At 45.9% G+C, this 46,810-nt stretch carries 41 protein-coding genes; 25 read left to right on the top strand and 16 right to left on the bottom strand.

Going from position 1 to position 46,810, the window contains the following annotated elements; all coding sequences use genetic code 11:
- Positions 1-178: 178 nt before the first annotated feature.
- Positions 179-643 carry a transcriptional regulator ArgR gene (gene argR / locus ACXAH6_RS17165; protein ID WP_474878815.1) on the bottom strand — a complete coding sequence of 155 codons (465 nt, stop codon included), beginning with the start codon at positions 641-643 and terminating at the stop codon, positions 179-181.
- Between the two features lie 246 nt (positions 644-889).
- Between argR and mdh the strand changes: the two genes are divergently transcribed.
- Positions 890-1,828, top strand: a complete 939-nt coding sequence (gene mdh / locus ACXAH6_RS17160; RefSeq protein WP_474878814.1) for a malate dehydrogenase — start codon at positions 890-892, stop codon at positions 1,826-1,828.
- A gap of 100 nt (positions 1,829-1,928) precedes the next feature.
- Here the strand turns inward: mdh and ppc are convergent, their stop codons facing one another.
- Positions 1,929-4,550: a phosphoenolpyruvate carboxylase gene (gene ppc, locus ACXAH6_RS17155; protein WP_474878813.1), complete on the bottom strand. Its 2,622-nt coding sequence runs from the start codon at positions 4,548-4,550 to the stop codon at positions 1,929-1,931.
- A 232-nt stretch (positions 4,551-4,782) separates the two neighbouring features.
- Here ppc and ACXAH6_RS17150 point away from each other — a divergent pair, with 232 nt between their 5' ends.
- The 11 genes from ACXAH6_RS17150 to dinB all read left to right on the top strand — a co-directional run bounded on the left by ACXAH6_RS17150 (position 4,783) and on the right by dinB (position 15,587).
- Entirely contained in the window at positions 4,783-5,403 is a 621-nt protein-coding gene (locus ACXAH6_RS17150) for an FKBP-type peptidyl-prolyl cis-trans isomerase (RefSeq protein ID WP_474878810.1), read from the top strand.
- Positions 5,404-5,572: 169 nt separating this feature from the next.
- On the top strand, positions 5,573-6,751 hold the full coding sequence (gene fabV, locus ACXAH6_RS17145) for an enoyl-ACP reductase FabV (RefSeq protein WP_474878808.1): 1,179 nt from the start codon (positions 5,573-5,575) through the stop codon (positions 6,749-6,751).
- A gap of 459 nt (positions 6,752-7,210) precedes the next feature.
- Positions 7,211-8,551 carry a Na(+)-translocating NADH-quinone reductase subunit A gene (locus ACXAH6_RS17140; protein ID WP_474878819.1) on the top strand — a complete coding sequence of 447 codons (1,341 nt, stop codon included), beginning with the start codon at positions 7,211-7,213 and terminating at the stop codon, positions 8,549-8,551.
- Positions 8,552-8,554: 3 nt separating this feature from the next.
- Entirely contained in the window at positions 8,555-9,760 is a 1,206-nt protein-coding gene (locus ACXAH6_RS17135) for an NADH:ubiquinone reductase (Na(+)-transporting) subunit B (protein WP_474878807.1), read from the top strand.
- Positions 9,750-10,514: a Na(+)-translocating NADH-quinone reductase subunit C gene (locus ACXAH6_RS17130; protein ID WP_474878805.1), complete on the top strand. Its 765-nt coding sequence runs from the start codon at positions 9,750-9,752 to the stop codon at positions 10,512-10,514. Before ACXAH6_RS17135 ends, ACXAH6_RS17130 begins: the two co-directional genes overlap by 11 nt.
- A 10-nt stretch (positions 10,515-10,524) precedes the next feature.
- A complete protein-coding gene (locus ACXAH6_RS17125) occupies positions 10,525-11,157 on the top strand; it encodes an NADH:ubiquinone reductase (Na(+)-transporting) subunit D (protein WP_474878804.1) in 633 nt (210 codons plus the stop codon).
- Between the two features lie 3 nt (positions 11,158-11,160).
- Positions 11,161-11,769: an NADH:ubiquinone reductase (Na(+)-transporting) subunit E gene (gene nqrE / locus ACXAH6_RS17120; RefSeq protein ID WP_474878803.1), complete on the top strand. Its 609-nt coding sequence runs from the start codon at positions 11,161-11,163 to the stop codon at positions 11,767-11,769.
- A 21-nt stretch (positions 11,770-11,790) separates the two neighbouring features.
- The gene (gene nqrF, locus ACXAH6_RS17115; protein WP_474878801.1) at positions 11,791-13,020 is read left to right on the top strand and encodes an NADH:ubiquinone reductase (Na(+)-transporting) subunit F; all 1,230 of its coding nucleotides are present in this window, start codon (positions 11,791-11,793) and stop codon (positions 13,018-13,020) included.
- 61 nt (positions 13,021-13,081) lie between these two features.
- The gene (locus ACXAH6_RS17110) at positions 13,082-14,101 is read left to right on the top strand and encodes an FAD:protein FMN transferase (RefSeq protein ID WP_474878799.1); all 1,020 of its coding nucleotides are present in this window, start codon (positions 13,082-13,084) and stop codon (positions 14,099-14,101) included.
- Positions 14,102-14,112: 11 nt separating this feature from the next.
- Positions 14,113-14,346: a (Na+)-NQR maturation NqrM gene (nqrM, locus tag ACXAH6_RS17105; RefSeq protein ID WP_474878797.1), complete on the top strand. Its 234-nt coding sequence runs from the start codon at positions 14,113-14,115 to the stop codon at positions 14,344-14,346.
- A gap of 155 nt (positions 14,347-14,501) precedes the next feature.
- Positions 14,502-15,587: a DNA polymerase IV gene (gene dinB / locus ACXAH6_RS17100; protein WP_474878796.1), complete on the top strand. Its 1,086-nt coding sequence runs from the start codon at positions 14,502-14,504 to the stop codon at positions 15,585-15,587.
- A gap of 16 nt (positions 15,588-15,603) precedes the next feature.
- Here the strand turns inward: dinB and ACXAH6_RS17095 are convergent, their stop codons facing one another.
- Genes ACXAH6_RS17095 through ACXAH6_RS17085 form a run of 3 tightly spaced genes read right to left on the bottom strand, consistent with a single transcriptional unit; the run spans position 15,604 to position 18,658 of the window.
- Positions 15,604-17,136, bottom strand: a complete 1,533-nt coding sequence (locus tag ACXAH6_RS17095) for a DHA2 family efflux MFS transporter permease subunit (RefSeq protein WP_474878794.1) — start codon at positions 17,134-17,136, stop codon at positions 15,604-15,606.
- A gap of 9 nt (positions 17,137-17,145) precedes the next feature.
- Complete coding sequence (locus ACXAH6_RS17090; protein WP_474878792.1) at positions 17,146-18,189, bottom strand: HlyD family secretion protein; 1,044 nt, start codon at positions 18,187-18,189, stop codon at positions 17,146-17,148.
- 49 nt (positions 18,190-18,238) lie between these two features.
- On the bottom strand, positions 18,239-18,658 hold the full coding sequence (locus ACXAH6_RS17085) for a MarR family winged helix-turn-helix transcriptional regulator (RefSeq protein ID WP_474878791.1): 420 nt from the start codon (positions 18,656-18,658) through the stop codon (positions 18,239-18,241).
- A gap of 392 nt (positions 18,659-19,050) precedes the next feature.
- Between ACXAH6_RS17085 and ACXAH6_RS17080 the strand changes: the two genes are divergently transcribed.
- The 3 genes from ACXAH6_RS17080 (at position 19,051) to ACXAH6_RS17070 (ending at position 22,517) form a co-directional block, all read left to right on the top strand.
- Positions 19,051-19,260, top strand: a complete 210-nt coding sequence (locus ACXAH6_RS17080; protein WP_474878788.1) for a DUF1653 domain-containing protein — start codon at positions 19,051-19,053, stop codon at positions 19,258-19,260.
- A 185-nt stretch (positions 19,261-19,445) separates the two neighbouring features.
- Positions 19,446-20,297 (top strand): MBL fold metallo-hydrolase, encoded by an 852-nt coding sequence (locus tag ACXAH6_RS17075; protein ID WP_474878786.1) that lies wholly within the window; start codon positions 19,446-19,448, stop codon positions 20,295-20,297.
- A 354-nt stretch (positions 20,298-20,651) separates the two neighbouring features.
- On the top strand, positions 20,652-22,517 hold the full coding sequence (locus ACXAH6_RS17070; RefSeq protein WP_474878784.1) for a hypothetical protein: 1,866 nt from the start codon (positions 20,652-20,654) through the stop codon (positions 22,515-22,517).
- A gap of 50 nt (positions 22,518-22,567) precedes the next feature.
- Here the strand turns inward: ACXAH6_RS17070 and ACXAH6_RS17065 are convergent, their stop codons facing one another.
- Both ACXAH6_RS17065 and ACXAH6_RS17060 read right to left on the bottom strand, forming a co-directional pair.
- Positions 22,568-24,232 (bottom strand): amidohydrolase, encoded by a 1,665-nt coding sequence (locus ACXAH6_RS17065; protein ID WP_474878782.1) that lies wholly within the window; start codon positions 24,230-24,232, stop codon positions 22,568-22,570.
- 12 nt (positions 24,233-24,244) lie between these two features.
- A complete protein-coding gene (locus tag ACXAH6_RS17060) occupies positions 24,245-25,234 on the bottom strand; it encodes a serine/threonine dehydratase (protein ID WP_474878780.1) in 990 nt (329 codons plus the stop codon).
- Between the two features lie 120 nt (positions 25,235-25,354).
- Here ACXAH6_RS17060 and ACXAH6_RS17055 point away from each other — a divergent pair, with 120 nt between their 5' ends.
- Entirely contained in the window at positions 25,355-28,243 is a 2,889-nt protein-coding gene (locus ACXAH6_RS17055) for a putative bifunctional diguanylate cyclase/phosphodiesterase (RefSeq protein ID WP_474878778.1), read from the top strand.
- On the opposite strand, the gene ACXAH6_RS17050 is transcribed toward ACXAH6_RS17055, so the two are convergent.
- Positions 28,236-29,072 carry a glycosyltransferase gene (locus ACXAH6_RS17050; RefSeq protein ID WP_474878776.1) on the bottom strand — a complete coding sequence of 279 codons (837 nt, stop codon included), beginning with the start codon at positions 29,070-29,072 and terminating at the stop codon, positions 28,236-28,238. The two genes, ACXAH6_RS17055 and ACXAH6_RS17050, sit on opposite strands and share 8 nt — an antisense overlap.
- A 322-nt stretch (positions 29,073-29,394) precedes the next feature.
- Complete coding sequence (locus ACXAH6_RS17045; protein WP_474878774.1) at positions 29,395-29,940, bottom strand: YaeQ family protein; 546 nt, start codon at positions 29,938-29,940, stop codon at positions 29,395-29,397.
- A gap of 261 nt (positions 29,941-30,201) precedes the next feature.
- Here ACXAH6_RS17045 and ACXAH6_RS17040 point away from each other — a divergent pair, with 261 nt between their 5' ends.
- On the top strand, positions 30,202-31,704 hold the full coding sequence (locus ACXAH6_RS17040; protein ID WP_474878772.1) for an Hsp70 family protein: 1,503 nt from the start codon (positions 30,202-30,204) through the stop codon (positions 31,702-31,704).
- A gap of 71 nt (positions 31,705-31,775) precedes the next feature.
- Here ACXAH6_RS17040 and ACXAH6_RS17035 read toward each other — a convergent pair whose 3' ends face one another.
- Positions 31,776-33,980 carry a S9 family peptidase gene (locus ACXAH6_RS17035; protein WP_474878771.1) on the bottom strand — a complete coding sequence of 735 codons (2,205 nt, stop codon included), beginning with the start codon at positions 33,978-33,980 and terminating at the stop codon, positions 31,776-31,778.
- Between the two features lie 223 nt (positions 33,981-34,203).
- Here ACXAH6_RS17035 and ACXAH6_RS17030 point away from each other — a divergent pair, with 223 nt between their 5' ends.
- From ACXAH6_RS17030 to ACXAH6_RS17020, 3 genes are all read left to right on the top strand, one after another.
- The gene (locus ACXAH6_RS17030) at positions 34,204-34,836 is read left to right on the top strand and encodes an NAD(P)H-binding protein (protein ID WP_474878769.1); all 633 of its coding nucleotides are present in this window, start codon (positions 34,204-34,206) and stop codon (positions 34,834-34,836) included.
- An 87-nt stretch (positions 34,837-34,923) separates the two neighbouring features.
- Positions 34,924-35,619, top strand: a complete 696-nt coding sequence (locus ACXAH6_RS17025) for a tRNA1(Val) (adenine(37)-N6)-methyltransferase (protein ID WP_474878767.1) — start codon at positions 34,924-34,926, stop codon at positions 35,617-35,619.
- Between the two features lie 33 nt (positions 35,620-35,652).
- Positions 35,653-36,018, top strand: a complete 366-nt coding sequence (locus ACXAH6_RS17020) for a hypothetical protein (RefSeq protein WP_474878765.1) — start codon at positions 35,653-35,655, stop codon at positions 36,016-36,018.
- Positions 36,019-36,077: 59 nt separating this feature from the next.
- Here ACXAH6_RS17020 and ACXAH6_RS17015 read toward each other — a convergent pair whose 3' ends face one another.
- The 4 genes from ACXAH6_RS17015 to ACXAH6_RS17000 all read right to left on the bottom strand — a co-directional run bounded on the left by ACXAH6_RS17015 (position 36,078) and on the right by ACXAH6_RS17000 (position 39,868).
- Positions 36,078-36,485: an ExbD/TolR family protein gene (locus tag ACXAH6_RS17015; protein WP_474878764.1), complete on the bottom strand. Its 408-nt coding sequence runs from the start codon at positions 36,483-36,485 to the stop codon at positions 36,078-36,080.
- Positions 36,486-36,619: 134 nt separating this feature from the next.
- Positions 36,620-37,423 carry a CLCA_X family protein gene (locus ACXAH6_RS17010; RefSeq protein ID WP_474878762.1) on the bottom strand — a complete coding sequence of 268 codons (804 nt, stop codon included), beginning with the start codon at positions 37,421-37,423 and terminating at the stop codon, positions 36,620-36,622.
- A complete protein-coding gene (gene fldB / locus ACXAH6_RS17005; protein WP_474878761.1) occupies positions 37,416-37,955 on the bottom strand; it encodes a flavodoxin FldB in 540 nt (179 codons plus the stop codon). Before fldB ends, ACXAH6_RS17010 begins: the two co-directional genes overlap by 8 nt.
- A gap of 14 nt (positions 37,956-37,969) precedes the next feature.
- The gene (locus ACXAH6_RS17000) at positions 37,970-39,868 is read right to left on the bottom strand and encodes a metallophosphoesterase family protein (protein ID WP_474878817.1); all 1,899 of its coding nucleotides are present in this window, start codon (positions 39,866-39,868) and stop codon (positions 37,970-37,972) included.
- 172 nt (positions 39,869-40,040) lie between these two features.
- Here ACXAH6_RS17000 and ACXAH6_RS16995 point away from each other — a divergent pair, with 172 nt between their 5' ends.
- Entirely contained in the window at positions 40,041-41,180 is a 1,140-nt protein-coding gene (locus ACXAH6_RS16995) for an esterase-like activity of phytase family protein (protein WP_474878759.1), read from the top strand.
- Between the two features lie 81 nt (positions 41,181-41,261).
- On the opposite strand, the gene msrA is transcribed toward ACXAH6_RS16995, so the two are convergent.
- Positions 41,262-41,798 carry a peptide-methionine (S)-S-oxide reductase MsrA gene (gene msrA / locus ACXAH6_RS16990; protein WP_474878758.1) on the bottom strand — a complete coding sequence of 179 codons (537 nt, stop codon included), beginning with the start codon at positions 41,796-41,798 and terminating at the stop codon, positions 41,262-41,264.
- A 94-nt stretch (positions 41,799-41,892) separates the two neighbouring features.
- On the opposite strand from msrA, the gene ACXAH6_RS16985 reads away from it, so the two are divergent.
- From ACXAH6_RS16985 to ACXAH6_RS16975, 3 genes are all read left to right on the top strand, one after another.
- A complete protein-coding gene (locus tag ACXAH6_RS16985; RefSeq protein ID WP_474878756.1) occupies positions 41,893-42,303 on the top strand; it encodes a thiol-disulfide oxidoreductase DCC family protein in 411 nt (136 codons plus the stop codon).
- A gap of 4 nt (positions 42,304-42,307) precedes the next feature.
- Positions 42,308-43,027 (top strand): SDR family NAD(P)-dependent oxidoreductase, encoded by a 720-nt coding sequence (locus ACXAH6_RS16980; protein WP_474878754.1) that lies wholly within the window; start codon positions 42,308-42,310, stop codon positions 43,025-43,027.
- A 213-nt stretch (positions 43,028-43,240) separates the two neighbouring features.
- A complete protein-coding gene (locus tag ACXAH6_RS16975) occupies positions 43,241-44,662 on the top strand; it encodes a sodium-dependent transporter (RefSeq protein WP_474878753.1) in 1,422 nt (473 codons plus the stop codon).
- 36 nt (positions 44,663-44,698) lie between these two features.
- On the opposite strand, the gene ACXAH6_RS16970 is transcribed toward ACXAH6_RS16975, so the two are convergent.
- On the bottom strand, positions 44,699-45,514 hold the full coding sequence (locus ACXAH6_RS16970; RefSeq protein ID WP_474878752.1) for an NAD-dependent epimerase/dehydratase family protein: 816 nt from the start codon (positions 45,512-45,514) through the stop codon (positions 44,699-44,701).
- A gap of 256 nt (positions 45,515-45,770) precedes the next feature.
- On the opposite strand from ACXAH6_RS16970, the gene ACXAH6_RS16965 reads away from it, so the two are divergent.
- Positions 45,771-46,655: a hypothetical protein gene (locus ACXAH6_RS16965; RefSeq protein WP_474878751.1), complete on the top strand. Its 885-nt coding sequence runs from the start codon at positions 45,771-45,773 to the stop codon at positions 46,653-46,655.
- The last annotated feature ends 155 nt before the right edge of the window (positions 46,656-46,810 follow it).

The raw sequence follows: 46,810 nt of genomic DNA, 5'->3' as shown, positions 1-46,810 counted from the left end.
GTATTGTTGTGGGGATTTTGGGGTTAGCATGGTGAACACTCCGAATTTCACTATGCCTATTAGATCAAAGCCCCAGACTTTCGTCTAGGGCTTTTTCAACAGTCTGAGCCCGGTAAACCGGGCTTTTTTATGTCTTGGTTATATGGGCTGCGACTATCTACGCTGTGCCCTTAAACAGTTACACGTTCTCAAACAAAGCTTCAACTCGTTGGCGAGTTTCTTCAATGCGCGTTACATCAGCCGGGGCTATAAAAATAGTGTCATCGCCGGCAATCGTACCGAGTACACCATCTTTTTGGCTCAATGAATCGAGTAGGCGGGCAATCAATTGTGCTGCGCCGGGGCTGGTACGGATAATTACCATCACATTGTTATGCACAATGTCTAAAACCAGTTGCTTCAACGGGCTTTTGGCCGTTGGCATGCCCAATTCTGGTGGCAAGCAATAAACCATGTCTCCGCGTGCATTACGGGTACGCACTGCCCCAAACTTGCTTAACATACGCGAGATTTTTGATTGGCTAATATTGTCAAAACTCTGTGCTTTGAGTGCTTCAACAATTTCACCTTGTGAACCGTAACTCTCAGCTTTGAGAATATCTTTAAATGCTTTGATCAGTTGTTCTTGTTTTGCGGTTGCCATGAATATCCAGAATAAGAATTATTTTTACAAAGACGACGTCGTTACTGCTATTATTTAGCAGCTATTTTGCCCGAGAGGTGAACTTTAGGCAATTTAAATGCATAATCATGCACTGATATTGAATATCAGTTGTGTATCGTTAATCTGCGCACTTACGACCATACGATTATTGTCAAAAGGTGCAAAAAACGCTAGGTTGACGACCCCGTTAAGAAAACGTGATTTTTTTCCCATAGGAGAAATGGTATGAAAGTAGCCGTGTTAGGTGCTGCCGGTGGTATTGGTCAGGCGCTGTCATTGTTGTTAAAAACACAATTGCCAGCAGGTTCAGAATTAGCATTGTATGATGTTGCACCTGTTGTTCCAGGTGTAGCAGTAGACCTAAGCCACATCCCCACCGCGGTTAAAGTAACCGGTCACGGTAAAGATGACTTGGCTGATGCACTGACTGGATGTGACGTTGTTCTTATCCCAGCAGGTGTACCTCGTAAGCCAGGTATGGATCGCTCTGATCTATTCAACATCAACGCAGGCATTGTTAAAGCACTAGTCGAAGGTGTTGCAGATAACTGCCCTTCAGCCTGTGTTGGCATCATTACCAACCCAGTTAATACCACAGTTGCTATTGCAGCTGAAACGCTTAAAGAAAAAGGCGTTTACGATAAAAACAAACTATTCGGTGTGACTACGCTTGACGTAATCCGTGCTGAAACTTTTGTTGCTGAGAAAAAAGAACTAGACGTTGCTAGCGTTCACGTTCCTGTGATCGGCGGTCACTCTGGTACTACGATTCTTCCTCTTCTTTCTCAAGTTGAAGGTGTAACTTTCACAGACGAAGAAGTGGCTGCATTGACAACTCGTATCCAAAACGCAGGTACTGAAGTGGTTGAAGCTAAAGCTGGCGGCGGCTCTGCAACCCTATCTATGGGTCAAGCGGCTGCGCGTTTCTGCTTGTCTTTGGTTGCAGCAATGCAGGGTGAGAACGTGGTTGAGTACACCTACGTTCAAACTGATGATTCAGAAGATGCTGCATTCTTCGCTCACCCAGTTCGTCTTGGTAAAAATGGCGTAGAAGAAATTCTACCTTACGGCGAATTGAGCGCTTTTGAACAAAAAGCAAAAGAAGATATGCTTGAAGGCCTACGTGGCGACATCAAACTTGGTGTTGATTTCGTAAACGGCTAATCGGTATTCAGTTCGACATTCTTTCGAACCGACCAAATAAAAAGCCCCGCTGAATCCAGCGGGGCTTTTTTAATGCTTGCGCAGTGGGCTAAAACACAGGTTAACCTGTGTTTCGCATACCAATCGCAATACCTGCAATGGTTACCATCATAGCGCGCTCTAGCATAGGCGCTTGCTCATCATCTGCAAGCTTACGAACACGCTCTAACAATTCAATTTGCAAATAGTGTAAGGGTTGCAAATAAGCAGCGCGAATGTTCATCGACTCTAGGCCTTGAGGGTCGCTTTCCATCACACTCTTTTGACCTGTTAGCTCAAGTAAGTAAGCAATGCTTTCTTTAAGCTCTGTACGCAGGGCCTCACCAAAGTGTTTCAGTTCGTCGGGTACCAAACGTGCGTCATACGCTTCGCTGATGCGAGGGTCGGCTTTTTGGAATACCATATCTAGCATAGACAAACGCGAATGGAAGAATGGCCAGTTTTGGTACATATCATCGATAAGTGCCTGATTACCGTCTTCTCGTACTGCTTTAATGGCACGCATACCACCTAGCCATGAAGGCAATACCAAGCGTGTTTGTGCCCAAGCGAAAATCCATGGGATAGCGCGAAGGCTTTCAATACCACCAGTAGGCTTACGCTTAGCTGGGCGGCTTCCCAAAGGTAGCTTGCCAAGTTCTTGTTCAGGTGTAGCTACACGGAAGTAAGGCACAAACTCTTTATCGTGACGCACGGTTGCGCGGTAATTATCACGCCCTTTGGCAGCCATTTCTGTCATGACTTCACGCCACTCAGCTTTCGGTGCTGGTGGTGGGAATAGCATGGCTTCGATAATAGCACTGGTGTAAATGCCTAAGCTGCGTTTTGCCAGTAGTGGCATACCAAACTTATAACGAATGGTTTCACCTTGCTCAGTGACACGGAAACCGCCGTCTAGAGAGCCTGGAGGTTGAGAATGGATTGCAGCGTGTGCAGGTAAACCACCACGACCGATCGTACCGCCACGACCGTGGAACAGGGTAAGCGTAATACCGAATTCTTCAGCAATACCGACCAAGGCTTCCTGAGACTCGTATTGAGCCCAACCAGCGGCAATCGCTCCAGCGTCTTTGGCTGAATCTGAATAACCGATCATGACAAACTGTTTGCCTTGAATGTACCCACGGTACCAGTCAATCGCTAACAGCTTATTCATTACCGATGGCGAGTTGTTTAAGTCGTCCAATGTTTCAAACAATGGTGCAACAGGCATTGGCCAATCCACGCCCATTTCTTGTAATAGCAACTGAACGGCTAGTACGTCTGACGGTTCGCTCGCCATGGAGATAATGTATATTCCAAAGCCGTGCTGACTGTGCTTCGCTATTACTTTACAGGTGTCGAGCACTTCTTTCACATCGTCAGATGCATCCCATGTGGTTGGGAAAAGCGGGCGTTTTGAGCTGAGCTCTTTCAACAAGAATGATTGCTTGTCGGCTTCGCTCCATTGATTGTAATCACCTAAACCTAAGAAACGGGTCAATTCACTGAACACGTCAGCGTGACGTTGTGAATCTTGACGCACGTCCAAGCGAAGTAGGTGTACACCAAAACACTTCACGCGGCGAATTGTATCGAGCAACAAGCCGTTAGCGGTGAGCTCTAGTCCTGAATCAACCAACGATTGGTAGCAAAGCATGAGAGGCTCTAGCAGTTCTTCGTTGCTTTGAATCCACTCGCTTTGGTCGACAGGGCGGCCACACAGGTATTGTGCAATACCATCTCTGGTATCGGCACAGCGGCGTACTAATGGGCGAAGTAGGGCGCGGTAAGGTTCTAGCTTATCGCCTACTTTAGCTCGCAGTTCTTCGTTACAATTGCTCATCGACAGCTCTACCTGTAAACGGTCGAGGTCGAGGGCAAATAATTTAGCCGCGCGTTTACGCGCGAGTAATAACACTTCTTCTGTGACTTTCGACGTAACAAACGGGTTACCGTCGCGGTCACCGCCCATCCATGAACTAAAATGAACTGGCGAAGCGTTGAGGGGAAGTGTGACGTCGTAGTCTTTTTTCAAACGATCATTAAGGTCGCGAAGGAAATCTGGAACGGCTTCCCACAATGAGTTTTCAATAACAGAAAAACCCCAGCGAGCTTCGTCAACCGGCGTTGGACGAACAGAACGAATCTCTTCGGTATGCCAAGCCTGACTGATGAGGTCAGCAATGCGAGTTTCAAGACGTTCACGTTCGATATCGGTTAACGACTCTTGATGAATATCTTTAAGGCAACTGGCTAATTCTTTGTGTTTATGAATAAGCGTACGGCGAGTGACTTCGGTAGGGTGCGCGGTGAGCACAAGGTCGATATTTAGTTTACCTACCGCCTCTGTGACCTGTTCAGCAGACAATTCTGCTTTGTCTAGGTGGTTGAATAATGCATCGATGGATGCATCGACATCAAGGCCACTGTTGTATTCTTGTTCTGCAATATTGCCCAGGTTGAGAAATTGTGCAAAAGCACGGCCGACAACGAGCAAATCTTCATCTGTCATGTTTCTGAAAGTTTCTTTCAGATTTTCGCTGCATTGTTCGTCGCCTTGGTAAGACGCGCGGCCTTCTTTTCGGATGGTTTCTATACGATTTAACCATTCTTCTCCAAGCTGGGCTTCAATTGTTTGGCCCAGAGTTGTACCCAGATAACGTACGGTATCTTTTAGTTGAGCATCATAATGTGATTGCATGGGTTTCCTCCTGAATAGCTGGCATCACCATACTGTGTAACGTTCAGCTTGTCTAACCTCTTTGGGTATAAATTAAATCGAAATGATTGGTTCGAATGTCGTCTTACAATGGTCTAAGCAGCGAATTTAAAGGTATGTTACACTTCCCCTCTTTCATTATTATTAAAGAGTATACTCTCTAAATAATGATTAATTAATGCACAATAAATGTAATTAACTTACAGGAGTCACTGTGACTGATACTTATTCAACAATCGAGACACAAGCAAGTTACGGTATTGGCTACCAAATGGGTCAGCAATTGCAAAGCAACCCTTTTGAAGGCTTAGATATCGAAGCGGTAATGGCGGGTGTAAAAGACGCGTTCACTGGCGAAGCGGCTAAGGTTGACAATGAAACTCTTCGCGAAGCGTTTGGTCAGATTCACCAGCGCATGCAAGAAGTGAAAAAAGCAGAGTTTGAAGTTGCTATTAAAGAAGGTGCCGACTTCCTTGCTAAAAATGCAGAGCGTGAAGAAGTATTAGTAACTGAATCAGGTCTTCAGTACGAAGTACTTGAAGCAGCTGAAGGTGACAAGCCTACTGCAACCAGCACAGTTCGCGTTCATTACCACGGTACCTTGATCAGTGGTGATGTGTTCGATAGTTCTTACGATCGTGGTCAGCCAGCTGAATTCCCAGTAAATGGCGTGATTAAAGGTTGGACTGAAGCACTACAAATTATGCCTGTTGGCTCAAAATGGCGTTTGTACGTACCTGCTGAACTTGCCTACGGTGAGCAAGGCGCTGGTGCGGCTATCAAGCCTTATAGCACATTAGTTTTTGATGTTGAGCTTCTCGACATTCTAGCGTAATTGCTATTACGTACAAAAAGGTGGCCATTGTAGCCACCTTTTTTGTTCTTGTGATAAAGTGATTTCCTGCTTTATATCAATACACTATACATAGTAGCTGGCTGCTCAGAGTTGTTATCGCCAGCGTCATGATTACAATACCAGCACATTTATCTAAGGATGATTCATTATGGTAATTAAGCCTAAAATTCGAGGCTTCATCTGTACTAACGCTCACCCAGCAGGTTGTGCCGCTTCAGTACAAGAGCAAATCGACTATGTTCGCGGGTTAGGTGAGCTTGGCCAGGGGCCCAAAAACGTGTTGGTACTCGGCTGCTCTACAGGCTACGGCTTGGCGTCTCGTATCACTGCGGCATTCGGTTATGGCGCAAATACTTTGGGCGTGTGTTTTGAAAAAGCGCCAACAGAGCGCAAAACAGCTACGGCTGGTTGGTACAACACTGCTGCATTCCACGCTTTGGCATCGAAAGAATCGCTCTACGCCGACACCCTAAATGGCGATGCTTTCTCTAGCGAACTAAAACAAGAAGTGATCGAGAAAATCAAAGCAGATTTAGGCCAAGTTGACTTGGTGGTATACAGCCTCGCTGCGCCGCGTCGCACCGACCCTGCAACAGGGGAAGTGTACAAGTCTACACTGAAGCCGGTTGGTCAAGCTTATACGACAAAAACCTACGACACTGACAAAGACCTTGTTCACGAAGTATCACTTGAGCCAGCGAATGACGAAGAAATCTTCAACACTGTGAAAGTAATGGGTGGTGAAGATTGGGAGTTGTGGATCAATGCATTGGCAGACGCAGGCGTACTTGCCCAAGGCTGTAAAACCACAGCTTATACTTACATTGGTAAAGAGTTAACGTGGCCAATCTATGGTCAAGCGACCATTGGTAAAGCGAAGGAAGATTTGGACCGCGCAGCAACGGCTATCAACACTGATCATGCTGATCTAAACCTTGACGCCCACGTATCTTCATTAAAAGCATTGGTGACGCAAGCAAGTTCTGCGATCCCTGTTATGCCTCTGTATATTTCTTTAATTTATAAAGTGATGAAAGAGGAAGGAACGCACGAAGGCTGTATTGAGCAGATTGGTGGATTGTTTACTGAGTGTTTGTATGGTGAAACACCAACGTTGGATGACATGAATCGGTACCGCATGGACGGCAAAGAAACCAACGACGAGACGCAAGCGAAAATTAAAGCGCTTTGGGATCAAGTGACCCAAGAAAACTTCCATGACCTGAGCGATTATGCCGGTTATCACCACGAGTTTTTGCGCTTGTTTGGCTTCGACATGGCGGGTGTAGATTACGACGCTGATGTTGACCCGTTGGTCAACTGGTAAAAAGTCGTTTGAGAGTCTATAAAAGCCGTCATGTTGACGGCTTTTTTTCAGACTTTGGTCTTATATTGGCCCTACTGTTGAGGTAGGTGTACACATTAATCCGATAAAAAATGTGGATAATCCATTATTTGCATAGCGTAAATGTTGTGGTTAATGCTAAAATCCCTGAATTAAGTCGCGGGCGATCTGTCAGCAACTTAACGTGGAATTCTCGACAAAATTGGCGAAGACCAAACAACCGTTGAGGGTTTCAGCGAATAAAACCCGTCTAATAAGAACAATGCTTACGCGTATACAAGCCGTATTCTTCAATATGCTGAAGCGGTGTAAGAGTGCATAAGGCAAAGTCGTTACGGGTGAATTTTCACAATCAGTGAGTGCTTTTTTGCATGCAGCACAGCGGTGCTTTTCGGTGCCGTCATGCAAAAAGGTATTTCTATTAGAGTAGTGCGATTACATATGATAAAAATCAAGAAAGGTCTCGACCTCCCGATTAAGGGGGCTCCGCAGCAGCAGATCCATGACGGAAATGCTGTGTCGCGCGTTGCCATTCTGGGAGAAGAATATGTGGGTATGCGTCCTACCATGCACGTTCAAGTTGGCGATGCAGTGAAGAAAGGCCAAGTTCTTTTTGAAGATAAAAAGAACCCTGGCGTTAAATTCACAGCACCAGCTGCGGGCGAAGTGGTAGAAGTTAACCGTGGCGCAAAACGTGTTCTTCAATCTGTTGTTATCAAAGTTGAAGGTAACGAAACTGTTACTTTTGATGCGATTGCCGCAGACCAGATTGCTAACGCTTCTCGTGAACAGGTACAAGCTTTGTTGGTTGATACTGGCTTATGGACAGCGTTCCGCACGCGTCCTTACAGCAAGTCTCCGGCAGTTGGCTCAACACCAAACTCAATCTTTGTTACCGCAATCGACACCAACCCCTTGGCTGCCGATCCTGCAGTGATTATCAAAGAGCGTGAGTCAGACTTTGAAAATGGTCTAAAAGTGTTGCAGCAGCTTACTGACGGCAAAGTGCACTTGTGTAAAGCAGCAGGTTCTGCTGTAAACGCAGGTGGCAGCAAAGCTGACGTAACAGAATTTGCTGGCCCGCACCCAGCAGGTTTGGCTGGTACACATATTCATCACCTTGATGCAGTAGGCGCAGGTAAAACTGTGTGGGCTGTGAACTATCAAGACGTTATTGCTATTGGTGCAACCATTACCTCTGGTGAGCTTGATAACACGCGTGTTATCTCTGTAGCAGGCCCAGCGGCGACAAACCCTCGCTTGGTTCGCACTGTAATTGGCGCAGACTTAGAAGAAGTGACTGCTGGTGAGAAAGTCAACGGCGAAGTTCGCGTAGTCTCTGGCTCAGTGCTTCAAGGCACAACTGCATACGGCGTTCACGGTTTCTTAGGTCGTTTCCACCTACAAGTTTCTCTATTGGCTGAAGGCCGTGAGAAGAAATTCTTGGGTTGGATTACTCCAGGTTCAGACAAGCACTCAGTAACGCGGGCATACCTTGGCCACTTGGCTGGTAGCAAGCAGTTCGACATGACGACTACAACCAATGGTTCAGAGCGTTCAATGGTACCAATCGGTAACTACGAGCGTGTTATGCCACTAGATATCTTACCAACCTTGTTGTTGCGTGATCTTATTTCTGGTGACACTGACAGTGCACAGACACTGGGTTGTCTAGAATTGGACGAAGAAGATTTGGCATTGTGTACCTATGTATGCCCTGGCAAATACAACTACGGTCCAATTTTACGTGACTGTTTGACGACCATTGAGAAAGAGGGTTAAGTCATGGGTTTAAAAGCGTATTTAGAAAAAATTGAACCTAATTTTGAACCAGGCGGAAAATACGAAAAATGGTACGCGTTGTACGAAGCTGCAGCGACTATTTTTTACACTCCTGGTAAAGTAAACAAGTCGGGCACACACGTTCGTGACAGCATCGACTTGAAACGCATCATGATTATGGTGTGGATGGCGACATTCCCTGCCATGTTCTACGGTATGTACAACATTGGCTTCCAAGCTAACGAAGCAATTGCTGCTGGCGCAGGTGTATTGCCTGACGCATGGCAAGCAGCCTTGTTCTCTGCACTAGGCGGTGAGCTAGGCCCTGACACTGGCGTACTAGGGCTGATGTTCTACGGCGCGTGTTTCTGGTTACCCATTTATGCGGTTACCTTCATCGTTGGTGGTTTCTGGGAAGTATTGTTTGCTTCTGTGCGTAAGCACGAAGTTAACGAAGGCTTCTTCGTAACATCGGTTCTTTTCGCATTGACTCTACCTGCAACGATTCCATTGTGGCAAGTAGCCTTGGGTATCACCTTTGGTGTGGTTATCGCGAAAGAAGTCTTCGGTGGTACAGGTCGTAACTTCCTTAACCCAGCGCTTTCTGGTCGTGCATTCCTTTACTTCGCTTACCCGGGCCAAATCTCAGGTGACCAAGTATGGGTAGCAGCTGACGGCTTCTCTGGTGCAACATCATTGAGCCAAGCAGCGTCTGGTAGCCTTGATTACAACAACATGCAAGCTTGGTGGGATGCCTTCTTTGGCGCAATTCCTGGCTCTGCAGGTGAAGTATCAACCCTTGCGATTATCATTGGTGGCTTGTTCATCATGTATATGCGCATTGCTAGCTGGCGCATTGTTGCCGGTGTTGCAATCGGCGTCGTGTTCTTCGCAACTCTGCTTAATATGATTGGTAGCGATACCAACCCAATGTTTAATATGCCTGCACACTGGCACTTCGTTGTAGGTGGCTTGGCATTCGGTATGTTCTTTATGGCAACCGACCCAGTATCGGCATCGTTCACTAACTCAGGTAAGTGGGCATACGGTATCTTCATTGGATTCATGTCTGTATTTATTCGCGTGCTCAACCCAGCGTTCCCAGAAGGCGTAATGCTTGCCATTCTGTTCGCAAACTTGTGGGCGCCACTGTTCGACTATTTCGTCGCGCAAAGCAACATTAAGCGGAGGATTGCTCGTGTCGGCTAAGAAAGAAACACTAGGAAAAACGGTAGGCGTTGTTGTTGCCGTCTGTCTGGTTTGTTCAATTGTTGTATCGGGTTCTGCAGTAGGTCTGCGTTCACTACAACAAACTAACGCTGCACTAGACCAAAAAACCAATATCCTGACTGCTGCGGGTTTGTACGAAGCAGGTATGGATAACAAAGCGGTTGCTTCTGTATACGAAGAGTCTGTGACTAAGCGTTATGTTGATTTGGAAACCGGTGAGTTTGTTGACGCACCTTCTGCTGATTACGACATGTACAAAGCGGCTAAAGAAGATGCACAAAGCAATGCGTTGGCAGACAACAGCGTTGGCTTTAAGCGCGTACCTAAAGTGGCTAGCGTTTACTTGGTTGAAAATGCAGCGGGCGAAGTCACTCGTTTGATTTTGCCAGTACACGGTAGCGGTCTGTGGGATTTGATGTACGGCTTCTTGGCGGTAGATGCAGATGGCCACACAGTACGTGAACTCATTTATTACCAGCAAAAAGAAACGCCTGGATTGGGTGGCGAAGTGCAAAACCCTTCTTGGCAGGCTAAATGGGACGGCAAGCAGCTTTACAAAGATGGCGAAGTGGCTATCAAAGTGAAGAAAAATGCACAAGCTGATAACCCATACAGTGTTGACGCGCTTTCTGGTGCGACACTGACCAGTAACGGTGTTGACCGTACGGTTAGCTTCTGGGTTGGGGAAAAAGGCTTTGGCCCATTCCTGCAAAAACAAGCCTGGCGTTCATAAGGGGTAATTCATGGCAGATTCAAAAGAAATGAAACAGGTCCTGTTTGGACCGATTCTGAGCAATAACCCGATTGCCCTTCAGGTTTTGGGTATTTGTTCTGCGCTAGCGATTACCACCAAGCTAGAAACAGCTTTGGTTATGTCACTAGCCCTGACGAGCGTTGTGGCGTTCTCAAACTTATTTATCTCGATTATTCGTAATCAGATCCCAAGCAGCGTACGTATCATCATTCAGATGACCATTATCGCTTCATTGGTAATTGTTGTTGACCAAATCTTGAAAGCTTATGCGTATGACGTGTCGAAACAGCTTTCGGTATTCGTTGGTCTGATCATTACTAACTGTATCGTAATGGGTCGTGCAGAAGCTTACGCAATGAAGAGTCCACCTCTGATGAGTTTCTTGGACGGTATTGGTAACGGTTTAGGTTATTCACTTATCCTAATCATCATCGGTACTATCAAAGAGCTATTCGGTTTCGGTACCATTCTTGGTTTCGAAATCCTTCCACTGATTCAAAACGGTGGCTGGTATCAGGGTAACGGTTTGTTAATCCTACCGTTCAGCTCATTCTTCTTGATTGGTGGTGTAGTGTGGGTTGTTCGCACATTCCGCCCAGAGCAAGTAGAACCTAAGGAGTAAGTCGTGGAACATTATTTATCTTTATTGGTTCGCTCTATCTTCGTAGAGAACATGGCGTTGTCATTGTTCTTGGGGATGTGTACCTTCCTAGCTGTTTCTAAGAAAGTTAAAACAGCAATGGGCTTGGGTGTAGCGGTAATCGTGGTTTTGGGTATTTCAGTACCTGCTAACCAAGTAATCTATGTCAACATCCTTGCGCCAGGCGCATTGGCATGGGCTGGCTTCCCTGATGCTGACCTAAGCTTCCTTAACTTCTTGACCTTTATCGGCGTAATCGCGGCATTGGTTCAGATTTTGGAAATGACATTAGACAAGTTTTTCCCTGCGCTATACAACGCACTAGGTATCTTCTTACCTTTGATCACAGTTAACTGTGCAATCTTCGGTGGCGTTGCCTTTGCGGTACAACGTGAATACAACTTCACTGAAAGTATTGTTTACGGTATCGGTAGCGGTGCAGGTTGGGCGTTGGCAATCGTATTGCTAGCGGCTGTTCGTGAAAAGCTTAAATATGCAGATATCCCAGATGGCCTTCGTGGTTTGGGCTCTGTATTTATGGTTGCTGGCCTGATGGCACTGGGTTTCCAGTCTTTCACCGGCGTTGCACTGTAATTCAAGCTTGGGAGCTAAGTAATGAATTTTGAAATTTTTCTAGGCGTCGGCATGTTCATTGCCATTGTATTGGCGCTGGTATTCATCATCATGTTTGCGAAATCCAAGCTGGTTCCAACTGGTGATGTGACGATTAGAATCAACGGTGACCCTGACAAGTCAATCACCACTGCACCGGGTGGTAAACTCCTTGGTGCATTGGCTGACGCAGGTATCTTCGTATCGTCTGCTTGTGGTGGCGGTGGCTCATGTGGTCAGTGTCGCGTAGACGTAAAAGACGGTGGTGGTGAAATTCTACCTACAGAACTCGACCACATCACTAAGCGTGAAGCCCGTGAAGGTTGCCGTTTGTCTTGTCAGGTTTCTGTGAAACAAGACATGGACATTGAGCTTGAAGAAGAAATCTTTGGTATTAAGAAGTGGGATTGTGAAGTTATCTCTAACGATAACAAAGCGACCTTCATCAAAGAACTTAAGCTTAAAATTCCTAACGGTGAAAGTGTACCTTTCCGTGCTGGTGGTTACATTCAGATTGAAGCCCCTGCGCACCACGTTAAGTACAAAGAGTTTGATATTCCTGAAGAGTATCGCGCTGACTGGGAACGCTTCGGCTTCTTCGATATTGAGTCTAAGGTAGATGAAGAAACTATCCGTGCTTACTCAATGGCGAACTACCCTGAAGAAGAAGGCATTATTATGCTTAACGTGCGTATCGCTACGCCGCCGCCTAATAACCTAAGCCTACCAGCAGGTAAGATGTCTTCGTACATTTGGAGCTTGAAAGAAGGCGATAAAGCCACGATTTCTGGTCCATTCGGTGAGTTCTTCGCGAAAGAAACCGAAGCAGAAATGGTATTTATCGGTGGTGGTGCTGGTATGGCGCCTATGCGTTCGCATATCTTCGATCAACTTCGTCGAATCAAAACCGACCGTAAGATCTCTTTCTGGTATGGTGCTCGTTCATTGCGCGAAATGTTCTACGTAGAAGATTTCGACATGCTTCAAGAAGAAAACGAAAACTTCAATTGGCATGTAGCATTGTCTGATCCGCAACCAGAAGATAACTGGGAAGGTTACACCGGCTTTATCCACAATGTATTGTTGGAAAACTACCTGAAAGACCACGCTGCACCAGAAGATTGTGAGTTCTACATGTGTGGTCCTCCTATGATGAACGCAGCCGTAATCAACATGCTGAAAGATTTAGGTGTTGAAGACGAAAACATCTTACTTGATGACTTCGGTGGTTAATTAAGTAAGCAAGTTAAGTAAAAGGGGCCACAGGGCCCCTTTTTCAATCATTGGAGGCGACGTGAAAATTTCTCTACAAGGGCTGTTGCTGGTATGTGTTGCGGTCATACTAACAGCTTGTAGCAAGCCTGCTGCGACCATTGTTCACCTAACTGGCAAAACAATGGGCACAACCTACAACGTAAAATACGTGGTGGAAGAAGGGCAGGATACCGACGGATTACAAAGTAAAATTGACGAGCGATTGGTTGAAATCAACAAGCTTATGTCAACCTACGACCCTACCTCAGAACTTTCTCGCTTTAATCAAAATCGCTATACCACGCCTTTTGCTGTTTCCGACGAAACACGCAGTGTGGTGAAAGAAGCGATGCGATTAGGTGAGTTCAGTCATGGTGTTCTCGATGTGACAGTAGGGCCATTGGTCAACTTGTGGGGCTTTGGCCCAACTCATCGACCAGAAAAGATCCCATCAGATGCGGATATTGAAGCCGTGAGAAAGTATGTTGGTCTTGATAAGTTATCGTTAACTAAAGACGGCTTGGTGAAAGCTCACCCTCAACTTTATGTTGATTTGTCGACGATTGCTAAGGGCTATGGCGTAGATCAGGTTGCAGACCTTATTGAAGGGCTTGGCGTACAAAACTATTTGGTGGAAATTGGTGGAGAGATGCGTGTTAAAGGCCATAAAGGAAATGGCACGCCGTGGTTAATTGCTATTGAAAAACCGATTACTCATGAGCGCGCGGTACAGAAAACCATTTCTATTGGCGATAATGCGATTGCTACGTCAGGTGACTACCGTATTTATTATGAACAAGACGGTGTAAGATATTCGCACTTGATTGACCCAAGAACAGGGCGTCCTATCCAGCATAATACGGTGTCTGTTACCGTGATTACGCCTACTTCGATGACTTCTGATGGCCTAGCTACAGCGTTTATCGTAATGGGCTGGGACGATGCGAAGAAATTGGCAGAAGAAAACGACATTGCTGTTTATATTATTCGTAAAGTCGATGGTCAATTTGAAGAATACAGCTCGCCTGAGTTCGACAGAATTGTCGAAGTCTATAATTAAGAGGTAAAGACATGAGCACGTTTATTCTCGCCTTTGCATTTTTTCTTGTCATGGTTGCGGCAATGGCCGTGGGTTATTTAGTACAGAAAAAATCTATCTCTGGCAGTTGTGGCGGGCTAGGCGCATTAGGTATTGATAAAGCCTGTGATTGCCCTGAACCCTGCGACCGCAAAAAAGCACGTTTGGAAAAAGCCGCGCTGAGAGAGCAAAAACTGAAAGAGTGGGATAAAGACAGAATTATCTGATTTTTATTGCATAGTATATTTATCAAAAGCCAGTGCTCGCCACTGGCTTTTTTTTATCATCAGATAAGTTGTTAACTGTATCTTTGTACAGTATCATTGGTAGGGTATAACTTAAATACCCGAGACTATGAAAACGCGTTCGTTTCACTCTTCTTATGTGTCGTAAAATCATCCATATCGATATGGATGCGTTTTATGTCTCAGTGGAAATTCGAGACAATCCCGCTCTTGCTAATAAGCCAGTGGCTGTGGGGGGCAAATCAGACCGTCGAGGTGTGCTGTCTACCTGCAACTATATCGCCCGGCGTTACGGTGTAGGTTCGGCGATGCCTACATCCATGGCGAAGAAGAAGTGTCCAGATTTAATCGTTGTGCCTGGCCGTATGGCGGTTTACAAAGAAGTGAGTCAGCAGATACGACAAATCTTCGAACGTTATACCGATAAAATTGAGCCTTTGTCTCTTGATGAAGCCTACCTCGATGTTACAGATAGCCAGCTTTTTCAGGGTTCAGCAACACTCATTGCAAAGCAAATCCGACAAGATATTTTTAATGCGACAGGGTTAACCGCATCAGCAGGGATCGCACCCATCAAATATTTGGCTAAGATTGCCTCGGATCAGAAAAAGCCCAATGGTCAGTTCACACTTTCTCCTGACGATATCATTCCCTTTATTGAAACCATGCCCCTAAAGAAAATTCCAGGCGTGGGGAAAGTCACAGCTGAAAAACTTCGCCTTCACGGTTTCACAACGGGAGCAGATATACGAGGTTCGAGCGACAATTATCTACAGCAACACTTTGGTAAGTTTGGCAATGTGATATGGCAACGATGCCAAGGTATTGATGATCGTGAAGTGCAGGTGTCGCGCATTCGCAAATCAGTGGGGGTTGAGCGTACTTTTGAGTTTGATATGACAGGGTTTACGGCGCTAAACGAAGTGATGACTGACAAACTTCTGCCCGAATTAATCAGGCGTGCTACGCCTCATTTAGAAACTCGAAAAATGAACAAGCTCGGGGTGAAAGTGAAATTTAACGATTTTCACCAAACCACGAAAGAACAAAAGCACCACGACATAGACTTGTCTGTGTTACAAGCCTTGCTAAAAGAAGCGTTAACAAGAGGTGAGGGGAAGTCGGTGAGGTTATTGGGTGTACATATTGGGCTAGAAAGTGAGAACCAAATGAGTCAACAATTGGCGTTAGCCCTAGATGAACGGCCTCGATCACAAGGATAAAGGCCGGCAATTCTCACTACTTGTTAGGTTGTTGCTTACTACTACCAAGTAAAAATACCAATGGAAGTGCTGCAATGGTGATCCACATCATCATGCGGAAGTCTTGCAAATAGGCCAGTGTGGTGGCTTGTTCAGTTACCATTTGGTTGAGCTTCAGTAAACCCGCTGTAGTGGTATTGTCCAACACGCCCTGCTGAACGGCTGCATTTAACGCCTGATTAAAAGGGGTGACGTAATCAGCAAATGCAGCATGGTTCATTTGTGCATGTTGCGCTAGGTACGTCATCACTATCGAAATACCAATACTGCTGCCTATATTCCGCGTTAAGCTGAAAAGTGATGTGGCTTCAGTGCGGTACTCAGGTGCTAAAGTTGAAAAGCTCACCGTACTTAAAGGTACGAAAATAAAGCCCAATCCAAAGCCTTGTATCATGCCGATGTAAATTAGCTCGAAACTGCTGGTGTCAGCGGTAAATTCCGACATGGCATGCATAGAAAAGGCTGTGAGCAACAAGCCAAACACAAGCTTATAGCGCGGGTCGACCTTTCCTGATAATTTACCCACCATGATCATGGCTACCATGGTACCTAGACCTCTTGGCGCCATTATCATGCCCACGTCGATGACGGGGTAGCCCATTAAATTCTGCATAAATGGCGGGAGCAGCGACATGGTTGCCAGCAATATAATGCCAACGATAAACATGAAGATTAAGCCAACAACAAAATTCTTGTCTTTGAATAATCCAGGTGCCAGAAAGGGCGATTTAGCGGTGAACATGTGGCTGATAAACAAGTAAAACGCCGCAATTGCTAATAGCATTTCTACTATAATTTCTGCGCTGCTAAACCAGTCTTGAGACTCACCACGGTCGAGCATCATTTGCAGCGCACCAATCGCAAGACTCAGCAAAAAGAAACCGGTTAAATCAAATTTACGGTGTTTGGATATAGGCGTTTCTTTAACAAACGCCATTATGCCAAACCACGCTAATAGCCCAAAAGGTAAGTTGATATAGAACACCCAACGCCAGTTGTAATATTCGGTTAACCAACCGCCTAAAGAGGGGCCTAAAATTGGTCCTAACATAACACCAACCCCCCACATTGCCATGGCGGAGCCATGTTGCTCTTTGGGATAAGTGTCTAGTAACACCGATTGGGAAAGGGGCACTAGTGCGGCCCCAAACACGCCTTGTAGCAGTCGGAATAGCACGATTTGTTCTAGGCTTTGGGCTGCGCCACATAACATAGACGCTAACGTGAAGCCGACTACCGACCACAAGAATAAACGCTTGCGGCCTAAACGTTCACTGAGAAACCCTGTGAGCGGCATAAAAATAGCCGCGGCCACAATGTAAGACGTCAGTACCCATGATATTTGGTCTTGGCTTGCCCCCATGCTGCCTTGCATGTGCGGAAGTGCAACATTGGCAATAGTCGTGTCGAGGGCCTGCATAATGGTAGCCAGCATTACAGAGATCGCCACCAACCCTTTACTGGCTTCGGGCTTCTCCTCGACAGAATTTGTAGTGATCGTTTGGCTCATCGTGAACTCCTACAAGGTGATCCCGAACAAAGAGCGCGTATGATGCGTGTCGATTTCAGGAATGGCACTCAACCCGGTGCGTAAAGTAGGTAACTGGCTGTCCAGTTCTAACTTGATACGCACAGGTACCCGTTGAGCAACCTTAACCCAGTTGCCTGTGGCATTTTGAGCAGGCAATACTGAAAACTCTGAGCTAGTTGCTGGAGAGAGGCTTTCTACTGTGCCATGCCAGGTAACGCCCGGATAAATATCTACATTAACCTCTACCCCTTGGCCTTCACGCACATAGGTAAGCTCTTTTTCAGTAAAATTGGCTTCAATCCACAGGTCGCCACTGGCCACTAACGTCATAGACGCTTGCCCTGGGTTGAGAAACTGTCCGGGTTTAGGGGGCATATTAATTTCACCCTCTAGCGGCGCTTTAATTTCAGTATGGGCTAAATCTAGTTGCGCTTGCTCTAACACACTCAACGCAGCAAGATAGTCGGGGTGTGCTTCAACAGGAGTATCTACCGAACCACCCAATGAAGCCGCAATGCGTTTGAGTTCCGCTTTTTGAACAGCAACGCCGATGATCGCAAGCTCTTTACTTTGTTCAGCATCATCAAAGTCAGAATCAGAGGTATAGTGTTTGTCGAGAAGCGCAACCTGACGTTTTACTTCTTTGTCGGTGAAGTCTAAATGGGTAGACGCTAACTGGATCATGGCTTCTGTTTTGTGATAGCTGGCTTTGAGTTCAGCTAAATCAGTTTCAACCTGAGCCAGGCTTGCTTTTGCTTTGGCCACTGCAATTTTATAGGGAGCGGGATCTAACCGATATAACACCTGACCGGCCTTGACGTGTTGGTTTTCGTGAACGAGCACTTCGATAACCTGACCAGAAATTTCTGGGCTAATTTGTACTTTGTCAGCCTTCACATAGGCATTGTCGGTTTCTACGTAGCGTCCGCCAGAGAGGTATATGTAACCTCCGACAACGATTGCAATGGCTGGGATCACAACCATCAGTATCCAGCGTGCTGCCGTCCGAGACGATTTTTTATCTGCAGACATAATTTAACTCCAATAACGTCGATATTTTTAATAAAACTTACTGCTGGTTTTAGTCAGATAAATTCTGCCTAGCACGAATAAGTAAGGTGACCAATTGCTGCTCTTCTTCTTTGGAAAAACCCGCTAGCGCTTTACTTGTGACTCTGTCTGCCGCTGCGCGTATTTGCGATAAAAACGGCATAGCTGTATCGGTAAGATAAATGCGATATGCACGACGATCGTCAGGATCGGTGCGTCGCTCAACTAGGTTTAACGCGGCAAGTTGGTCGACCAAGCGGGCAAAGGTGATCGGTTTTACGTCTAGCATGTCGGCTAAATCGACTTGGCGAACACCTTGATGCTTAGCAATCACCACCAAGGCACGAGATTGCGCGTGAGTCAGTTCACCACTATCAATATTGCCGTAGAACTGCTGTTTCAGTACTCGGGCTAAATCAGCGATAGCGAAACCAAAGGATTCTTCAGACATAGTACACCTTGCATATAGTAAGCTTTGCTTATTATATTTAAAGTTGCCTAGTCAACAATAGGCTCTGAGGTAAACTGACAAATTGTTGCGATAAAGTTTTACTGACAGGCGAAATGAATGTTTTGAGATGCTGTCTATGTTTAGTCTGCACGTGAATGTGGCAGAAAATGATGACGCCACGTTTTAGATAATTCACGTCATTTTTTTGATTTTTTACCGTTTATGTACCATAAATTAATGGATAAGGTGGGCATCAGGCTTAGTACTTGAGCGGGTATTTGGGGTATTATTAAGCCAGTGATAGGCAATATAAGCCGGTCGCTCATGTTGCATACCAGTTTCTATCAAGTGTTCATGCAGTTAAGAATCAAGTCAGGTAGAAAGGAGGAATAATGGTTAAGCCTGGTCGATATCAACACTATAAAGGTAATGATTACGAAGTAGTGGGAGTGGCACGTCATTCTGAAGACGAAACCGATCTTGTGGTTTATCGCCAACTCTATGGCGAACAAAAAATGTGGGTTCGCCCAATTACTATGTTCACTGAAAGTGTGTCGGTGAATGGGCGTTCGGTCGAGCGCTTTCGATACATCGGTCAATAATCCCCCTGCATGCTAGAAACAGGAGCTAAATGCTAGGCTCCTGTTGCTTCCTTCAACATATTAGATGTTGCCTCATTTAGTTTTTAACAGAAAGAGTGTCCGCGCTGTCCATGCCTGAGTAAACAGTGATCCGTTTTGTGTTTGGGCGCATAATGGATGCATCACGCACATCTGAGGAATGCACTATGTTACTAAAACGGATCGTTACCTTGTTCGCTGGTTTATCTTTGAGTTGGGCAGTACTTGCCGATAACGCAATGGAAAACGCCACCATTGAGCAAGTGAAATTAACTGACAGCATTTATGTCTTGGTGGGGCCGGGAGGCAATATTGGTGTGTCTGTTGGTGAAGATGGTACCATGATCATCGACGATAAATACGCGCCTTTGGCTACCAAAATAGCAACCGCGCTTGGGCAGTTGGGGAGCCAGCCTAAATACATTATTAACACGCACTATCACGGCGACCATACTGGTGGTAACGGGTTTTTCGTAGATAAACACATGTCGACAATTTTCGCTCATGAAAATGTACGAATTCGATTAGCTAAAGATAAAAACGTCAAAGCGTCTGCATTACCGGTAGTCACATACGAAGAGGGCATAAAGCTGTATTTCAATGGAGATACGCTACAAGTGACACATTTACCCGCTGGGCATACCGACGGAGACAGTGTGGTGTGGTTTACTGAAGCCAACGTTTTGCACACTGGTGATTTGTTTTTTAATGGCCTGTTTCCCTACATCGACTTGAGTTCAGGCGGTACGGTTGAAGGGTATATCGCATCGGTTAAACACTTACTTGCGCAGATTAACGATGAAACCGTGATCATTCCGGGCCACGGTGAGATTGCGACAAAGCAAGATTACCTCGATTTCCTCACTATGATTGAAGCGACCAAAGCATATGTTGATAGTCAAAAAGCTAAGGGCGTCAGTGAAGATGACCTGATTAACAAAGGCTTACCCGCTGAGTGGAAAAAATGGAGCTGGGCGTTTATTACCGAAGAAAAGTGGATTAAGACCCTGTATCACTAAGTGTCTATTTTGGTTGGGCATGGCCGTTATACAGTGGTATTCGTAGAAAATACACAACCACTGATTACTTCTTGCCCATCGAATGCTAAAATATACAAACTGGCGGTAACGCTGGTGCATTTATCGCAATTAATTCCAGAGTACATATTGCGAACGCGGCGCGAAGGGCGTGCTCTTTGCGCCGCACCCATCCTATTGTTTTCACCCCTAAGTCTTTGCTTTTATTCGTAGTCTTTACGTTATTTTTGTTTGAAATTAAACATTTTACGCGTTTGTTAGTTGGCTTTATCTGCGCGGCGCTTTATGATTCACCTGTTATTGGAACTCATCCTCTGTAGAGAATAAGGAAGTGGTATGTCCTACGATTTTGGATCCCAAACCCTTGGGATTGTTAACCCGTTTAAAACCGAAGGTAAATTTCGCGCGCTCACCGGTGTGCTTCTCATGCTGGCTGGTGTTATTCCGCTCATTTCAGTTGCCGATGCTTTAAAAGAAGAAGCTATCACAGGCTATGCGTATGCGATCCTCGGCTTTATTTTTGTCGCTGCGGGTGCTCGCCATTTGGGCGTAGGTATTTTTCAGTTATTTCGTTATTTTGTTGGGCGTTCGGTGCCGACGTCGTTGGCTTACAACCATTCTCGTTCTGAACAAGATGTGGCACAAGCAGAAAAAAGCACGGTTTTCTACAACGATAAAACGTTGCACTCTATGCTTATGGGGCGCAAGAACAATACGTTTGCTGAACCAATAGGTTGGGTGGCGCGCTTGCTGCATTCACTAGTGCCATCACTTACTTTTTTGCCTTATCAAGTTCGTCATTTAGCGCAGGAAATGGGAGTTTTGGTACTTAATTACCTCACTGCCATTATGTGCTTCTTGATTGTATTCTTTGTGGTGTCTAGCGGCCTCGCGGGAGAAATAGCGCGTTATCTCACCATGCCTATGTTGTCGTTATTGCTACTTATTTATCTAGTCAGCACCTGGCGTAAAACGGCTAACTCTATTCACAACCAAGGTAATTTACACCTCAAGCCTTCGCGTGGCGCCTCTGTTGGGGTATTGCTGGCGCTGAGCATTATTGTGCCAGTGTTTGTTGGTTTTGCCTTAGACAACACAGGCATAGACCCTAAAGAGGTACAAGAGCTCACCGAGTCTTCACCTTTGTTTAAAGCGTGGGGCAACTTGGGTGTGCTATTGCTCGCGGTAGTAATGGTAGTTGTAGGTGTAATTCCTAACTTGAAGTCGCGTTTGCGTTCAGTAACGCCTCGCACAGAAGTGAGTGAATTTCGCGACAACATGCAAGAAAGCGTGCACCCCAACGAAATTTTCATCAACATTGAAAACATTGTACTGGCGAATCGCCGCTATAAAGAAATTCCTAACCGACTGTATCGCGAGTTCGATCCACGTCTTAATGAACAAGCGGAAGGAAAGGGAAGTTTTGCAGGTGAACTGCTGGTCGAAACACAGCCTGTGCCTGCCGACAATGATACCCCTTTGTACAGCAAGAGCGGAAAGTTACTCGCGTCGGGGCTAGCCCAGCTTGCCACGCTGGTTGGGTTTGGTTTCTTGTATCTGTTGGGTACTAATATTGTTGAGCTTCTATTGTTTTTGCAAAACAACGAATGGTCGGTAAAACCCGCGTTATTGCTTGAAGGTATGAGCCAAATTAACGGTATTATTTTTGCGTTTTTTGCTTGGTTAACTTTCCAAGCGGCCGGGCGTATCCTGAATAATGCGTCGCATATTTTTTGGGGTGAAATTCAGTTTACGTCGCTGTTGATGTTCTTAAAAACCGAAGGTACGTACACTGAGTCTCGTATTTCCACCGGTATGTCTATTCACGACTCAACCCGTTCTGAAAACGTTGTGGTACGTAGCTCTATTACACCGTGGATTTTAACGTCGCGTTTGAATACGTCGATTTTTGCTACCAGTGGTTCGGCCAACTTAGAGTCGCCCCGTTTTATTATGGGTATGTCTCGCAATGACAGCGAGCTGGACGAAATCGTAAAAGAGATCAAAGCGTTCTTACGCGGTCGTGAGACCATTGCGTCTATTACCAATGAATCTGACTTGCAGAACGCCAGTACGATCCATCAGGTGAACCAACAGACTCGTGCAGTACCTGTGCAAGAAACGCAGAATGAAAAGCTAACGGCAAAGCAAACAGAAGAAGCGGCAGGCTTTTTACGTAACGAAGAAAACAAAGACGACTAATCGTCTTATTCACCGCCTCTTTTGATAAACAAGAGGCGGTGGTTTTACGTTTACTGTTCGGTGGCGGAGTACACCTTATTGCCCGCAACCCAGGTTTGTAGCACTGTAATTTTCCACAAATCCTGTTCTGGGATGGTAAACATATCTTTATCCACCAAAACAAAATCAGCCCACTTTCGTGGCGTTAAGGTGCCAATTTTGTCTTCTTGATGGCCTGCATAGGCCGCATCGAGTGTAAACCCTCTGAAGGCTTGTTCTCTGGTGAGGGCTTCTTCTGGATACCAGCCTTTCACTGGTTGGTTATTACGGTCTTGTCGAGTGACGGCAGCATGAATACCGTAAAAAGGGTTAGCCAGTTCAACTGGGAAATCTGAGCCTAAGGGGAGGGCAATACCGCTCTTTAGCAAGGTTTGCCACGCATAGGCACCTTTCATTCTCGCTTTGCCAATACGCGATTCGGCCATGTTTTTATCACTGGTTGCATGGGTTGGTTGCATTGAAGGTAGTACACCTAACTCAGCAAATTTGGGTAAGTCTTCTGGTGCGATCACTTGAGCGTGTTCGATGCGGTTTCGCAGTGCCTTACCGCCAATAGACTTAAATGTTTCTTCAAATTGGGCCAGTGCTAAATGGTTAGCTCTGTCGCCGATAGCGTGGAAATTAAGCTGAAATCCGGCGCTTATCACTTGGGTAAAGAGTGAGGCAAAATCTTCTGGTTGCGTGAGCATTAAACCCGACTGGTGGGGGGCATCTGAATAGGGCGCAAGTAGCGCTGCACCACGGCTACCTAAAGCGCCATCACCATAGGCCTTCACACTGCGGATCGACAGGAAGTCGTCTTTACTGTTCACGTAGCCATTCGAGAGCATGTCGGCAAGTAATGGGTCGGTTGCGCTGATCATTGCATAAATGCGAATAGGTAAGGTACCTTCAGCAGCGCGCTTTAAGTAAAAGTCATACAGGCGATGTTCAATGCCTGCATCGTGCATAGATGTAACACCTAGTGATAGTAAGTGGTTACCTGCAGCTTCCAATTGCTGAGCGTATTGCTCGGCATTGGCTTGAGGCATAATATCGGTCACTAATGACATTGCATTGTCGATCAGCACACCGCTAGGCTTGCCATCAGGGCGTCGCACTATCTTCCCGCCCACAGGGTCAGGGGTGTTCTCGTCGATACCCGCCAGTTTAAGTGCGACCGAGTTTGCCCAGCCTGCGTGAGCATCAACGCGAGTAAGCCACGCTGGACGACTGCCCAGTGTTTTATCTAATGATGCCGCTGACGGAAATGCTCGGTCAGGCCACAACTCCTGATTCCAGCCTTGTCCTGAGATCCACGTTTGATCAGGATGCGCAAACGCATACGCGGCAACTTTCTTTGCGGCATCTTGTTCGCTGGTGGCATCGCGTAAATCGACTAACAACAGGTTGTCACCTAACCCCATTAAATGGCCATGAGCATCGATCAAGCCGGGTAATAAATACTTACCCCGACCATCAACACGGGTTGTGTCACTCGGTGTGGTTTTTGGGTCCAGAGCCAGTACTTTGCCGTTATCAATTAATAACTGCTTAAAGCTGATCAGCTCGCCTTCTTGAGTGAGGGTATAGCCAGTAATATTGTCAATGAGAGTGGCAGCTCTCAACTGAGTACTCATTAAACTCAATAAGCTAGAGGCGAATAGGGCGGTGATTTTTCCTGTTGTTATACGCATGCCTTGTCCTTGTTAGGTCAATATCGGTGGTTGTTGTAGGTAATCTTTTTGCCATATTTTGGCCATGCTGGCTTGGCTAATATTGCCGCCTGATAATATAACCACTGCGGTTTGATTAGCCGGTGCGCTAGACGCCCATGCCGCTACCGCCGCCATACTCATGGCTGAAGTTGGTTCAATGTGAAGCTTAAGCAAATGGTGCAGCCATTGGGTCCAATAGGCTATTTGTACTTCGTCCACTTCATAAAAATCGTCGAGTTCTTGTAAGTAGGGAAAGGTACATTCACCCACAGACGGTGTTGCTGCGCCATCGGCTAAGGTTTGCACCGGGCCGGGAAGCGACTCGATTACTCCACTTTGCAGCGAGCGCGCTGCATCATTGGCAATAAGCGGTTCGGCGCCAATAACCAAGGTTTGTGGCGAGCGATGTCTAGCGGCAATCAAGGTACCACTAAGTAGTCCGCCACCGCCACAGGGTGCGAAAATCGCATCAACGTGTTCAACTTCGTCGAATATTTCGTTAGCAACAGTGCCTTGCCCAGCGATGACATCCGGATGATTAAAAGGCGGTATCCATTCTACGCCTTCAGCTTGTGCTGTGGCAGCCACTGCGGCGTCAGCTTCAGGACGCGTGGCGAAAAGTCGCAATTCTGCCCCATAGCTTTGGGTTGCTTCTGCCTTGATGGTCGAAATAGTTTCGGTAGCAAAAATGGTTGACGGAATGCCATATTGCGATGCTGAATATGCAACTGCTTGAGCGTGATTACCGGAACTGTTTGCCACAATGTGTTTCGGCAATGCGTTTTTTTCCGCTAAATGGCCGATAAAATTCGACGCGCCACGCAGTTTAAATGCGCCTGTTGTTTGCAAGCACTCGGCTTTAAATAAAATGCGTTGGCCAAGCCATTGGTTGAGCAACTGAGATTCGAAAATTGGGGTGTGTTTTACCTTGTCGCGAATGCGAAGTGATGCGGCATGGATATCGTCAAACGTAACGGACATCAATATTTCCTTGAACAATACGAAGCCATACATTAACCGCTATGCGCCTCTATCGCCAGTCATATTAATTTCACAATACTCACTTAACCTTGCATGTCGCAAAGTCTGTGTGAGTAGTTTATGTCTGAAACCGTTAAGCGCCGAATTTACTGGTTGCCTTCGGCACTTTTTGTAGTGCTGGTGGCGCTATTTATTTGTTTAGGCCTTTACCTACACGATGACGATCGCGCTGCGCGGGTTTCTAAGGCTAGATCAGTGGGTCAGCAAGTGAGTAATAGTTTGCATGTGTATTCACAAGAGCGATATCAAGCGCTGATTAATCTGATGCAAAACTGGCCGAGTTTTATGCCTAACCCAACAGACTGGTTTAATGCCGAAGCGATGGCGTTACTCGGTATGCAGGGAGGCTACAGCGCATTAGCTTACGCTGACAAAGACGGCATTATTCGATGGATCACTCGGCCGAAAGACGTAAAAAATACCTTGCTATCCGACGCCATTGTTGGGCAGCCGTTAATGGCTACAGGTCTCAAGATGCAGCCTTCCGACGAGTTGTTTGCCAATACACTTACCTATGGTCTGGACCGACATTACTACTTACTGGCTGGCCGAGCGGTAAGCCCGCAAGAACCACAACACGGCTTTGTCATCGCGGTATTTGACGTAGAACGCATATTGTCGAGCATGATGGGGGAGTTGGTGGGGCCACAGTTTAATTTTGAAGTGGCAGACCAAAACGCCATATTGCTAACGAGTGGCCAATTAGACAGTGGCCCAACGGTGGTTTCGCCAGCACCTATCGGCTTTATGGGACGCACGTGGACCTTGAGAATGCAGTCGCAAGTAAGTGGTGTTAGCCCCGGCTTGATCATCGCGGTTATTGGTTTTGTGATGTCGTTAGCGGCATGTTGGGTGTTTCACAAACAACTCAAAGGCGCCGTTAAGCTCAGCGCCAGCCAACAACGTTATAAAACGGCCAGTGAAGTGTCTCTTGATGCTATCTTAATCTATCAACTCAAGCAGAAAGATTTTGCATTGGTAGAGGCCAATCTCTATGCGAAGCGCTTATTTGCCGGCGATATTCGTGCAATTCGACACGATTGTTTGTCTGAACAGCTAAACAAGCTTGGTCACGGAAAGATTTTTACCGATGTGCAACGCGTGTTTAGCACAGACATCCCATACGAAGACTACCTAGAGATTAAAACCCGTCTTATTGCCCCTCAGTGGCTAAAAATTCAGGTGGTAAAAGCCGAAAACACGTTGGCGATCACGCTCCGAGATGTGAGTGAACGTTTTAATGCACAGCGTGCGCTCAAACAAAGTGAAGAAAAATACCGACGCTTAATCGATGGTATGTATCGCCATTTCGTATACACCAAAACATTGGAACACAGCTTTGTTTACGTCAGTGCTGGGGTTGAAGATATATTGGGTTATACCGTCGATGAGTTTTGTACTAAAGAACGGCAGTTTGTTCGCCAAATCCCCGACGAAACCTTACAAATTCGCCACCGTATCCGCAATGGTGAAAAGCCAGACCCTTACCTCGTTCATTACCTTGGCAAAGATGCTGAAATGCGCGTGATTGAATTCGCCGATACTCCGGTAATGGATGAGAATGGCAAGTTGATTGCCGTGGAGGGAATTGCCAGAGATGTTACTAAAGAGCAGGCGTTACAAGCGGAGGTGTATTATCAGGCCAATCATGACCAATTGACGGGGTTAATGAATCGGTATGCCTTCGACAGCCAATTAAAAGAGCTCATAGTTAATGTGCGCAATGGGCAACAACGCGCGGTGATGTGTTTCATAGATATGGACCGATTCAAGCTCGTTAATGACAGTTGTGGTCATCCTGCGGGCGACCGTTTGCTCACCGAAGTGGCGAAGATTTTCTCCCGTCACGTGGCAGAAAAAGACCTGCTCGCACGTATCGGGGGAGATGAGTTCTGCATGATCTTCTTCAATCAAACACTGATAGAAGTAAAAGAAAAGCTAGACACACTGTTAAAAGACATCGCGAATTATCGATTTATATATAACGATAAGCTGTTTTTTGTCGGCGCCAGTATCGGTGTTATCGAAATAGATTCGGCAAATCACACTGCTGCAGAATTTATTAAAGCTGCTGACAATGCCTGTTATCAGGCTAAATATTTAGGCCGTAATCGTTATTACGTGCATGAGCCATCCAAAGAGCAACAAGAATTAGATGTGGCTGAAAGCGAAACATTAAGTTTGTTGCAGCACGCCATTGAATACGACGCGTTTGAGCTGTACTGCCAACCGATAGTCCCAATGTCGGCGAGCGACAATGGCCTGCACTGCGAGGTCTTGTTGCGATTAGAATCGCGCGAGGGGCATATGGTTAGCCCCGGCATGTTTATCCCTTTGGCTGAACGCCATGGCTTAATGAACAAAGTTGATTGGTGGGTCGTGAATAAAACACTGACCTTGTTGGAAAATAACGCCAAACAATGTGAGCAGCTTGCGAAAATTGCAATCAATCTGTCGGGGATCACCTTGGGAGATGAGGTGTTATTGCGGCATATTATTCAGCGAGTACAAAACTCACGCGTACCGGCTGAAAAGCTGTGCTTTGAAATTACTGAAACCACCGCAGTGACCAATCTGAGCGCGGCTCAAGGATTTATTCAAAGTTTACGTGCGCTAGGGTGTCATTTCGCCTTGGATGACTTTGGGGCAGGCATGTCGTCGTTTATGTACCTGAAGAACCTCGACGTGGACTACGTGAAAATTGATGGGTCATTTGTGCGTAATATTGCCCGTGATCAAATTGATTTAGCCACGGTCACAGCGATTAATAACATTGCCCATAGTATGGGTAAAAAGACCATTGCCGAGTTTGTTGTCGACGAGCATACCTGCGATGTGCTTCGAGCACTTTCCGTCGATTACGGGCAGGGTTTTGCGCTGGGTAAACCCCAGCCCATCATGCAGTTGTTAGATGCACAGCAAACGCGGTTAGTGCTGCTATCTAAATAGCTAGTTTACGCTTGATTAATTTAGCGCTGACTTTCCAACGCGTGCGGAGTTTTTGCCACAACGCTTGTCGCTTCCATGTTGAAAAAGGCTCTATATTGCATTCAATATTCTGCAGCGTGTCTTGATGTAGGTTGAAGTAGCGAATGAGGTTTAAATCGACTTCGTCAAAGCCTCGATACTTGTTGACCTTGTTTTCCATGTGTATGACCGACATCCACATCGGCTTTTTTCTGATCGGTTTAACTTGTCGTACATTGCTCCAGTAGCCGTGTCTTTCGTCGAGCCAAATTGTTTTAAAGTTGTCGCTCTTTTCGATCAAACTCAAAAACGGATTATGCACATGGGCATGCTTGGCAAATCTGACATGGGGAGATACTTGCAAGGTAAAACCGTCAACAAAGTCAATGGCCATAAAGTCTTGTTGATAAAACTGGGCTTGCACTTCCATAACGTAATCTTGGTGTAGACAGTCGTCATTATCGAGACGGGAAGTAATTAAATAAGGCATGTGTAAGCGCGCATTAATCTCACGGGTGATCGCGGGTAAAAAGTCGTCCATGCCATCAGCATATATGGGTTTAAATAGACTGAACGCCTGTGCGAGAGCCGCTATGCGTTGTCGAAATTTAGCGGGGGTTGTTGTATCAAAGAAAACCAACCACTCAAACTTCTGATTCGATTGCGCTTTTACTGAGGCGTAACAGAATTTTTCGAATAAATTCAGGCGGTTCTCCATCCAAGTATCAGTGAGTACCTGGGTGTGAGATTTAGTCTTCTGCCACCCTTTTTTTCGTAGATTGAATCGAGTCAGTATGAAATGCTGAAACATGTGATAAACACCCGAAAAGTTAGAAATTATCAATGCCGAAAAGGTGGGAGTGCTAACGAAAACGCACACCACGTTTCGTGGGCACGTTAAAAAATAAAATGAATGCTATGTCGCAAAATGAAAAAACAAGCGATGGTGCGACAAATAAGACTAATGTTGAGCTTACTAAACATGCGTGACCAATCCCTGTTGCGCAATAAATTGTCTCTACAGTATCAGAGGGATCATAAGTCAGAAAGTTCCTTTGAGTAAAGGTTTGCAAGAGTTTGCAAACCTCAGTGTATCTTGAAGATACCTCTGGATAGTGCACAAACCCGTTTGGCTAGCGCTTGTCGATAGCGATTTCTAGACTTTGGGTGGTATTTGCGCCGTCAATGGTGAGCCACATTTGCCCATCTTGAATCGTGACTTGGATTTGCATAGAGCGTTGCACAGCATTTGCTAACGCAGCTGCTAATGTTTCAGGCAAGGTAAACACGGCAAGGTTGTTTCGTGTGTGTAATTTGTTTTTTTCTTTCTGCCACCATACTTCAAAACTGTTATCGGCATAAGCGTAAATCAGCATTTGCTGACTTTGATTACAACCTTTCTTGATGCGTTGTTCCGACGGTTGGCCTAATTCAATCCACAACTCTAATTCGTCACTAAAGCTTTTTTGCCACAGGTCGGGTACGTCGTCATCAGATAGCCCTTTGGTGAACTGTAACCGTTCATGGGCATTAGCAATAAAGGCGATGAGCCTCAACATCATGCGCTCGTCGTTTTCAGAAGGATGACGAGCAATCGTGAGGTTATGGTCGTTGTAGTAGTTGCGATCCATATCGGTTATCGATATGTCGGCTTTAAAAATGGTCGCTTTGAGTGCCATGCTGTTCCTGAATTATAGGCGAAGAGGGCTATTGGTAAATCAAGCAATCATTCGCCCCGTCAACTTTGCTGCGCATAGTATCAGTTATTTCGAGCATCCGTATCAATTAAAGAGTAAACGTACCTAATGCCCGCTACTATTATCTTCATCGAGGCTAACGGGATATTTGGCTTGTGTGTAATAAAACCGCAAGCTGCCGTGATCTTAAGAAGTATTTTCCTGTACAATCTCGCCCATCATTTTTGAGTTATTTAAAACGGCATGGCAGCAGTAGGTATAGATTACGGCACCTCGAATTCTGAGGTCGTATATTTTGACGGATCAATTCATCATCACGTGAAACTTGATCCACACATAGATGACGGCAATAAAATTCGCTCTTCTATTTTTATTTATTATCCCGACGAATTACCTACGCCGCCGGCGGAAATTGTCGAGGCGAAAGTGAGCCAATTGCAGCGCGCTATTGGCGAGCAGATCGACAAAGAAAAACAGCGTTTCTACGAAGCCCAAGACCCCAATGAACAACAGGTTTACAGCGACCGCATAGACAGCTTACGCGGGCAGTTTCACGACCGTCCGGGGCTACAGAAGCGCGCTATTGGCTTGCTGTTAAAAGACCTCACAGTACAAGATCTGTCGTTAAAACAGCTGGTTGAAACCGGCACATTTGCCTTTGGTGAAGAAGGGTTTAAGCGCTTTTTAGCCACACCAGAAAAAGGCCGTTTGATTTACTCGCCTAAGAACTTTTTGGGTGCCAGCCTTGATGAGCAGCAGCAAGAAGCCTTTGTGGGCATGATAGCCAAGCAATTGCGTTATTTTAGAGAATGCGCTGAGTCTCAGTTACAACAAGCTGTCACTCAGGCAGTGATCGGCCGACCGGTGAAATTTCACGGTACTCGTGGTGAAGCGGGAAATGCCCAAGCCATTGGTATTATGGAACAAGCCGCACAGCAAGCCGGCTTTGACCAAGTTAGCTTTTTGGAAGAACCCATTGCGGCAGCTTATAAAATTGAGCAAACGCTGGAAAAAGAAACCACAACCTTGGTGGTGGATGTGGGCGGTGGTACTACCGATATCTGTTGTATTCGTTTGGCGCCCGATGTCGAGCAAGATCACAGTCATCATAACCCAGTATTAGGCGTAACTGGCAAACGCTTGGGCGGTATGGAGTGTGATAAAAACTTGGTCATCAAGGCCATTGCCCCGCATTTGGGTATGGGTAGTTTGATGAACAATGGGTTGTCAGTGCCGCCTACGTATTTCTCTGATATGTGCGCGGTAGATGATATTCCTAAACTCACGCGTTTCTTCTCGGCAGACTACGGTTTAGAAATTATGCAAACCATGTCGATTTCCAAAGAGGCCAAGTTACTTGAGCGCCTCTTGATTGTGCAAGAAGAAAAACTCTCTGCACGCGTGGTTAACTCAGCCCGTATGGCTAAAGAACTCTTGTCGTCAAAAGAGGCGATTACTTTGCCGTTACCTTATATCGAGCCAGATTTTCAGGTATCTATCGACAATACCATGTTGGCTCAGTCGATGAAGTCTTGGCTGGGTAAAGTCATTCGCTTAATCGAAGAGTGCTTGGCTCAAACTTCCATTGCTCCTGAAGTGGTGATGATAACCGGTGGTATGAGCTTATCACCCATATTGCGCAATACACTATCGGATGGGCTACTGGCGGGCTTGCCGCTATTGGAAAACGATGCGTTTAATTCTGTGTGTGAAGGCTTGGCAATTCAGGCTTACCGAACAGCTTAATCGAGACTCGCTAGATACAAAAAGGCCGGCGAAGTGGTTTCACTGTCGCCGGCCTTTTTTATGCGCTGAACTTACTTCTGGCCGATGGTGCGGTCGAAGAAGTTCGTGATCGTGTGGTACAAGTGAATACCCGTTGTTTTACCTCGGATACTGTGCTTTTTACCTGGATAGTCCATCACTTCAAAGGGAATACCACGGTCTTGCAAATGCTTGTACAAACGCGTGCTGTGCGTGAACAATACGTTGTCATCTGCCATTCCATGATAAATCAACAATGGGCCTTTCAAGTTTTCTGCATAAGGGAATACAGAAGATGCGGTGTAGGCGTCATCGTCAGTTTGTGGGTTGCCCATATAACGTTCAGTGTAATGAGTGTCGTATAAACGCCAGTCTGTAACCGGTGCTCCAGACACACCCGCTTTGAAGTAGTCACCGGCTTTGAACATGGTCATTAGCGTCATGTAGCCGCCGTAGCTGTGGCCGTGTACACCAATGCGTTCGGCATCAACATAAGGGAGGGTGCGTAAGAACTTCACGCCTTCAACTTGGTCGTCAACTTCAACTGTACCCATGGCTTTGTAGATTGGATCTTCAAAGGCTTTACCACGATAGTTTGAGCCACGGTTATCGAGCGTGAAAACCACGTAACCTTTGCTCACCCAATGTTGCATCAATAGACCGCGGTTTCCACCCCAGCTATTGGTTACCATTTGCGCGTGAGGGCCACCGTACAAGAACACGATAGCAGGGTGTTTTTCTTGTAGGTTTTTAGGCTTGTAGATACGGTATTGAAGTTCGATACCTTGGTCGTTCTTGATAACGCCAAATTCGGGCTTCACCCAATCACTCAGGTAAGGTGTGAGCGGGTGGTCAGCATCTAACGCATTTTCTTCTAACCAAGTAAGCTGCTCTCCGTTGGCTTTGTGTAAGCTAACCTGAAATGGCGTATTTGCTGTCGAGAAGCGATCTACATAGATAGATGCGTCATCGCTAAACGCAATGCTGTGGTAGCCATCTTGTGAGGTTACACGTTGAATGTCACCACCTTTTAAGCTTACGGAATACAAGTGGCGCTCAAGAGGCGTGTCTTTACGGCCAGTGAAATAAACGGTGCCAGTGTCGTTGTTCACCGCTTCTAGGTCGTCTACTACCCAGTCGCCTTTTGTAAGCTGGCGTACTAATTTGCCTTGGTTAGTAAACAAGTAAAGGTGTTTAAAGCCATCGCGTTCAGAGGCCCAGATAAAGTGTTTTTTATCTTTTAAGAAAGTCAGGTCGTCATTGAGGTTCACCCAAGTGTCGCTGCTTTCTTTGATCAACACGTCTTGCTTGTTGCTGTCTAAGTGATACGCACGTAATTCTAGCGCTTGCTGATCACGGCTTTGCCATTGATATGTGAAGGTGTTGTTGTCTGGCATCCACTGGCCGCGAGCAAGATAGATATCGGTTTCTTTGCCCAGCTCAACCCACTCACGCTCACCGGTTTCAACAGATTGAATGGCTAAGCGTACTTTAACGTTAGGCGTACCGGCTTTGGGGTATTTTTGCTCAATCATTTTGATATCGTCAGCGTAAATTTCTGAACGCGTAATGATATCGACAGGGGCTTCGTCTACTTCAATAAAGGCGAGGTATTTTTCGTCAGGCGACCACCAATAGCCGGTCATCCGGCCCATTTCTTCTTGCGCCACAAACTCAGCCATACCGTATTTGATATCGCCACCACCTTCGGTAGTGATTGGCGTTTCTTTACCGGTTTTGATGTTTTTAATCAGCAGATTTTGATCGCGAATAAAGGAAATATATTGCCCTTTAGGAGACAATTTAATATCGGTTTCAAAAGCGTCGGTATCGAGTAATTGCTTAGCGCCTTTATCACCGAGTTTATAGTAATAAACATCGCCGCCGAGAGGGAATAGCAGGGCTTTACCGTCAGAAGACCATTGATAGCTAACAATGCCTGAGCCAGATAAGCGCATGCGTTCACGGCGGGCTTTTTCTTCATCAGACAGTACTTCTTCACCGGCGTGAAGATCGTCGGAGTCGAACAGTACGCTGGATTTGCCAGAGGCGATATTGTATTCCCACAAATCAAGGCGCTCATAATCGGTGGCTTTACCTTGTAGGAAGGTCACGCGTTTACCGTCGGGAGACACCGACAGGTTACGTGGCGCTTTACCATCTAGTGATGGTGATTGAAAAATACGTTCAATTGAGAGTGTCTCTGCCTGAATCGAACTACTGAGCATAAGGGCTCCAAAGAGTAAGAGTTTTTTCATTATAATCTAAGTTCACTGTCGTGGAATTAAAGTTATTTTTCGGTTTATTGAGCAGACAAAAATGAGAAGGGTTTTCTCGTTTCTTTGATCACGATTATCGTGGATCACGTACTGCTTATTTAACGCACCCAAATGTATTTGATGCCGTTACACGTGTTCGGCTATACAGACGTGTGCTTAAATAAAACCGTCGATGCTTTGTACGCAGTGAGGATGACATACTTTGACAACACAAAAAAGCGCTTTAGTCTTAGGGGCCACGGGGTTGGTCGGGAAAAGTTTACTTTCCCAGCTATTGGCCGATCCGCGCTATACCAATGTGACGTGTTTAGTGCGTCGTCCCATATCGCTGAATCACATTAATGACCCTTGCGAAAAACTCCAACCGTTAGTGGTAGATTTTGACAAACTTGATGATTATCAAGGCTATTTTTCAGTCGACCATGTGTATTGTTGTTTGGGTACAACACTCAAGCAAGCCGGTTCTAAGTCGGCGTTTCGCAAGGTTGATTTTGAATACGTACATGTAGCAGCCCAGTTGGCGAGAGCCCAGCGAGCTAATGGTTTTGTGTTTATTTCCTCGGTGGGGGCGAATGCCAAAAGTCGCCACTTTTATTTGCGTGTGAAGGGAGAGCTAGAAAACGCGATCATGTCTATGTCTCAGTTGCGTCATGCTGCGGCTGTTAGGCCTTCATTGTTACTTGGAGAGCGCTCACAGGCGCGAGGCTTAGAAGAGTTAGGCCAGAAACTAGCGCCTTTACTGAGTCCACTGATGATAGGGCCATTAAAAAAATACAAGCCTGTTACGGCCTTTTCGGTAGCCAGAGAAATGATTAGACTACAGCCTTTCAATTAGGTGTTTTCAAAGTAGGTTTTCAGCGTGTCTCAGCGACCGAAAGGGTTCCAGTGTAAGCAGTTTTTTATTGCCCATGAGCAGTGTGCAATGAAAGTAGGGACAGACAGCCTATTGCTGGGCTGTTGGGTGTCGCTCCCTCAAGATACCACTTCCCAGCGTTACCTAGATATTGGCACCGGCTCAGGTTTACTCGCAATCATGCTGGCACAAAGAACGGACATTCAGGGTAGTGCGTTAGCGCCAGTGATCGACGCAATTGAATTAGACCCAAACGCTGCAGCGCAAGCCTGTGACAACGCAGAACACTCGCCTTGGCAGGCAAGGTTGAGCATCATTCAAGGCGATGTATTGTCAGAGCCGCTTAATGGCCCTTATCGCCTGATCATCACTAACCCACCTTATTTTGCTCATGCAGAGGGCGATACGCGGGCATTCGACAAGCAAAGCGCGTTACGGCAACAGGCACGTCAAACTACAACGCTCACTTTGGGTGCTTTATTTGCCCGTGTAAAAAGCTTATTGGATCACGAAGGTGAGTTTGCTTGTGTCCTGCCCTTTGACCGCCTAGATGAAGCTGAAACACTTGCTAGTAGAAACGGCCTTTTTCTATCTCGGTGTTTGCTAGTACACAGTAAACCAAATGTGTCGCCTTACCTTTGCGCCTTGCAATTTAGGCAACAAACGACAATAGTTAATAAACGCGCTTTGATAATTAGAGATGAAAAAGGCGCGTATACGAAAGATTATCAACAGCTTTGTAAGGATTTTTATTTGAATTTCTAACCCTATTATTCCTGCACTGAGAGGAGTGACACTATGCCTTCTAGCGTTCCGAAACCTCTAGCTACATGGACAAACCGTTTATTTTATTTGCCTTTTGAATGGCGAGGAATGGAATGCCGCGTTCCTTTCTTTCAAGTTTACGCTCAACTTGTTTCACCCGTACCAGACCGCATCACGCATTGTCATGATCGCGACATTGCTATTTTACAATTAGGCCGTTACGAAGTGCCTTTGGTTGACCCATTTCACGACAGTGTCGATTGCAAACCGGCGTTTGCTATTGTGTTGTCGCACCACAAAGCGAATAAGTTTGGGTTGTTTGCTTATCCCGCTGATAAGCTTTACGAGCCTGTTGGCATACCGGCGAATGATTTTGTTAGCGCCATGCGAAGTGAGTGATATTTAGATACAAAAAAACGCGGCTGAGGCCGCGTTTTTTTGTTATGAAAATCGTCGAATTAAGACTTTTTCACCAACACAGATACTTTAGCAATACCTGCTTCTTTAGCTTGGTTCATCACATTAACAACGATACCGTGTTCAGTATCTTCGTCTGCTTGAATCGCCGCTGTATCAGTTGGGTTTTCCGCTAAGTAAGTTTGGATGTTCGCGATTACTCGACGAATATCAACTTCACGGCCACCCATAGTGATTACGCCATTTTCATCAATACGAATAGACAAAGAGTTGCTACGTGTATTGTTGTTGCTTTGCGTATCTTCTGGACGGTTAACGTCTAATCCTTTTTCCTTCACGAACGAGGTAGTTACAATGAAGAAAATCAACATGATGAACACGATGTCCAACATAGGTGTCATGTCGATTTGAGCCTCATCATCACCTGAAGTATGCTTTTTTCTTTTCATCTCGTCTTCTTTCTTCTCTAATTTGAGCACCCTAGTATACTATTTGTAACAAAAAAACCTAGTCTTTGTACAAACAAATAACGCGAGTGCGACGACCAGCCGAAATATGTCGGCCAGTGATGCAATCGTTATGATTATTTTTTAGACAGCGCTTTACCGAGTTGGTAAAAATACAACATGAACGCATTGTTTAGCTGCGATCTCAAATTACCATGAGGATAAATGCCAAGTCTAGCCTCAGTTGACATTTTTGTGCCTTGAACCAAAAAAGCGTTCTTAATTTGATGGTCTTGAATACACGCTTCAAAGGCACGGGCCGCCAATTCTTGTGGCATGGCGTAGTAATAAGTTTTGAGTGCTTTATCAGCCTTAACCGATTGTTTTACATAGTCACTTGGCGCTTCGGTTTCTGGATCGAGAAACAAGCTCTCAAAGCAAGCAAACAACTTTTTATTCAATGGATGGGATTTGGGATTGTTGTTATCTAACCACGCTTTAGAGGCAAACTGATCCGATGTCACCTGTTCAAAGGCGTGGGGGCAGATGTAGTGATCAAAAGCGTGAAACCACTCGTGAGCCAGTGCACCACCGCCTGCGTTCTTGGCCAACGCGAGCTGACGTTTAGCTGAGTCGTAATGGGCGTTACTGTGTTTTTGTCCGCCGCTGCCAAAGGCCAAACTCAAACTGCCGTTAAGGGACAAAACTTGCTCGTTAACCTGCAAAATATCCACGAGATCATACAAGGCATCAAAGAACAAATTGGCGGCAATCTGCTGTTCTTTTGCCGTAACCCAACGGCCAATGGTAATACGGCGAAAATTAAACAGTTTGCGAATATCGTTGAATGACACATCGGCACCGTCGCGGTGATTGTCACCGTTGCGAAAGTATTCCTTGTGTAACCTGCCTTGATCAGCGGGCGTTGGGGAATTAGTCACTCATCTCCTCGAGCAGGGTCAAACACCATTGTTCGATACGCTGTTCAGACAAGTCGTATTGGTTTTCATCGTCTAATGACAAGCCAACGAATTGGCTGCCGTCTTCGGTTAGCGCTTTTGACTTGGCAAATTCGTAGCCTTCATTGGGCCAATAGCCAATGATTTTTGGGCCTGAAGGGAGGATAGCGTCGTGAAGCATGCCCAAAGCATCTTGGAACCAGTCGGCATAGCCGTATTGGTCGCCAAGGCCGTAAAGCGCTACTATCTTATCTTTCAGGTTCAACTGATGTACGTCGTCCCACATCGACTCCCAGTCTTCTTGAAGTTCACCGAAGTCCCAAGTTGAAATACCAAAAATCAGGATGTCGTATTGCGCGGTATGATTCAATGAGACGTCTTTAATATTATGAATATCCACCACTTGCGCTTCAAATAAGCTATTTAACTGCGCCTGGATCTTCTCTGCCGCCATTTCGGTGTAGCAGGTTGTTGAACCATAAAACAGGCCTATTTTTAGGTCTTGGTCACTCATTAATACACATACCTTTACTTGCGCTGAGAAGACGACTTCTCAGATGATTCTTTATAAATCGGGAATTCTACCGTTTCTCCGTCGCCACACAAAGCCTTACAGATAACTTGTGAACAGTCTGCGTCAATTTGCAGTTGCCCCACCGCGGTTTTGTTTAGCAATGTTAATGCGGGATCGGAATCTGGATGACGGTCGTATACCGTCATATTTCGACGGCGAGTTAAGAAGTTCAACGGTGAACGCGGGCCGTAAAACCCTTGGTTTAAACGGTCCAACCAGCGAATGAGCTTGGGGGGAAAGGTATTTTTAAACCCGCTACAAGTGAACTGAGTGATTTTGGGACTGTTACGGCGAAAGCGCAGTCTTACGTCATAAACAAAGGAGTAATGCACATCTCCCGACAAAATAATAAAGTGCGGCGGCGTACGGTAATGACGAAAGATATTCAAAATCACGCTGGCTGTACCTTTGTGGGCCATCCAGTTTTCGGCATCGACGGTAAGCGCTTTTCCAAAGAAGGTGAAGACCTTCTGAATGGCTTCAATAATTTTCACACCATAAATTGGTGCGGCAGAAACCACAATCACTGCATCGTGCCCTATCAGTCCTTGTTGGAATTCGCATAAGGCTTCCCAGTCCATTAAGCCTGAAGGCTTGTTTAAGCTTGATTCTGAGCGCCAACGCTGGGTTCTGGTGTCGAGCACGTGAACGGGGGGCGTGGTGTCGAGTTGGTAATGCCAGTCGCTGAAATCCAGTAAGGCGTCAATGAGTGCGTCGTGTTCTATGATCCCCTCAGGCGTAAAACACGATTGGGCTTGTTGAATTAAATCCGTGACTTTTTGCGGTTGGTTGCCCCAGCCCTGACAAAGCAAATAAGCGATGAGTGCATTGCCAATCATGCGACGAGAGAGCGGGTGGCCATACACTTCTTGCTCCCAGCCCCGCGTTAGGTTCCAATCGTCGGTGACATCATGGTCATCAAAAATCATGTACACAGGCACATGAGCCAAAGCTCGCCTTACTTTGGGTAACGTGGTGATGAAATCTTTCACAGCCGCTAATTCATCATCGTACGTTGCGTGAAAATCGGCGGGGATGGTATCTCGTGTAAACTCGATATCGCACCAAAGCTCTTCAGACCAACACAGTAAGTACATCGCTAGCACTTCTGCTGTTGAAATAAGGTGATTTTGCGCATTTACCGAAGTGAAGATGGGCTTTTTCTTGGCGCCAAAAAACAACCCTGATAGTGCGGTATTCGCTTCAATTTGCGGTAAAATTTGTTCCCGTTGGTAAAAGCCATATTGGTGTGATGCCAGTTCATCGCTGCTGTTGACTAAGGCGCCGTCTAGCGTTTCATGGAATAAACCCAACTTATCTATTACCTGATGAATGGCTTGTAACATAGGGCCTGCAACATCATCGACATACACTTGGTCGCCGCTCATGATTAACATGTCTGGGCGTTGCACTGTACCGCTAATGGAGTGTTGAATAGATTCATCAACTCTTGTCAAACTGTCAGGCCCAGGGTAATGGGGCTTGCGACAAGAACCGTGTAATACATTACTCAACTGAGATTGCCACACAAAGTGCAGCTGTTCAGCGCCTTTATAGCAAAGCGCATCTTGTTTTAGCTGCCAAGCGGCTTGTAACTCAGTATTGTCGAACTGAATGCGGTAGTTGTAACGGACATTCGCTGAAATTGGCGAATCTGGGGTGAACTGCAAAAGTGTCACGAAAGCGTGAGAGCCTACTTGCACAACGTCGGCGTGACTGTGTCCATTCACTTGCCGCCCATTTTCGGTATACAGTAGCAGGCTTAACGCTGTTTTTTCAGGTACCACTAGCCACACGGTCACTGTGTTGTCACTGACGTGTCGTAATATTGGGCCTGCTATGACTGGAGGCATAAAGGTCTTAGATTCCACTTTCCGCCTTATAGATATCTTCACTTATCGCTATGCTACGTGCATCGCGATTGTATAGGAAGTATAAAGACGTAACACTTTTTAAATCAATTCCTTGACCTACGTATTTGGCTTAGGAGAGGATCGATCAATAACAGAAGAATTAGAGTACAGAATGATGAAATACAAAGCCATTGCTGCCGCGTGTATGTTGGCAGGCATTACTGCTTGTTCCGAACAGGCCGAAGTGCAACCCGTAGTGCCTGAAGTACAAGGTGATATTATTGTCGATGGTACGTGGATCACAGAAGCCGACGGCAGCGTGATGTCTGACCCACAAACATCGGGGCTTACCCCGTGGCGTGGACAATTGGTGAGCTTGTCTGATGGCAGTGCGCAGGAAGACCAGCAACGTCGGTTGCATTTTATTAACCCTAACAATGCGCAATTAACGCCAAAACCGGCAGAAATGACGATGTCGGCCAGTGTGCGTCGCAGTTGTTTCTCACAATATCTAGCTGATGAGCCAGACCTTGAGGCGTTAGTGGTTGACCCTCGCGACGACAGTGTATTTTACGTGGTGACCGAAGACGCAACCCGTACCGGCGCTTTGAGTGAGCGCTGCCAACAAAAATACCAAGACACGGGATCGACCGATTATCCAACTTTGTTGGTGAAAGTAGTGTTGTCTGAAAATGGTCAAACCCAGATGCAAAACGTACGTCCGTTGCAATTTGACTTGGACTATAAAGTGGGAGATTTCCCTAATGACGGTATTGAAGGTTTGGCAATGTCGCCAGACGGCACCTTGTACCTTGGCCTAGAAAAAGATACTGCGGGTAACCCTCGCATTTTTACCCTTGATATTGATGATGGATTTTGGCAGTCGAGTGACTTTGCTCCTGTCGCTGACCCACAATTGAACACACCTACCTTCGATGGTGGTAATCACCCAGTAAACGCGTTGGCTTATTATGTGGACGAAGATAGTGAAAACGCTTTTCTATTAGCCGCAGCGCGTAACGATAACCAACTTTGGGTTATTGATACTGAAGGTAAACGCCCGACCAAGAAGATCCCGCTACAATTTACTGCGCCAAATGCGGTGACTGATGGCAGCTGCCCAGACAAAGAAATTATGGACAATGCCTCGATTGAAGGCATGGCCGTATTGGGCGACACTCTGTGGTTGGTGAACGACCCGTGGAAAGTGAATTACATGAAAAACGTACAATGTGAAGTGAATCGCGCGAATTATGAAGCCAATGCGCCATTACTTTTCCCATTGAAGTTAAACCCTGCATGGTTTAACTAGTCGCCAATTCGGGATGATAAAAATGAAAAAGGCTATCGTGATTATCGATAGCCTTTTTTCGTTGCGTAGCTCAAGAAAGATTTATTTTAGTCTTTCGGCAAAGGTCTTTTTGAACTTGGCTAATTTAGGCGAGACCACCATAGCGCAGTACTGGTTTTGCGGATTATTATTGAAATAATCTTGGTGGTAGTCTTCAGCTTGTGAGTAATTGTCGATAGGCTCTACCGTCGTCACAATAGGCTCTGGCCAAGTTTGCGCTTCGGTCATTTCCGCAATAATGGCTTCTGCTTGCGCTTTTTGCGCGTCATCGTGGTAATACACAACGCTGCGATACTGAGTGCCAATATCATTGCCCTGGCGGTTGAGCTGCGTAGGGTCGTGTAGCGCGAAGAAGATTTCCAGAATCTCACGGTAACTGATGTCGTCGGCATCAAAGTTAACGCGTATCACTTCAGCGTGCCCAGTATTACCGGTACAAACTTCTTCATACGTCGGGTTTTCGGTGTGACCACCGGCATAACCTGAATACGCTTTTTCTACGCCGCGCACTTTGTTAAACGCGGATTCCAAACACCAAAAGCACCCGCCTGCGAGTGTTGCCGATTGGATATTTGCCATGTTTTTTACCTCTATTCTGTCGTGGGGTGAGTGTGGGGCTGAAAAATCAAAACTTCAAGTCATCCAGCTTGGCTTTTTTATCGTATAACTCAGCATGAAAACGAATAACCACACCGCTTTGACGTTGTTTTACGACGGACACTGCCCATTGTGCGCCATCGAAATGCGTCATTTAAAGAAGTACGACAGCGACAATCGTATTGCGTTTGTCGATATTATGTCAGCAGATTTTTTACGCGATTACCCTGAACTAGATTGGCAAGCGCTGAACGACCGTATCCACGCAAGGCTACCCGATGGCACCATGATAGTAGGGCTAGATGTGACCCACAAAGCTTGGTCGCTGGTGGGGAAAGGTTGGTTGTACGCGCCGTTGCGCTGGCCTGTGATCCGCTATTTTGCCGATAAGTTTTATCTCGTGTTTGCCAAACATAGATACCGTATTTCGTACTGGTTAACCGGGAAGAAGCGCTGTGCCCAATGCGAGATAAAATTCCGTGAATGAATCAATGTTATTAATTGGAGGCGCTGGTGGAATCGGGTCGGCCTTACTCGAACAATGGGTGGCTGCCTACCCAAATTCCACTATTTATGCTGTTTCGAGAAATCGCGCACCACAATCGTTACCACCGTCGGTTAGGTGGTTCACGATAGATGATTATCGCGAAGCATCTATTCAGGGCTTTTTCACTACGCTTGATGACAACTGCCGATTTTCACATGTGTTTTGTTGTACAGGCGTATTACACCAACGTCATGACGAATCAGATTTGTATCCTGAAAAGCGAATAGAGTCTGTTGTTGAAGCGCAAATGATGGGGTATTTTCAAGCCAATACTTTAGTGCCGGCATTGTGGTTAAAACACCTCATTGACCGCATGGCTGACACGACCAGCTATATTGTGCTGCTCAGTGCGCGAGTTGGGAGTATCAGCGACAATAGACTCGGTGGTTGGTATGGCTATCGAACTTCTAAGGCTGCACTGAACATGTTTGTGAAAACCGCAGCGGTAGAATATGCAAGGCGTGCTAAGCAAACTGTGTTGGTGTGTTATCACCCTGGTACAGTGGACACGCCGTTGTCTGAACCCTTTCAAAGCAATGTGCCGAGCAAAAAGCTGTTCACTCCAGCCTTTACTGCCCAGCAGTTATTGGCGTTATTACCTCAACTTGGCCCCGAGGACAGCCCCGCGTTTCGAGACTGGGAGCACAAAACTGTAAACTGGTGATGCCACTTCCCGCATTCTCAGGTACACCCATCATTTAAACTCAAGACATTTAATTTTAACGCTGTTACCATTCAAGGCTTGCGTGTTGCATTGGTCAACGCCGCTTTTGTGGGGGCCAGAGGGGCTTTCACGTGTTTGGCTTGCCGCACTGCAACGCAAAAAAGAACAATAAAAAACGACATCTATAACAACAAGTAATAATGAGGAATGGATATGAGCGGGGCGAGAGAGCAATTCGGATCGCGCATTGGATTCATCCTAGCTGCTGCCGGTTCAGCAGTGGGAATTGGTAATTTAGTTGGGTTTCCTGTGGGTGCTGCCAAAAATGGTGGTGGCGCATTTCTTTTAATGTATGCGATTTTCGTTTTCGCGATTTGTTTACCTGTTATGCTCGCCGAGATGTCGGTGGGGCGTCATTCACGTAAAGATCCTCTCGGTGCGTATCGTGAACTCGGCGACAACAAGTGGTATTGGAAAATAGCTGGTTGGCTTTCCATCATCACGCCTTTCATGATTGCGGTATTTTATTTAGTGATCACCATTTGGATTTTCGGCTATTTGTATTACGCCGTTACCGGTGACCTGACAATGTTGGCTAACCCCGATACCTTTGGCAATTTCATCAACTCTAAAACGATCTTTGTGCACATGGCGGTGGTACTCGCCATCGTTTATTTGATTTTACAAGGTGGTGTGAAAAAAGGTATTGAAGCGGCAGCGAAATTGCTGATGCCAGCGCTGTTTGTGATGCTGGTCTTATTGGTCATATTTGTCTTAACCCGTGATAATGCTATGGCTGGGGTGAAGTATTATCTAATCCCAGATTTCAGCAAAATTAACGCTTCGGTTATTAATGGAGCGCTGTCACAAGCTTTCTTCTCCTTGTCTTTGGGTATGGGGATTATGATCACTTACGGCAGTTATATTGGTAAATCTAACGACGTGCCCGGCTCTGCTAAGTTGGTGGCATTAACTGATACGGCGGTAGCGTTTACAGCGGGTTTGATGATTCTTCCAGCGATTTTCTCGTTTAATCCAGACACAGACCCCACATCGTTGAGTGAATCTTCGATCAGCATGATTTTTACTTTCTTGCCGCAAATCTTCTTGGCGCTGCAAACCAGCATTGGTTTTGTAGGCGCGAGTATCGTAGCCAGTATCTTCTTCCTATTGGTCTTTTTTGCTGCCATTACGTCTTTGGTCTCGATTTTCGAGGTGCCTGTTGCGGCCCTGATGGACGAGAAAAAAGTCAGCCGTAAGAAGGCCCTTGTGTCATTGGGTATTTTGCTTGTGGTGTTAGCTACGTTCTGCGCATTGTCGTTTGGCTATGTGGATTTCTTCACCAAGTTTGTGTCTTACGCAGGTAATAACAAGTCTTTCTTCGAGTTAATTTACGACGTTTTCTACGATACCATTTTGCCGCTTAATGGCTTATTGATTTGTATTTTCGTTATCTATCGTTGGAAGCGTCATAAGTTCAATGCAGAGCTAGATGAAGGCGCTCCTAAATACAAAGGCAGCTACTTTGAGCGCTATGTCGATGTGTCTGTGGGCACTTTTATTCCGGGTATTCTCGCTTTGATATTCGTTAATACAGTGGCATTGAAATACTTTGGTGTGTCACTCATCGGCTAACCCGTTGTTATAAGTACAACGGGCAACCGCCTGTGTTTACAGCATGTCGTATGGGCTTGGATAACACATTTCCAAGCCCAACTTCGCAAAACTCTCTGCACTATTAATTTGCTTGCCCGAAGTGGGTAAGTTGTCTTGATATCCTTCAAAGTGCGGTGGCTCAAGCCCTAACTTTTCAGCGCAATAAGTGTAATACGCACCACGTTGTGGATGTGCTTGGCTACACAATACAAGCGTCTGTTCCGTGACACTCTGTTTGATAACTTGGTGTAGTGCGCGGCACACGTCTTCAATGTGAATAAGGTTGGTCGCTTGTTGCCCGTTCTGCAAGGTACGCCCAGCAAGCGTGTTGATTGGATGGCGATCAGGACCAATCAAACCCGCCAGTCGAACCACAGTATAGGGCACGGATTGGGAGGCGAGATATTCTTCAATGGCTATATGCACTTTGCCAGAACCTGTTGTTGGTGCGGTGGGGGTATGTTCGGTGACTTCACCTTGTACTTCATCGCCATAAACCGACGTGGTTGAGATAAAGACAATATGCTTGATATCGGCGTTTTTCGCAGCTTGGATCAGCGCTTTCATTTCAGGCTCAAAGTGCTCAGCTGGGCCAGCTTTACGCCCCGGTGGAATATTGAGCAGCAAGGTTGCGCCAGCAGCGTCTTTTAACCAAGCCGTCGGTGAATCCCCCAGACTAAAGGGAAACAAGCGCAGGTTGTGATTGCTATTGGTACGGGCTTTTTCTTCACTTCGCGTGGTACCGATAAACCGATATTCGTCAGCATAGCGTTGATAAAAATGCTGAGCTAGCCAACCAAAGCCACAAATTGCGAGAGTGTGTTTACTCATTTTTCGTTTGTCCTTTTCTTCTATTTTTATCTGAGCACTGAAGATTTAATTAGTTAATTTCTTGTAAGTGCTTTGTCAATAAGTGTCAATTTTTTATACAAATTAATAAATTTAGATCAGCGCTTACTTTCAAGTCCACGAAATATCTATGTATTTTTTTCTGGAATATATATTGCTAAATACTTAATTACGACCTTCGAATGATGTTTGGCAGATATTGACGTTTGCATTACTAACCGAGAATAAGGAAATGATTATGAATGGTAATCTAATTAAAGGTGTAGGACTTTTGTGTTTTTCAGGAGCTTTCAGTATCGCTCAGGCTTCAATTATCATGGAAGGTGATTATGTTCGTACCGCGATAAGCGATAACGGTACGTTAGGTTACGGAGGTAATACCTCGCCAGGACTACTTCATGACCCTTCGGGAACGAGTACTTTTGGCAGTAGTGATTATCTTACTCCAGGCACACCATGGGAATATTTTGGTGTTTCTAGTACTGAATCAGGTAGTGTCGGTAACAATAATACCAATTCTGGTGGCGTTATATCTTCATCGACGCTGACAGATATATCTGGAAGTAGTGTTTACGACAATGCTGTTCAATGGGTTGGTTCATACAGTACGTTTTTCGATATCACCACAACTACATATTTTAATGACGAAGACGAATTTGTCAGCTTTGTTACGACAATCACAGCGTTATCCGATTTAACCAATTTAAGTTTTTTAAGAGCAATTGATCCTGATATGCCAACAGGTGCTTCTACGACAAACTCGCGAGGTTATGGTAGTTTAGCTGCGAGCGACTGGGTTAATTCTATCAATGATAGCAATGGTTTGACGTTGGGATTGTATAGCGTGTCTGATGTGACCCACAATACAGGTGTTACCAATTGGACTACCAATCATTCTGATTACTTATCAGGCACCAATTTAGGTAACGGCGATTACACTATCGGTGTTGCTTTTGATATTGGTACTTTACTAACTGGTGAATCGGTGACTTTTGATTACCATTATGTGATGGGGGATACACCAGACTCTGTCGATATTCCCGATGTACCTGAGCCAGTGGGTTTAGTTTACGTGGCTGCTGCATTTCTAGGCTGGTTTGGCGTTAAGCGTAGCAAGTCATAATGGGCAAATTCTGAACAAACTAAAAGAGCAACTGGTATAGTTGCTCTCAGATTGATGATAAACCCCTCTTTTTTCAGAGGGGTTTATTTTTTCTAGCAGCCGAAGGCTGCGATCGCGATATTTTTTATAGCAGCTTTATTGTTCGAGTGTTGGGT

This window comes from Alteromonas sp. ABE4_545 (assembly GCF_056161325.1).
Note: the sequence above shows the minus strand (reverse complement) of the source record. Positions and strands in the feature narration are given on the sequence as shown.

What these genes read in the sequence shown, in the direction of transcription:
- argR (WP_474878815.1), bottom strand. Translation starts at nt 643, where the DNA reads ATGGCAACCGCAAAACAAGAACAACTGATCAAAGCATTTAAAGATATT.
- mdh (WP_474878814.1), top strand. Translation starts at nt 890, where the DNA reads ATGAAAGTAGCCGTGTTAGGTGCTGCCGGTGGTATTGGTCAGGCGCTG.
- ppc (WP_474878813.1), bottom strand. Translation starts at nt 4,550, where the DNA reads ATGCAATCACATTATGATGCTCAACTAAAAGATACCGTACGTTATCTG.
- fabV (WP_474878808.1), top strand. Translation starts at nt 5,573, where the DNA reads ATGGTAATTAAGCCTAAAATTCGAGGCTTCATCTGTACTAACGCTCAC.
- ACXAH6_RS17140 (WP_474878819.1), top strand. Translation starts at nt 7,211, where the DNA reads ATGATAAAAATCAAGAAAGGTCTCGACCTCCCGATTAAGGGGGCTCCG.
- ACXAH6_RS17135 (WP_474878807.1), top strand. Translation starts at nt 8,555, where the DNA reads ATGGGTTTAAAAGCGTATTTAGAAAAAATTGAACCTAATTTTGAACCA.
- ACXAH6_RS17125 (WP_474878804.1), top strand. Translation starts at nt 10,525, where the DNA reads ATGGCAGATTCAAAAGAAATGAAACAGGTCCTGTTTGGACCGATTCTG.
- nqrF (WP_474878801.1), top strand. Translation starts at nt 11,791, where the DNA reads ATGAATTTTGAAATTTTTCTAGGCGTCGGCATGTTCATTGCCATTGTA.
- nqrM (WP_474878797.1), top strand. Translation starts at nt 14,113, where the DNA reads ATGAGCACGTTTATTCTCGCCTTTGCATTTTTTCTTGTCATGGTTGCG.
- dinB (WP_474878796.1), top strand. Translation starts at nt 14,502, where the DNA reads ATGTGTCGTAAAATCATCCATATCGATATGGATGCGTTTTATGTCTCA.
- ACXAH6_RS17095 (WP_474878794.1), bottom strand. Translation starts at nt 17,136, where the DNA reads ATGAGCCAAACGATCACTACAAATTCTGTCGAGGAGAAGCCCGAAGCC.
- ACXAH6_RS17090 (WP_474878792.1), bottom strand. Translation starts at nt 18,189, where the DNA reads ATGTCTGCAGATAAAAAATCGTCTCGGACGGCAGCACGCTGGATACTG.
- ACXAH6_RS17085 (WP_474878791.1), bottom strand. Translation starts at nt 18,658, where the DNA reads ATGTCTGAAGAATCCTTTGGTTTCGCTATCGCTGATTTAGCCCGAGTA.
- ACXAH6_RS17080 (WP_474878788.1), top strand. Translation starts at nt 19,051, where the DNA reads ATGGTTAAGCCTGGTCGATATCAACACTATAAAGGTAATGATTACGAA.
- ACXAH6_RS17075 (WP_474878786.1), top strand. Translation starts at nt 19,446, where the DNA reads ATGTTACTAAAACGGATCGTTACCTTGTTCGCTGGTTTATCTTTGAGT.
- ACXAH6_RS17070 (WP_474878784.1), top strand. Translation starts at nt 20,652, where the DNA reads ATGTCCTACGATTTTGGATCCCAAACCCTTGGGATTGTTAACCCGTTT.
- ACXAH6_RS17065 (WP_474878782.1), bottom strand. Translation starts at nt 24,232, where the DNA reads ATGCGTATAACAACAGGAAAAATCACCGCCCTATTCGCCTCTAGCTTA.
- ACXAH6_RS17060 (WP_474878780.1), bottom strand. Translation starts at nt 25,234, where the DNA reads ATGTCCGTTACGTTTGACGATATCCATGCCGCATCACTTCGCATTCGC.
- ACXAH6_RS17055 (WP_474878778.1), top strand. Translation starts at nt 25,355, where the DNA reads ATGTCTGAAACCGTTAAGCGCCGAATTTACTGGTTGCCTTCGGCACTT.
- ACXAH6_RS17050 (WP_474878776.1), bottom strand. Translation starts at nt 29,072, where the DNA reads ATGTTTCAGCATTTCATACTGACTCGATTCAATCTACGAAAAAAAGGG.
- ACXAH6_RS17045 (WP_474878774.1), bottom strand. Translation starts at nt 29,940, where the DNA reads ATGGCACTCAAAGCGACCATTTTTAAAGCCGACATATCGATAACCGAT.
- ACXAH6_RS17040 (WP_474878772.1), top strand. Translation starts at nt 30,202, where the DNA reads ATGGCAGCAGTAGGTATAGATTACGGCACCTCGAATTCTGAGGTCGTA.
- ACXAH6_RS17035 (WP_474878771.1), bottom strand. Translation starts at nt 33,980, where the DNA reads ATGAAAAAACTCTTACTCTTTGGAGCCCTTATGCTCAGTAGTTCGATT.
- ACXAH6_RS17025 (WP_474878767.1), top strand. Translation starts at nt 34,924, where the DNA reads ATGAAAGTAGGGACAGACAGCCTATTGCTGGGCTGTTGGGTGTCGCTC.
- ACXAH6_RS17020 (WP_474878765.1), top strand. Translation starts at nt 35,653, where the DNA reads ATGCCTTCTAGCGTTCCGAAACCTCTAGCTACATGGACAAACCGTTTA.
- ACXAH6_RS17015 (WP_474878764.1), bottom strand. Translation starts at nt 36,485, where the DNA reads ATGAAAAGAAAAAAGCATACTTCAGGTGATGATGAGGCTCAAATCGAC.
- fldB (WP_474878761.1), bottom strand. Translation starts at nt 37,955, where the DNA reads ATGAGTGACCAAGACCTAAAAATAGGCCTGTTTTATGGTTCAACAACC.
- ACXAH6_RS17000 (WP_474878817.1), bottom strand. Translation starts at nt 39,868, where the DNA reads ATGCCTCCAGTCATAGCAGGCCCAATATTACGACACGTCAGTGACAAC.
- ACXAH6_RS16995 (WP_474878759.1), top strand. Translation starts at nt 40,041, where the DNA reads ATGATGAAATACAAAGCCATTGCTGCCGCGTGTATGTTGGCAGGCATT.
- msrA (WP_474878758.1), bottom strand. Translation starts at nt 41,798, where the DNA reads ATGGCAAATATCCAATCGGCAACACTCGCAGGCGGGTGCTTTTGGTGT.
- ACXAH6_RS16985 (WP_474878756.1), top strand. Translation starts at nt 41,893, where the DNA reads ATGAAAACGAATAACCACACCGCTTTGACGTTGTTTTACGACGGACAC.
- ACXAH6_RS16980 (WP_474878754.1), top strand. Translation starts at nt 42,308, where the DNA reads ATGTTATTAATTGGAGGCGCTGGTGGAATCGGGTCGGCCTTACTCGAA.
- ACXAH6_RS16975 (WP_474878753.1), top strand. Translation starts at nt 43,241, where the DNA reads ATGAGCGGGGCGAGAGAGCAATTCGGATCGCGCATTGGATTCATCCTA.
- ACXAH6_RS16970 (WP_474878752.1), bottom strand. Translation starts at nt 45,514, where the DNA reads ATGAGTAAACACACTCTCGCAATTTGTGGCTTTGGTTGGCTAGCTCAG.
- ACXAH6_RS16965 (WP_474878751.1), top strand. Translation starts at nt 45,771, where the DNA reads ATGAATGGTAATCTAATTAAAGGTGTAGGACTTTTGTGTTTTTCAGGA.